We start from the raw sequence: 57,671 nt of genomic DNA, 5'->3' as shown, positions 1-57,671 counted from the left end.
TGCTCGCCGGTGTCGTGCTGCAACTGTGCCTGACCCCGGTGCGCGGGCTGGCGTCACACCCCTGGCAGGTGACCCCAATCTTGTTGACCTGGCTGGTGTTCGCCAGGTTCGCGACACGATGGGCGGTGCCGGCGGCCTTCGTGGTCACGCTCACGGTGATTGGACTCACTCACCACGCCGGTCTATCGGGACCGGTTCTCCCACAACCGGTCTGGACGACGCCGCAACTAAGCTGGGCCGCCGTCGTTGGCGTTACACTGCCTCTCTACATCGTCACGATGGCCGCCCAGAATGTTCCCGGTGTCGCGATCATGGGTTCCTACGGCTATCAGGTGCCCTGGCGGGAGTCGATGACGGTCACCGGGCTCGGCACGCTAGCCGGCGCCCCTTCGGCGGGCACGCGATCAACCTGGCCGCTATCAGTGCGGCGGTTCCGGCATCCCCTGAAGCACACCGCGATCCGGCACGGCGGTGGCCGGCAGCGACGGCCTTCGGCGCCGGCTATCTCGTGCTGGCCGCGCTGACCACCGCGCTGACCACGCTCGTCGCCGGAGCACCCCCCGAGGTGATCGGCGCGGTCGCCGGCCTCGGGCTGCTCAGCACCCTCGGCTCGTCACTGGCAGCGGCCACGTCCGGCCCGGTCGATCTCGCTGGGCGTGCCCCGGCGGCGATCACATTTGTTGTCGCTGTATCAGGAGTGAGCCTGGCCGGCATCAGCGCTGCGTTTTGGGCGCTGGCGGCGGGCCTGGTAGTGCAGGCCGCGCTACGACCGGCCCGGAACCTGAACGTAGCGGGCACGAGCCCGCGGCCTGCCGAAGCAGCGAATGCGGCGCTCGGCGTCAACGACTGACCAGGCGGCGTCAGCTGGGGTGCCGGCCCGATGCGGAGGAATCCGGCTTGTAGCAGTGACTTATGCTCGTCGGATCAGGCAGCGCCAGCAGTCCAAGCGACTTTGGGCGACCCTTGCCTGATGGGGTCCGGATCGCGATCTGCGGGATCATCACCTCGCCGGTATTGACACCCCGCACTAAACTTGGCCCCCACGGCAGTCGCCGGGCCGATCACCGAGCAGCGGGAGATTCGCGAACGCGTGACCGATTTCCCAGATTCGCTACGAGACAGCGAATTCCCTTGCTATCCAACACTTTTAGAGATTGCACAACGGCGTCACGAGATCGACGTTTGGCAGGCGCTGCAGGTCGGCGGCTATCGATTCACTAAGCCTGGCTTCATCATCAGTCTCCTGGTCTCCACCGTGTTGATGTTTCTCGCGCTGACACCTATCCCGCCGAACTGGCCATGGAACATCCCACTAGTCATCGGGGCTGTTTTCGGGGCGGTGACGACGGTGATCTGTGGCCTTTTGTGGCTCGACACCCCAAAAGCCGCGCCCCGCCCGCAGCGTCTGGTGATCGTGCCGTTCTCACGGGCCGAAAACCTACATCTGATGGCCCGCCAGCCAGTCGAGCCGTATCGGGCGACCTGTGCCTGTCCGGGTTGCGGCGATCTATCCACTCATCTGGTTCGACAACCCGGGCAAGGCGAACCGCAATCGTCGACAGTCACCCGGCATTGCCGGGTATGCGGACGGGAATGGGCGCAGAGTTAGTCGGCGCGCGGTGCCCGCAGCAGCTGGCACGGACGGTCAACGTGCCAGCTGCACAATGCCGACGGTTATCGAGAGGCTGCGCCGGTGACAAGGTTGGTGAGATCCGCAACCGTGGCCAGGCTGGCTTGCAGCGCACCTGGGTCGAGATGCGGTATCGCGAGTTCTGCAGCGATGCGGTCAGCGAACTGCATCGCCTGAACGGAGTCGAAACCTAAATCGTCACGGAGGTCGACTGTCGGATGCAGTGCGTCCTCTTGATGCCCGGTGATCTCGGCGAGCACTCGAATAATAGTGTGGTGGACACTCTCGAGAGCTACCTCGCTTTGTTTACTAACCGGCGCCGCGTGGCCCCTGGCATCGTTGCTACTACTGTGCGTCACCGCGTCGATGTCTTGGACGAACCGCGAATACGCGGTGGTTGCGGCGGACGTGAAGAAGCGCTCGTTGTCCGCGAACGCATAAGATGGAAGGCGACACACCGCGCGGTCGCTTTCCATATACATTGCAGGCCAATTGATTTCCATTCCAGACTGCCATAGCTGTGCGAGGACACCGGCCAGGTCCAGGCCGGTTGCCGCCTTTCCGGGGATTGGTGCCGCACGCACGCTATTCATCGCAACGTCAGTCGTTTTCAGCAGGCCGAGGAGGATTGCCTGTGGGCCGATTTCGATGAGATGGGTCGGCGCTTCTGCTTCAAGCCTCTTTGCGGCAGCATAAAAGTCCACCGCACACAGCAGCTGCTTTCGCCAGTACTCGCCAACCAACATATCCGGGCTGATTACCGTCCCGTCGACGGTTGAGATCATCTTTACACCGGTGCCAGTCTTTGGTTTCGGCGCCACTGCGGCCAATTCATCTGCAATGGGGGTCATGGCCGGTGAGTGAAACGCGTACGAGACGGGGAGCCGACGTGTGCGCACCCCACTTGTGTTCAGCCGATCCTCGATATCGTTGATCTGGTCGGTCGGGCCGGAAAAGACAACATTTGCCCGGCCGTTTATTGCCGCGAGCGAAACCGGACCACCGATGAATTTCATCGCGTCATCAGTTGGAATTTGAGCCGCTAGCATGGCCCCGCCCGCTGGTATCGAACTCATAAGTGCACCGCGCCGTACAACCAGCGCAGCCGCGTCGCCAGGGGAGATCATGCCCGCGGCCACACATGCTGCTATTTCACCGACGCTGTGGCCCAACACAATTTCAGGTCGCACTCCGTGGGCCGCAAAAGTCTGAGTCAGAGCGTATTGCACTGTGAACAGTGCGGGCTGTGCCACGGCGGTGTTGTCAAGGCTGCGCCCCTGGTGGTCTTCTCCACGGTCGATCGCCTGAACCACTGAACCGCCGAAGAAGGGGAACAGTAGCTTGTCTGCATCCTCGAGGGCACTTGCGAATCCCGGGTGGTCGTCGCGCAATGCCATTGCCATCGTCGGGTATTGCGATCCTTGGCCGGTGTATAAGAAACCGATGCGCGGATGCCTACTGCGCGATGAATTCCGGTCATGCTGAGCGAGAAGGCGTTTCGCTATCAAGGCTTTGCTTTGTAAATCGTCTCTTCCCCTTGCGACCAAAGCGATTCGCAACGAGCCCCCAGCTTTAACTTGATTGGTCGAGTAGCAGTAGCGAGGCCATTGTTCGCGGCCGCTGAAGTTCTGCACTAGAACATCTAGGTTGCGATCTACCGCCGCGGCATCGTTTCCTGAGACGGTCAGCACGCCGATCCCGCCCATCCGATCCGGCCGCATCGGGCTCCGTTGCCGCGGAACCGAGCCGACGACGACGTGGACGTTGGAGCCGCCCAATCCGAAACTGCTAACACCTCCGACCGCAGTACCTAGCGGGAGCTTCTCGGGAGTCAATGCCAGTTTCAGCCCGCGATCTGCCAGGGAGAGAGCTGGATTCTCGTCTTCGGAGGCAAGCGAAGGTGGAACTCGTCGATGGTGAATAGAAAGACACGCCTTGATAAATCCAGCGATGCCGGCAGCTCCCTCGGCGTGTCCGATGTTCCCCTTGACTGAACCAATAACCAGGGGGGGCTGGTGGCCACGATCCCGGAATACCGCTCCTAGCGCTTGAACCTCGATCATGTCTCCAAGGGTGGTACCTGTCCCGTGCGCCTCTACGAAGTGGAGATCGGAACTGTCGCATCCTGCGCGACGTAACGCAGAGGTAATGGCAATCTCCTGACCGCGGCGACTTGGCGCGGTGATTCCGTTGCTCCGCCCATCTTGACATGCGAAGCTACCTCGTACGCTCGCATAGGGGGCGGGGGCATCGGCGGGGCGGTCAGCGGAACGACGCAGAATCACCACGCCTACTCCTTCGCCGCGGCCGATACCGCCACCGGACTTTGAAAATGGACGACATCGGCCATCTTTCGCTGAAAGCCCAGCCTGTGCATAGAAAATTGAGAGGGCAGGGGTGAGCATCAAATTGACGCCGGCCACAACAGCCAGGTCGCATTCCTCGTTCCGAAGGGCGGACACTGCAAGATGAACCGCGGTCAACGATGACGAGCATGCGGTATCGACTGACATACTCGGTCCAACAAAATCCAGCGAGTAGGAAACGCGATTGGCGATCATGCAGTAGCCATTGCCGATACCGCATTGTGGCGTGATTCCTGTGTAGTCGGCGAGATGCAGTGTCGCCCAGTCACTCGACATCACACCAACGAACATTCCGGTAGCTGACCCGCGAAGGCGATACGGATCGAGTCCGGCGTCTTCCAGGGCGTGATACGTCGTCTGTAGAACTAAGCGCTGCTGGATATCGGATGCCGCGGCCTCATTCGGTGCAATGTTGAAGAAGCCGAAATCGAATCGCTCAGGATCGTCGATGAATCCGGCATGCCGCGTATTGGTCTTACCTGGAGCCAACTCACCGTCAGCAGTGAATTCATCTGCAGACCAACGCGTTTCCGGGACCATTCGAATCCCGTGCCGACCACGGATCAATAGGTCCCAGAACTCGCCGGTATCAGCCGCTCCAGGGAATCGGCATGCAATGCCGGCGACGTCGATACCCATCTCGACCTAGCTCGCGGCTCGCAGCATCACATCGAGATGATCGGACATAGCGTTCACGGAGGGATAGTCCCAAGCCAGCGTCGGTTCAATCGGGAGGCCGAACGCATCCTCGATCTCACCGCAGATGGTGACCGCGTAAACCGAGTCCAACCCATAGTCGGCCAAACTGCGGTCCCGATCAACGATATCTGGTGTGATCGACAGGTACCCAGCGATTTTCGTTGCGAGCCAATCGTCGATTGCGGCGGGTGCAGACATTGGTATCTCCTCGTGTGATGAAGTACGGGCTAGGAACATGTCGATTAGGACGGATGCGGTGATCGCGGGTCGCGCATCCGCCACCGCAGCTAAGGTGGCGAACTCGGTTGCGTCGTAGGCATTCGCAGTGTCGGCCAACTTTGGGCGACATCACTAGTGGTTTCAGGTTCCGACAGTAAGTATGACATCGATCATAAACGCCTTTCTTAGCAATGGCTTTCGTGAGTTAGCTCTTGGGCTTTCGTGAGTTAGCTCTTGTCTAGGCGCGTCGTCGGAGCCTGCCTTCGCCAGCCTAGATCGTGACTTCACCTCTCCGGTAGGGATAAACACTTGTGTGTTTCCTGCCTAAATTCCTGTGCGTTTCCTGCCCTGTTGCCGCCGGCTGTTGCCAGCGTTTGCCGCACGTGCATGGCGTCGGACCATCAGCCTCGCTGGTATCGGAAGTCGCTTGTAATCGTGGTCGAGGTGGCGGCACTTGACGATCCATGCGAACATCAATCCGGCCGGCAACCTTGCAGCAACGTGTTGAAAGGTCTTGATAACCAACGATTTACGAACTACTTTGTTGGTGATGCGGGCGGCCCATCCGATGAGCTGGCCGGTGTAACCACCGTCGCTGCGGACATGGGTCTTCTAGCGACATCAAACCCGTTCTAAGAGTCTGTCTTGGTGTCCGACCGGTCGACAAGTACCGCTTGGTTTGGCATCTTCTCTGTCGCGACTCTCTGGACAGCTCATAGATTGCGAGGCGTTTGGATGCCGGAAGGCTAACGGGGCATGATATTTTCAGCTGAGCGCGTGATCCGACGTTGGTGAATGCTGCTGGTAGCGGCAGTCGTCGTTTCGCTCGCTGCATTCGCGATACACAGACTCAGTGGCGCCTTCGCTGCCCAGCATCGTCCATCCGCCACCGACGGCATCTCGAACGACATCATTCCCTTCAACCCGAAGCGGATGAAGCTTGAGGTGTTGGGCACGCCGGGCAGTGTCGCGACAATCAACTACCTGGATGCTGACACTCAACTTCAGGAAGTGGTGAACACGGCTCTGCCCTGGTCGTACACGATCAATACCACCGAGCCCGTCGTGATCGGGAATCTGGTTGCGCAGGGTGATGGAAATTTCATCGGATGTCGCATCACGGTCAACGGTGTTGTGAAAGACGAGAGGACGATCAGCAAAGTGAACGGTTACGTCTACTGTCTGGATAAGTCTGGATGAGCGCTTACACATCGTGGCGTTTTTCACTGCCCCGCACGATCCGCCGCTTTTCTGTGCCGATCTTGCTTTTCTGGCTGGCGCTTTCAGTCTTGACGAACATCGCGGTACCGAAACTCGAGGCGGTTGCCGCGGCACACAATGTCGCGCTGATCCCCCCTAATGCACCGTCAATGCAGGCGATGAAACGCATGGGCGAGGTGTTTAAAGAGTTCCATTCAGACAGCGTCGCTATGATTGTTCTGGAGTCTGACCAGCCACTGACCGATAAAGCTCACCTGTTTTACAACGACCTGATTCAAAAGCTGCGCGAGGACACTAAGCACGTTCAGCACGTCCAGGATTTCTGGGGCGATACGCTGACGGCGGCGGGTGCACAAAGCAATGACGCAAAAGCAGCCTACGTGCAGGTTTACCTTGCCGGCAATCAAGGCGAAGCATTGGCGAATGAATCGGTCAACGCGGTGCGCAAGATCGTCTTACACACGCCTGCACCACCAGCGATCAAGGTCTACGTCACTGGTGCGGCACCGCTGATCGCGGACCAGTTCGCGGCTGGGAGTGCGGGCACCGCGAAGGTTACCGTGATAACCGTCCTGGTGATCGCGTTAATGCTACTCTTCGTCTATCGCTCGATAATCACCACAGTTGTCATATTAATGACCGTCATGGTCGAGCTTGCGGCGGCACGGGGAGCCGTTGCATTGCTGGGAAGTAGCGGAATAATTGATCTATCAACGTATGCCACAAATTTGCTCACGTTGTTGGTCATCGCTGCGGGCACTGACTACGTGGTCTTTTTCCTCGGTCGATATCAAGAAGCGCTGAGTTCCCAGTCGCGGGAAAATGCTTTCTATACGATGTTCGATGAAACTGCGCATGTTATCTTCGGATCCGGACTGACCGTGGCTGGCGCGGTATTTTGCTTGACGTTTACCCGACTCCCTTATTTTCACAGCTTCGGTATCCCGGCGGCGGTGGGCGTGGTGGTCGCCCTAATCGCCTCACTCACTTTGACTCCAGCAGTTATCACATTAGGTAGCCGTTTCAGATTGCTTGAGCCTAAGCGTATGGCACGAACTCGGGGATGGCGACGAATCGGCACCGCGGCGGTTCGCTGGCCCGGTCCGATTCTCGTAGTAACTTGTGGGATATCCATTGTTGGCTTGCTCGCTCTGCCCGGATACAAGACAAGTTACGATTCCCGCCGGTATCTGCCAGATACTTCAACCGCCAACATTGGCCATGCGGCGGCGGATCGCCATTTCTCCCAGGCTCGAATGAACCCCGAGTTGCTGATGATCGAAACCGATCATGACATGCGCAATCCCGCCGATATGCTTATCTTGGATAAGATTTCGAAAAGCATCTTTCATCTGCGCAGAATTGCGAAAGTGCAGGCAATTACCAGGCCATTGGGGACGCCTATCGATCACAGTTCGATACCGTTTCAGATCAGTATGCAGGCGATAGACCAGAGTGAGAATCTGAGTTACCAGAGACAACGCGCAGACGACTTACTCAAGCAAGCTAACGAACTCAAGAAGATGATCAGCATCCTGGAGCAACAGTCCTCTTTGCAGCAGAGTCTTGCAGATGCCACTCATTCAGAAGCCGCAAGCTTTCACGATACGATCTCCACAATGAATACTGTCCGTGACAATATTGCGAATTTTGTTGATTTCTTCTTACCGTTCAAAAGCTACTTCTATTGGGAGCGCCACTGCTTCGATATCCCAATCTGTTGGTCGATTAGGTCTATTTGGGACTCGCTCGATGGCATCGATGACCTGAGTGACAAATTTCAACACGCGGTCGCTAGTTTGGATAAGCTGGATTCGATTCAGCCGCAATTGGTGAAGCTGCTGCCGTCGCAGATTGCTAGCCAGATGGTGAATCTTGCGTTGGTGCTGAAAAATTACTCTACAAGTTCCGGTATCAACGCTCAACAGCGCGCCCTGACAGAGAATGCGGCGGCCATGGGAAAAGCATTTGATACTTCCAAAAAAGATGACTCGTTCTACTTGCCGCCCGAGGCCTTTAAAAATCCAGACTTTCTCCGAGGATTGAAACTGTTCCTCTCGCCTGACGGCAGGGCGACACGCATGATTATTACCCACGACGGTGATCCTGCGACTCTTGAAGGCATATCACATATCGAACCTATTCTGAATGCGGCACATGACGCTGTTAAGGGAACCCCATTAGCTAATGCAAAGTTTTACCTAGCTGGCACCGCGGCGACCTATAAAGATATCCACGACATGGCCAAGTATGACTTGATGATTGTCGTGATCGCCGCACTGAGTCTGATCCTGTTGATCATGATATTTATTACCGGCAGTCTAGTTGCCGCGGTCGTTATCGTCGGAACAGTAGCGCTTTCTTTGGGAACGTCGTTCGGACTTTCGGTATTCATCTGGCAGGACATATTCGGAACCCAGCTGTACTGGATTGTGATGGCGTTGGCGATCATCGTGCTATTGGCGGTGGGATCCGACTATAACTTATTGTTGATTTCCCGGTTTAAGAGTGAGCTGCATGCCGGCTTGAACACCGGCATAATTCGTGCAATGGCTGGTACTGGCTCGGTGGTGACCGTGGCTGGGCTCATTTTCGCCGCGACCATGTCATCGTTTATCGTAAGTGACTTGAAAGTCTTAGGTCAGATTGGGACGACCATTGGGCTCGGATTGCTATTCGACACATTAATCGTACGTTCGTTCATGACTCCGTCGATTGCCGCACTGCTCGGACGCTGGTTTTGGTGGCCCAAATTGGTTCGCTCTCGCCCGGCTAGGCCGAATAGTGGCCCCTTGCAAGGGAATCCGGATTCACGCGTGCGGGAGGATTCGAATGCCGAACTTGATGTCGTGTAGCCTCGGCGCGTCCCGAGTTCGCCGCAGGCCGCCGGGGTGTTCTTTCATCTTGGTCAACCCTTCCTGCCAAGGATCAACCAAATCGGTTTCAGGCCAGTCGCACTCGATGGTGCGGGAACACCGCGCCTGCACCTCGCGGGGAATGCACTCATGCCGGACCTACCGGTCGCACCAACCCGCTCGCTAGACGCCCATACGACCAACCCAGCCACCGGCAACAGCGTCACGTCATGAGCATTACCCCGGCTGAACAGGTTGCACCGCTGTAGGTTTTCAGTTCGTGCTGAATCGCAACTAGGTCTAGAGATACACCCCCTAGAGAGCAGGGACAGAGCGCTGAACGGCATATTCATCGAGTAAGAGCGATCGACCGCCCGCAGTGTTGCGCTCAATTCGGTGCATCACGACGTCGACGTCAGTCGGATCAAGGGCTGGACGTCTGCGGCCGTGGGCGTGAATGGCGGAAAGAGCGATCCGCACCCACGCATCGGAGAATTCGGTCCTGCTCCGTTCGCGCGCGGCAAGCGCCGCGCCGGCAACAAATATTTTTGCGTACCGGGCGGCAGCGTCGAAGGCATCGGGTGAAGCGGTGACACCCAGCGACGATGCTGGCAAGGCGGCCACGCCGTTTCGAAGTCTGGCCAATGCGTCGATAGTCTCCGCAACCGCATCGTTCTGTGAGTGACCGTGCGGCAACTGAGCAGCGTGCGGTATTTGCGTCACGATTGGATCAGGACTTCCTGTCCGTAAAGATAGACGTGAGTAATCCAGCGGCGGAAGGGTGCTTGGGGCCGCCGTTCTGGTGGCGGTATCGACATTCTCCCTCAGGAGCTGACGGATCTGGGGCAGCAGCGACAGCAAGCACGAGGTACTTCCTGCGTGCCCGATGCCAAGGGGCGCAAGGTCACGGTAGTGCTTACCGAACAATGCAAAGGGGCCGGTTCGCAGATAAAAGCGGGCGCCGAGCACCACAGCAAGGTGCTCCATCGCGGATTCGAGGAGTATAGGCGCTGCGTATTTGACGGCCGCAGCCTGAGAGCTGGCGTACTCCGGCGCGGTGTGCAGGCAGACCGCGGCGGCGCTAACTGCGGCATCAACTGCCAATAGCAACGATTGAGCAATTGCCAGGTTGGTTCGTGCATGTGGAATTTCAGCAACCCGCCGTTCATACACGATGCGTTGGCTGGCGAATGCGGCCGTCATGTGCAACGAAATGTCCACCGGACCAAGTGCAGCCCCTGCCATTAAGACTCGACTGACTTGGAAAGACTTGAGCGCGATTTCGATTCCGTGTCCCTCGGCACCAATGCGATCCTGTGTGGTGACCGGATGGCCTTCGAATTCGAGACCCGCTAGCTGCGCTCCACATAGTGCCGTCGTGCGAAAGCGGGGCAGTCGGCGCGCGGTGGTCATGTCGGGCGCGTCGGCATTGCCGAGATCGACGAGAAACAGGGAATGGCTGCGGCCAGGAGTGTCAGAAGTACGCGCAAAAACCACGGCACTCGATGCTCGTCCTGCGTTGTTGATGACTTCCTTTCGCCCGTGCAGGCGATACCCGCACGGGTCGGGTACCGCCTGCAGGCTATTGGAAGAAAAGTCGTTGCCGTGGTCGAGTTCGTGGTAGGCGACAGATACTGACTGACTGGCGAGAAGACGGTCGGCCAGCTCCCGTTGTTGAATAGCACTGCCGCTGTGCCACACATTGAGTCCCGCCATGAGCGACGTGACACCATACCCAAGTCCGAGTCCGGCATCACGGGCAAAGACCGGTTGAAGGGTGCGTAGCACTGTCGGGACATCTGAGAAACTACCGCCAAGCTGCGTTGGAACGAAGATCCGTTGCAGCCCAATTTCATTGAGCAAAGCATACGTAGCGTCAGGTGGCAGTCCTTGGCTATCAGCGGTAAGTAAGGCTTCGACGCCATGTGGATTATTAGGACAAAACGGGTCGCCCAGTGCCTCCTCAATCGTGGCATCGGTCGCGACAGTAGCGTTGATCATTCAAAGCCTCCTGTAATGGCGACGGTAAGCAGGCTGAAGCCCTGGTCGGTACTGGCGAGTTGGCGAAGAACAGCGGTGGCCGCCTCGTGATCGGCGGTGGTTCCGGTGGTTGGCGCGTCGAGATTCAGCATGGCAAGGATGCGTGGGAGAGCTAGACGCAGCCACAATGCATCGCCCCACAGGGGGGAGTCGATGGTTCCTGCGTAAGTCAGGTAAACGTGTAACGCCGAAGTTCCAGCGATTACACACGAGAGTCGTTCGGCTAGTGCGAAGTTGGAGTCCGGCATTTCGGTTGGGTTCCAGTGAACCGTGGTGACTTCTTGCAGTATTTGTCGAGCGGCACCGACAAGTTCGATCGATGCGCTGCAGACGTCTTCTGGCGGATTAAGTTCGCAGAGCTGATCAACTGCGTCGGCAAGCATTCGCAGCATCGTCGAGCCGCCGCGGCTAAGCAGTGACAGACGGCTGAGATTCGGCGTCGGTGCCTCGGCGACGATCTTGGCCGACTCAGCGGGTAGGTCTGGCCTATTCATAAACGGGAATTGCATTATCAACGAGGTCAAGTTCACGACCGTGTTTCCATCGAACAGGGAGACAATGCGGTGATCACGCTCTATACGGCTCAGAGGCGGTTCGCCATTCGAACTTGGATCGAGGAACGCGCGAGCACCCATAAAGCCGCGGAGTGAGGCTAGGGCGGATTCCGTTCGGGTCGGAATGAAGTACTTCGCAGCGGGAGCGTGGACTGAAAGTTCCTGAGGCAGTGTATGAATGGAGCGAACCACTGCGATCGCCATTGCTTCGTTGAGTAGGTGGTCGGCAAATGCGTCGGAGAGGATTCGCTGGGCCTGCGGTAGCTCAATGAGAGTCCGGTTATATAGGCGGCGTTCTTCCGCGAACCTCACGGCGTTGTGCAGAGCCCGATCGGTGGCTCCAAGCGAGAGGCTGCAGCACAGTGTACGAGTCAACTGCAGCGCTTTCATCACGTTTTCCAGCCCATGCCCCGGCTTGCTAATGATTGATTGCTCATCCACTGGGAAGTCAACAAATTCAATCCCGGAGATGTCGGCACCGCGGATGCCGTGAGTGAGTTCTTTTGGTAGATGCCGAAATCCAGGATCAGAATCCGACGTCTCCGCAATAGATTTAACTACGAGCACCAGATCGAATCCTCGCGGACCACCACCGGCGGAGGTCCGTGCGATGACTACTATCGCGCCGCCCCGTGTCGCGTTATTAATTAGCCATTTTGAACCGTTCAGTCGGCCGTCCGTTACTTCCACTTCGCCAGCGAGCAGATCGGATCCATGATCACGTTCAGTAAGACCCCAGCTGATCGGAGTGCCTGAACGGACCAGTTCCGAAACCCGTTCGCGCTGTTGCTCATTCGCGCCAACCCACGCAGTCGCCGTGCCCAAGAAGGTTTTGCCGTGCGCAACGGCCAGGGTGATACTCCGGCGGGCGAGCGTCCGGATCAGCCAGAACGGCTCGAGATAGTCCGTAAGCCGCCCCCCGTCTGCATCTGGTACGTAGAAGTCGGCGATGCCGAGGCGATTCAACAAATCGATAGCGTGACTGGGGAACTCGTCAGACCGATCCTGCGCGCCGAGGACATCGAAGCCCATGAGATTCTCAGGATCACGAGGATTACCGAGCGCGGCTTCGAGGTCGTCCAATATGTCGAAGCGCAGGTACTGTGATTTTTCGGAGCGAGGGGTCACCGGATTTCCTTCTTGACCGGCGTATTCGAGCTTTCGGCAACCGGAACAGCGGAGATCGCAGATAGCTGGCCGGTCTCATACATCTCGCGCATGTAATTCCGACGGACCTTCCCGCTTGTGGTCCGGGCAACTCCCCCGCGCGGCAGCAGAACAAGATCGGCAAGTGAGGTCGAGAACTCGTTGAATATGGCGGAGCGGACCGTCGTTGCGACCTCTTCCAATGTGAGGTTCCCAAGGTGCTCAGGACGGACCTCGTGAATCAGCACCAGCCGCTCCGGGTTTCCTACCGCGAACGCTGCACCGACTCCGTAAGTGAGGGCTGGAACAGCCGCCCGGGCGGCGGCCTCGATGTCATGGGCGTAGAGGTTGCGCCCGTTGAGTACTACACATTCCTTAATGCGCCCAGTGATGAAGAGGTCACCGTCGACCATTGCCCCGAGATCACCGGTGCGCAACCAACCGTTGGCGCCGCTTGTTGAAGTAGCGTTGAACGTCGCTGCGGATTGTTCCGGCATGTTCCAGTAGCCGGCGGCGACGCTGTCTCCGCGTACCCAGACCTCGCCGATTTCCCCGTCAGCGAGACGCGAGCCGATTTTGTCCATTACGGCTATCTCAAGACTTTGCGAGTGTCCGCTGGCCACCAGCACGCGCGAATGTGGGGTTCCGTCCGCTACGACAACGAGTCGGTTACCGGCGAGTGCGTCAGCCTCGACCGTCACACAAGTCATCGGGGTAGCTGGTGAAGTACCGGTAACGAACAGCGTTGCCTCAGCCAGGCCGTAGACCGGCATCACGGCGTTGGGGGCCAGACCGTAAGGTGCCAGCAGAGTAGAGAATCGCGTGATCGAGTCCCCTTGAATCGGCTCCGATCCGTTAAGAATTGACCCCACCGATGACAGGTCAATGCCCGCGAGTTCGTCTGGGGTGCAACGCCGCACGACTAGATCGAAGGCGAAGTTCGGTGCGACGGACATCGTACTGCGATAGGCAGACATCGCACGAAGCCACTGAATCGGGTGCTTGATGAACGTTAAGGGAGACAGAAAGCTCGAGACACCTCCGACGAATAGGGGGTGCAACACCATCCCAATCAGCCCCATGTCATGGAACTGCGGTAGCCAGCCGACCACCGACAGTCCGTCATCGGAATTGATAGCACTTTTGATCTCAATCTCGTTGTGCACCAGGTTCCTGTGAGTCACGATGACTCCCTTTGGGCAGCTGGTTGATCCAGATGTGTATTGAAGGAAGGCCGGATCCGACGGAGCGACTTGGGTAGGGACAAAGTCGGGTGACCCGTTGGTAGCGATTGTGTCCGTTGCACAGGTAGTGACGGGAGCGGGCAGCGTGTTCGCCCACGCGGCGACGAGGGGGGCAATCGACGACTCAGTCAGGACTACTTGCGCACCGGAATCGGCGACGATTCCTGCCAGCCGGTCCTGCGCCTTGTCGCGGCCGTCAGGTAGCGGAGCTGGCACTGCGATGGTTCCGGACGCTAGACAGCCGAGGAAAGCTGCGACGAATGGGAGTCCCGGGGGATACAGCAGGAGAGCTCGATCACCGACGTTTAGTGTCTTACGCAGGTGTGCGGCGACCGCGCAGCTGTACACGATGAGGTCCTGATAAGACCATTCATTCGCCTCGCCATCCAAACTGCCTTCAGTTAGATATCTCAACGCGGTTCGATTTGGATGAATCTCTGCCCAAGACTTGACCGTGTGGAAATAATCGATAAAGCGTATGGTTTCCATCATGCCACCAAATTGATAGTAGTTGCGTTTTCTCTGATACGAATTACTGTGGCGATGCGACCTAATTGCGTCTTAAATGACGCCCATTCCTTGCGCTTGTGCCTCCGGGAGCAATGGCCGTTACCTGCTCTACCGGTTTGTGTGACGATGAATCTCTTTCCGAATCATCAATCGCAGATGTCAACCGCTTCCGAAAGATCGAATGACCCGTTGCTTTTGCTTTTTTATACGAATTAAGATTGGGCAATCGGGGCGATCCGCCCCGCGCGATGAAAATCGTTGAAACTAAGCCTACGGTCAACAATGCGAATGGAAGATACATGGAGCCGGCGAGAGCGGCGCTGAATGATTGCTTGGCACCGATAGGTACACCGTGGCCTTGTACAACGTTAGTCATAGTGCTACTCGGTCCGAGCCCGTGCGAGAGCATTTGGCTGGATAAAATTACGGCAATGGCAGAGCTGCCGATGACTGCACCGAGCTGGCGGATTGCATTGTAGACTCCGGCCCCGGCGCCCGCCTGGTACTCGGGGAGGTTAACTGTGGCAGTGGTGGCCAGGGGGGCCCAAATACAAGCGTTGGCTATCCCGAAGATCGCTGAAACTAGTACGAATACTTGGATTGGTGGAGTCAATGTCATAAGTATCGCGAAGCCGCAGATCGACAATGCAAACACGGCAAATCCGAAAGTTGGTATAACCCCTAGCCGAATGCGGTCATTGAGTTTGCTGACAATCGGAGTGAACAATAGACTTGAAATTGCCATCGGCACGAACACTAATACTGCGCGAGTCGGCACCATATCTCTCGCTACTTCCAGATAGAAGTAGGTCGGCACCATTAAAGCGGCGACGCTGGCGCTAATGGAAGCAGTTGCCAGGGTTGCGAGCGAGAAATTTCGATTCCGGAACAGCTCTACAGGCATCAGCGGTTCGCCTGGGTGAGTTCGTTGTTGCCGAACAAACAGAGCTAGTAACGCAATCCCTGCGGCGATCATCCCCAAAATCCAGTTGGCCCAATCATGTTGTGGACCCTCTTGGACGCCGAAGACAAGGCCAAACATGCCCAGGCCGCTGAGAACCACACCAATGGTGTCGAATCGGTGCTTATGGGTGGGCAGGGTTGGAATAAACCGTATCGCTAGAACCAGGCCCACAACCCCCACTGGCACGTTGACGAAAAAGATCCATTGCCAGCCCGGACCGCCGACCAGCACGCCGCCGATCAGTGGTCCGAGCAGGTTGGCCAGCCCGGCGGTCGCCCCCCATAGACTCATCGCGGCGCCGCGTTGCTCGGTTGGAAAGGTGCGGGTAATCACCGCCATTGTCTGGGGCGTTACGAGTGCGGCTCCGACGCCTTGCACTGCCCGGGCCGCGATGAGCATCTCGATAGATGTAGAGAGGCCACACGCCAATGAAGCACCGCTAAACATCGCCAAGCCAATGATGTAGAGATTTTTTGGTCCGAAGTGGTCTCCAATCCGCCCTGCTACCAGTAGCGGAATCGCAAAGGTCAACAAGTAAGCGCTGGTCACCCAGATCACCTGAGATACACCGGCATTGAAGTGCTTCATGATCGCTGGATTGGCGACAGCGACTATCGTCATATCCAAAATAATCATGAAGAAGCCAACCACTAGTGCGCCCAGTGACGGCCATGGATTGTAGTTCCTCACAACAGACTTACCTCACTGTCATGTCGTCTCACGCAACCGCGGATCGTCTAAACATGTTGGACGAGAGGGTGATTACGATAAGAGACATTACCAGGAGATCCTGGTTACCGAAACCTCCAGGCGTGCAACGGATGTCACGCGCAGCCAGGAACCCCTCGGCGCCGAGGCAGCCACGAGCGAACGGCAGGCCCGGCTCGCATTTTCGCCAACGAAGGCTCATTCGTGCCAGGCCGTCGTGCGTGATGACCTCTCCAACAATGGATTTGAATCGCGTCAGTGATCCGCAGTCAATTCCCAACCTTGGGGCGATCGGCAGCGTGGTGGTCGTTGGATGCTTCGGGGAGGTGCGCTATCCGAGAGTTTTGTGAGGTCGAGTGTCAAGGTTGGGTGATAGCAGCGATCTCGTCAGCGTTCCAGCCGAACAGATCTGTGCATTTCAGAACGTGTTGATGCAAAAGGACTTTGGCAATTTGCTGTTCGATCCGACTGTCGCCCCGGTGACAGCGTAGCCGTTAGCCCTGTTGACGTGACGCCCCAGTCTGCACCGACTATTCGGGATCAGGCCACTCCACGCAATACATCATGAAGGCTCATCCGCCGTCGATGAGGCTCGCTTTCTACAACGTTCAAGAGCCTTGGATGCAGGATTCGAGGGATCCTGCAGGCCGTAGTACACCGGGCGCCAAATTCTGCGTTGCAGCGGCGGTACCAGATCGACAACCCGATACAGCAGGCGTCGTAGGAGAGCACCCATACCACTTAGCTCGAACAAACGTTCCTGCCGAAGCTGCACGGCTCGGGAGGCGGTTACATCTGGCCGTCTCAGGTCAGCGAATCGTCTTGTAGCAGCATCCAATTCGGCTTTCGAATCCGTATCGACAAGCCGGACCTGATCAGCCAACACCAGCGCGTCGACAACCGCATTGTTAACCCCCTGCGCCAATATTGGGGTGATCGCATGTGCAGCATCACCGATCAAGACCAGGCCGGGCTGCGTCCATTCGGCGGAGACGGTCGTAAAGATGTCCAGCATGGACGTGTCCTTCCAGCCTGTTACCTCGGTTCGCAGCACCTCCTCCAATTCAGGAACCGCTGACGCGATCCTGTCGATAAACGAGGCAAACCCGCGGTCTCGCACATCGCGTAGACCTCCCTTTGGAATATTCACGCCGAGCCGTACCATGTCCGGCACCGTCGGAATACACACCAGGTGATCCGATCGCGTGATTCGTACGTGGTAGCGATCGGAATCCCAGCTGTTCGGTGCGCTCACCTTCATCCACAGGAAATCCCGTGCCAGCACCTGTTTCTCGTACGAAAACCCGGCAAGGTCTCGCATAGCGCTGTACCGGCCATCAGCCCCGATGACAAGGCGCGAGGCCAGCGTGTGCTCCTGCCCGCCACTGTGATAGCGCACTCCACAGACCCGCCCGCTTGCGCGTTCCAACCCCACAACCTTTGCGCCGAAACGCACGTCGACTGTGCCGTACTGTTCGGCACTTGCCTGCATCGCAGCCAACAAACTGTCCTGCGGGATCTCGGCGGGAAGTTCCAGCCCTGGCAGCAACCGTTCGAAATCGACAGTCAGAACGCGGGAGCCGCCGTCGGTGATGGTTGTACCGCGCACCGACCGTATGCGGTCCTCCGGGACGTAGTCGAGGACACCCAGCTTGGCAAGGATGCGTACTGAGTCTGGAGAAATTGACTCGCCCCGAAATGTTCGACTGAAGCCCTTCGCTTTCTCTAGCACCACTACACGGAATCCGGCGCTACCGAGCAATCCGGCCAAGAGCATTCCAGCCGGTCCAGCACCCACGATTAGGAACGTGTCGTCGTCACTCATTAGGTCACCAGCCTCATATCCTTCTTGAGTCGGATTGAATGATTCAGCTAAAGATCTGCTATCCGGGATTAGGTCAATCCCGGTTGCGCTTCGTCTACGGCAGCCCGCGCTAATGCGAATGTCCGTTCGCAGAGCTGCTGAGGGTCGGCGTCGAAGAAGTGCCCGCCCGACTGGTACTCAATGCTGACCCGAGTTCCCATGTCGGACCAGCCCTCGATCTGGTCGCCCGAGACCAGGCGATCGTCTCGTGCCCCGATGACATAGATCGGAATGTTGAGCGAATCATCAGTGTGGTCATGGCGGTACTGGTGGCACATCCGCAGGTCGTCGCGAACGATTGGGAGCATGGGATACAGCCACTCAGCGCGGTCGGTCAGGGCAGCAGGGATGCCGCCGATTTGCTCGAGCAGCGCTATCAGCTCGGCATCGTCCATGTGGTCGATATCCACCGAGGGTCGCAACCGAGGACACCAGCTCGCCGCAACGATCAGTGCTGCAGGGTTTGCGTACTCGCTTGTAGCGTTCAGCCGACGTGCGAGCAAATATGCGAGCAGGCCCCCATGCTGTGCCCGTACAGCACGTGCGACTTCCGCAGTGTGGTCGCATGTTTCGTCAGGAGATGCTCGACGAGCGCGGTCGCAGATGTGGAGCTTCTGCGGCCGGTGATCGGCCGTGTCGTCGGTAGCGATATTGGAATGATTTCGATGTCTGGCGCATCGACCTTCCGCCATGACAGGAAGGATGCTCCGCTGCCCCCGGCGTGGTGAAAGCAAAGTAAAGGAATCATGTCAAAGGCCTTTCAGATCTACGAAGCCGCAGCGCGGCGTGCGTGATAAAGCTGACGATCGGTCGGCGCGGGACGATGAACTCGGCAAGTGCGCCGATGGTTAGTAGTCGTGTGTCCAGAAGATGACACGGGGAGCCGTGTACGTCATCGAATGCAACGATCCGTGCTTTGGGCGCTGCGGATCGCAGTAGAACAAGGTCGGCGACCGGCACGATCTCATCCCGCAGACTTGCTATTGCCGTCACCGGCACCTTGACTGCCGCGAGTTGATCTGCGGTGAGTGCGAATTTGACGAGAGTGTCCGCAAGAGTCTCCGCGGTTGTACGTGTCGTTACGACAAGCGCGTCCTTAGTTGTCTGGGGAACCTGGTCCCACCACTGTCGGTCGGTGAAGAAGTTGCGGATCGGCGGCCCCACAGACAAGATGCTGCCGATCCGGGGGTCGTCGCCGGAGGCACGCAGCGCTATGGTGCCACCAAAACTCAATGCCAGTGCGAATGCTGACTCGAACCGTTGCAGGCTTGCAGCAGCATCTAGCACGGTGCTGAAGCGTTGGGCGGTATCGGCGTTGTAGGTTGTGGTGTTCTCGCCCACCCCGGGAAACTCGGTGAGTAGAACCGCCATGGACCAGCGACGGCCCAGCTCAAGGAGCGAGAGCCACTGCTCCTTGATGCTTACGATGCCGCCACAGACCACCAGAAGTCGTGGATTCGCAACGACATCCGGCGCGGGGAGGTGCCACGCCGCCCAGCCATCGACCTCGATTCGTGTTACGCCGCGCTGCACGGCTAGGTCGCCGGCGAGGCTGATACACCGCTGCAGGGCCGCGTGACCGTCTGGAGTATGTGGGAAGGGGAAACGTGCGAGGTTGAAGCGAGCAATTGCGCCGGTTCGGTCACCGCGGACCCTGTATCGCTCCCCCTCCCGGGACCATACTGTCGACCATCCCGCTGGACCGTCCTCGAGCGAGGTGATTCGGCTCAATACCCGCGTTGTCTCGGCAGTCGCCAAGCCTTGCGCGCGACTGTGCAGCCGTACAAGATTCGCTCGTTCCTCCAGGCTGTGCACTATTTCACCTCGGTTGCAATCGCTACCTGGTGTCCTGCATCGGCCATGTCGTGTACCCGCCACTGCTGCCCTCGGCTGTCGGCAACGACGCCACGTGCAAACTCGACATGCAATGACGGGAACGGCGTCGACAGCCCCGTCCCCATCGCCTTGGTGGTCGCTTCCTTCCAGGTCCACAGCCTCAGCAACATTCGCTGCCGATCGCGTCGCGACAGGTCGAGATATTCACTCAGTTCGTCTGGATGGCATATCGCCTCCGCGAATCCACCGTGGTCGAGATTGCGGTGGCTCGATTCGACATCGACGCCTACTCTTCCGCGCGTGCTGATTGCCATCACTACGGTGTCTCCGGTGTGCGAGAGGTTTGCATCGACCACCCGATACGGCCGTGCTCCACATAGGGATGCGAGCCGCGGGGCACAAAATTCAGGTCTGCCGAAAGCACCCCGGCGAAGTTCGATATCTTCGATTCCGATTTCGGCGACGCTTGCCACCATCGCCTTGGCGAAATAACGGGTTGCGGCGAAACGAGCTCTGAATCGGTCAGAACGGGCGTTTCGCCACCGCGGATAGTCGCAGTCGAGTAGTCCTGCCATCGCGCGATAGGAAACAGGTTCGGCAGTCCACTGGGTGATGACGGCGCGTGCGACGAACACGCCGTTTGTGATCTCCGACAGATAGTCCCTCCCTTGGAGGGAAGGCGTCTCATTGATCACAAGTACCGCCGGCGTGCAGGATTCCGGCTAGAGCGGTCAGCACCTCTGCAGCCATCGCACCATCGAGTGCACGATGGTCGAAGGTGAGGTTCAAAGGCATCGTTGGACGGGCGGCGAGAACGTACTCTCCCGCCGTGCCCGGCACGCACACCGGACGGTGCCGGACCGCGCCCAGCCCGATCGTGATCGCTGTTCCACCGTGTGAGTGAAAAGCTGCTACGTCCGCATGCCCCAAATTGGTCAGGGCGACCGTTCCCAACACTGCAGATCGCTTCGAGAGGCGGGTAGCCAAGGCGAATGCCAGACAGCCGAGCGCTGGAGGTAATCGGTCAAGCAGACGGGAACCGGCGAGATCGTCGAGGTCGGCGGCCGGCGTGTTTCGAAGCCGGTCGATCATGTCCTGAACCCTGTTTAAGTCCAGTGAGGCCACATCCGGCAGCACGGCTGACGCGACGTGCCGGATGCTTCGATCCGTCTTGTCGAGGGTCAGCTTTACGTTCACAGACTCGTACCAAATGATCCGCGGCATTAACCAAGATCCGCCGAAAGCAACATTCGCGTCAGGATGTCGACGCAGCGTTTCTCCCAGGGCTGCGACTACATAAGTGACGTATGAGTAACGTCGTGACGCCGTCTCGCGCCTGTCGACCAGCGCAGAGACATCCACTTCGGTCGATAGGTGGACCGGTGCCGCCGAACGGATTCCGCGCAAAAACGGAAGTGTATGCCTGCGGCGCACCGGAACCGCGGTGATGGCCGCATTCATGGTGCTATGGCTTGACGAATATCGTCGAGGCACGCGGGGTCGAGCAGCGCCGACACCGGAACCGATTTGCCGGTTCTTCGCTCAATCGCAGTGACCAGCTTGAGTAAGTAAACCGAGTCCCAATCGGGAAGGTCGTCGAGTGGTGTGGTGAGGTGAGCGACCTCGATGTCGATGCTGATTTCGTCGACGACAAGTTCGTGAAAATCCAAGGCATTCACAGTATCTCCTGAGAAATATTCACCGTTAGATGAGAAGCGGGGTCGAGGACCGTGGACAAACTGCGATGAAAGGTCGTGACAGCGCCAACACGGTCAAGATTGTTCGCACTGGCCGCATCAGCAACGAAGCCAGAACAGCTAAAGAAGTCAACCGCGCGTTTATTCTTCGCGGTTCGGACAAATGTTCCCACCGCGCTACACGCACCGCGACCAATGCTTTCTTCGATCACTGCGTGCAAGGCGGCAACCTCGATTCCTCTACCAAGGACGCGGCATGACATAACGAAGTTCATAATTTTCAGACGATCATGGTCAATCTCTGCGAACAGTGCCGCCACCAGACCGTGATCACTGAACTTATCGCTGCAGCGAACGGTCTTCACTATTGATTGTGGCCGCGCCAGAAGGTCTTTCACCGCATCTGGATCCAGGCGGATTGTTGTCAAGTTGTACTGGTTGGTGCGGAGTGTGAGCTGCGAGAGCCGGTCGATATCCTCATGGCCCGCGGGCGCAATCGTTACTTCGGTCTCGAGTCCGGCGAGATAGTCGTCGACGGAGGATAGGGACTGGCGGAAGTTGACTCGTTCGGCCTCCGCACGGTAGCGCTGGGACCGTTGCCTGTCGTCATCGGTTAGCCGCAGCGAAGTGAATGCACCGTCGCGAAGCAGGTTCGGCAATGTCCGCGCTGGGTCGACGACATCGGCTGCCACCGTACGGATTTGAGGATGGCTGGTGAGGACCGCGCCCCGTTCGGACGCGTTGTCGTCGACAAAGACCAGTGACTCGAGTCCGACGTTGAGGATCTCTGCGATTCGCGCAATGTTGTCCGGTTTCGGGTGCCAGTTCGCGACGATGACAGCGAAGTCCTCTACTCCTACCCGCACACCAGGATGGTCGGTGAGCGCGCTTTGGACGGCCTCGTAGTCGTTCTTGGACGCGATGGCAAGTACAACGCCCTGCGATGAGAGTTGTCGCGCTGCGTCCTGTAGGGCTGCGAATGCCTCCCCGGTACGTCCCTCCCCACTCACCACACCGAGCGGTCCGTCATCCGCTAGGACACCTCCCCAAATAGTCCCATCCAGGTCGAGAACTAAACATTTCGAAGTGCAACCAAGTGATGCGGCGACCACCGCTGCGACCTGCCGGGCATAGCTCAACAACACGATTTCGGTGAAATAGGACCGGGCATACGCGGCGAGGCGCGGATCAGTTGCCGTTCCGGGCGCATACGCTGCCAGCTGGTTCATGTCGACGACAACAACTCCGGCGACCGAAGTACCAACTTCCAGCAGGCGCAGGTTCGCGCTATTCCACGCGATGGCGAGTCGTGCTCTGGAGGGAATATCGAGGAGGAGCAAAGACTTCTCCATCGGCAGCAGTAGCGTCGGCACCACGATCGGCGTGCTGGATCGCGCACGAAAAGAATTGATTGCCGAGATGAGCTCATCGACAAACGCATTGATCCCGGCGACCGCCGTCTCGACTGTGAATGGGACCGGAGAGTAGCGGAACGCCGCCTCCCCGTCGGGCAGCAAGATGACAGCAGTCGGATCATCATGCAGCATCTGGCAATTCGGATCGAGGAGTTCTGCGATCATTCCACCAAAGTCGCCGAACTCGATCTGCGCAGCGATTCCTCGGGCCGCCAGAGCACCAAGAAGTGGCGCCTCCAGTAGGCCGAGGGTCGACGTGCCGATCACCGCAATCCGTGCAGCAGGAACAGACGTCGGAATATCTGTCAGGCTGAGATGCTTGAGGACCACTCCGGTTCGGAGCAGCGTGTCATCGTCAGCGTCCGTCAACAGCGAAGCAATTTCGGTGAACGACGATGCGAGGGCTTGACGCCCCACTACGGGAGGTGAATTTCGAAGGGCCCGTGCAATAGCCACTGGGTCGTGTGTCATGTCACACTCTCCAGAACCATTCCACCCTCAATCCACTTACTAGATTCGATTGTTACGACAGCTGCGAGCTGTCCGGAGCGCGCCTTCGTGGCAAGCGCATCCAACTGAAGGAAGGGAAGGGCGTTGCCGTTGTTGCCGGTATCGGCCACTACGGAGATTTCCAGCGAGTGCTCCGCGGGTTCCATTTGTTTAACGACACGTTCGGTCATGTGACCACTCAGCTGTGGTGGCAGCAGATAGTCGAGATCACATCGTGCAATGCCCGCGTCAGCGATCAATTCGGTCAGCACGTCTCGGGAAAGTCGAGGAACCCACCGCTCGATGGCTTTGTAGTCCTCGTTGACGCCGGGCTGGTCGAGATGGCGGTCGGCGAGGCCGAACCAGTCGATCTGCTGACCAGGCTCTCGTCCCAGCCCGCAGAATCTGTTGATCAGCGCTGTGACCCCGAACTGGGCACCGTCTTGGCTGATCGATAAAACGGCGGCACCGGCCCCGTCCCCGAACAGCACAAGGTTTATCAGTTCGGATGGGGACATCGCTGAAATCACGTCGCGGTCGAGGCGCAAGTGTTTGGTGCAGGTGTCGGCGCCGATAACGAGACCGATTGGACGGCTTTCGTCCAACAGCCGGCCTCCGAGTTCGAATGCGGCAATGGCACCGGAGCAGCCTGATTGCACCTGGAATGTCGGAATACGATCGAGACCGAGGGCGTCGGCCACTAGGTTGGCGGAGGTGGGCATGAGGTGGTCAGGGGTCGCGGTACTGAGTACGAGGAAACCGATTTCGGCCGGAGTGATGTCGGCTCGGCTCATCGCCTGACTTGCCGCCGAAGCTGCCATATCGGCAAGCGAGTGGGTTTGCCGGCCGCTTTCGATGTCGACGCCAAAGTACCGTGTTCGGGTACCGACGTAGAGATCGATCCATTCTGGCTGTACGCCAATGGATTTGCACAACGTGGCGTTGTCGATAGGTGGTCCTGGTAGTGCACTACCGATGCTGAGAATGTGTGTTTGGTAGCTCATGATTCCTCTGCAGGTATAGGGCGATCAAACGCAGGCGAGGCAAGCACAGCGGGCGGGGCGAGGGTCGGTGACCCCGTTCTCGTGCGCCACGTTCAGCCCGGCTCCGGTGCCGGGTTCACCTGATACGTTGTGCGGCTGGTGAATGCGGTGTATGTAGCTGGGGCGTAGACGAATACGCGATGCCGGCGGACACAGTCATGCCGAAGACCCCGCGGGTCCCCCGCATGATCGCGTCGCCAGCTCGCAAAACGCTCGACAACGCGAGCACGACGGTCGGATGTGAGTGCACCGCCACCGCCGCACGAGTGGTGCGGCTAGGCGAGTGGAAGTTGCGGACGGCGATCAGACCGCAAGAGTCCGGCGGCGACGTTCACGCGGTCACCCGGCGGGCACATGCCGTTCGGGGGCGACCTAGCCGATGACGCCGAACACCGTTGCGATGAAACTGAACACGGCACGAGAGTTGTGCCGGGATCTAGACCTCGGTAGCAACCGATCGAAGCACTTCATCATCAATCTCCCCTCGGAAGCGATATACGTAGGTGGAAACTATATACATATGCAACATACATTGGGAAGAGGTTCGCGACCGGCGTCGTCGTTGGCTTTCCGAACGCCACCAGTGCAGACTCCGTACGCCACCAGTACAGACTCTGTACGCCACCAACGCAAACTGAGTCACCCGATCGGTCTGCGGCACCAGCCCGCCGGGTGGGTAGGAGGGGGGGTCGTAGTCGTGGCCCCGTCGGCGATCCCGGCGGCACATTTCGAACCATGTACACGGTATTTCTGTTGCTATACACAATCTTTCGAGCTGTAGCGAACTCCGCCCCGAGCCGACCTGCCGGGCAAACCCTGAAACTCAGATTATTCCTCGGTGCGCGGTTCCCGGGCGTGCAACCGCACTCGGGTTCCGTGCGCAGGCGCCAGCATTATCGAGCGCCGCACAATCCGCTCCGTCTTGTCGTCGACGGCACTGAACTCGCCTTCCCGCAGCAGTGTGTGCAACACAGTAATCAGCTCGCGCATCGAAAAGCTCGCGCCCAGACAGCGTTTCATACCACCACCGAACGGAACCCAGGCGTAGGTTTGCGGCCGGCAGCCGAGAAAGCGCTCGGGGCGGAACTCATTCGGATTCGCGTAGGTCTGCGGGTTGCGGTTGATGGCGATGATATGGACAACGACTCGCGTCCCGGCCTCAATACGGTAGTCGCCGATGGGAAAGGGTTGCGCGGCAACGCGTGCCGTGAACGGCGCCGGTGGACGTATGCGCAGGGTCTCATTGATCACCGCCGTGGTGAAGTCTTCCCCACCGCCAATGGCTTCGGCCTGCACGCGCCGTAACGCTTCGGGATGGTGCAGCAGCAGGTCGAACAGCCAGGCCAGCGTGGTAGCGGTGGTTTCGTGGCCGGCCAGCATCAAGGTGATCAGGTCGTCGCGGATCTCGTTGTCCGACAATTGTTCTCCGTCATCGCCACGCGCGGACATCAACAACGCCAGAATGTCGAGCTTCTGGTCGAGATAGGGATCGCTTCGCCGTTGGGCGAGATCAGCGGCATGACGACGCCATCGATCTCGGCATTGGCCTGAGTCCGCGCGGGCCACGCCCGCAAGGTGCCGAGGCGCCGCAGCGCGTAGCGGACTGTCAACTGCTCGGAGACACCAAGATTCAGCAATCGCTCGAATGGGCGGCCCAGTCGCCGCACCTCGTCAGGATCGTCGACACCGAAGATGACCTTGACGATCACATCGAGCATCAGCGATCGCGCCGCCTCCAGCATCTGGAACGGACGGTCAACGGGCCAGCTGCGCAACGCCGCGCGGGCCGACTCCTGCATGATCGGCACGTAACTGCTCAGCGCCGCGCCGTGCAGTGGCGGCGTCAAAAGCTTGCGACGGCGCAGATGTTCGGGCTCTTCCTGGACGAACATCGATCCGGACCCGTAGATCGCGGCCGCGGGTCCCACCCCTTCACCGCCGAGCAGGACCTCGGGCGCCGCAGTGAAAACCTGCTTGACCAGTTCGGGGTCGGACACAATCGCGACGTTGCCCAAACTGAGGATCGGCATCGTCATGATCGGTCCGTACCGGCGTATCAATCGCAGCATTCGGCGCTCACCGCCAACCAGATAGGCAAGCGCGTACGCCGCGGCGAAAACCGCACGTACCGCGCGCGGCGCGGGTAATCCGGGTGGGCGGTTCAAGCCATTCCGGTGGCGACTACGCGCATCGCTGCGGCTCGGCCTCACACAGCGGCGTCACACCACGAAAGTGATATCGGTGTGTCGCCACCCAGCGATAGATGACGTTCTGCATCGCCCCAATGCCGGGGATCCGGTAGATCCACAACGGCAGGCGCGTGCCCAATGCCGCGGCCAGGGCGGCGTTGATCGCGTGCGCTCCGGTGAAGACCGCGCCGGAAGAATCCAGCCACCACGCGGATTGCAGCATTCGCTCGCCGGTAACCCCGAGCCGCTCGGCCATCCCCGGTGACTGCATCGGTTCGATGCGCAACATGCCCGTTCGGTTCAGCCGGGCCAGCCGATTGACCTCCCGCGTGCACATGCCACATCGGCCGTCAAAAACTAAGACGCCATGCATCCTTCGATTGTATTTCCAACGGCACTAAGCACAATCGGTGCAGACGGGAAGCCCCGAGCTGGACAGCACCATCCGGTGGCGGTGCTGAACCAGGAAACAGGTCGAGCACGTGAACTCGTCGGACCGCTGCGGAATCACCGTCACGGCAAGTTCTTCGCCAGACAAATCCGCACCGGGCAGCTCGAAGAAGTGCACATCGTTGGGGTCCTCGTCGACTACTGCGGTGGCTGGCCCCGACAAATTGGGATCAAGCTGGCGTAGCTCGGCCGGCTCCTGGTTCTCTACGTCGCTCACGCGGCGCGCGTCGTAATCGCTTGCGGTCTTCATGGGCATACCTTCCTGCTGAGCTGCCGGGATGACGCACGTCCGATGTACTCCCCCGTGCGAGTGTCGATACCCCGTTCCGGGGCACCCCACACACGTTCAGTAGAAGAAAATTGCGCGCCCGAAAATTCCCGGCGAGCGAACACGATCAACTACTCGGCGGAGGTGCCGGGGCGTTCCGGCACATCGCTACTAGCTGCAGTTCGGCCTTGCGAACGTGGCGATGGGCAGCAATCAGCCGGCCCGAGCCCGCAACGCCGAAAGCGACGGCCGCAATTGCGGCGACCACACCGATAAGGGCGTGTCCCGCGGCCAATTGGTACAGGCCAGCAGCCAGGGTCGTCACAGCGGCCGCTACCGCGGCCAAGGCTGGGATATTGGCCGAGTTTTTCAGCGACTCACCGGCGCGCTGACGCGTGGTCCGCGCATGGTCAACCGGATAGTTCATCTCGGACTCCTCCCCAAACATGTTCGGCACTAATACGATTCACGTTGAGAGTGGGCGTCTGGTTCAAAGTCTGCGCAGAATGCACCGCGATTTGCCGCTTGGCAGCCACTAAATGGCTCGGCGCCGTGTCAGCCCACCCGAAGGCGGGTATCCCGCAGCGATGAGAGCACCCACTGTCCTTTTCGACGTGGACGGAACCCTGGTCGATTCCAACTATCTGCACGTCTATGCGTGGCTGCGAGCCTTTGACTCCCAAGGCATATCGGTCGCGGCCTGGCAGATCCACCGCTGCATCGGCATGGACGGCTCGAAGTTGGTGGCCGCGCTTTCCGACGATGCGCCGGCGGACGTGCAGGATCGGCTCAGCGATGCACACAGCCGCTATTACCGGGAGATCTCGCCCCTGCTGGCGCCGTTGCCGGGCGCGCGGGATTTGTTGCGCCGCGTGGCCGATCTGGGCCTGCAGGTGGTGCTGGCCAGTTCGGCACCCGACGACGAGCTCGAGATGCTGCGCAAGGTGCTCGATTGCGACGACGTGATTGCGGCGACGACATCGTCTCGCGACGTCGACACCGCCAAACCCGAGCCGGGCATCGTGGAAGTGGCGCTGCACCGGGCCGCGGTGACGCCTGAGACGGCGGTGTTCGTCGGCGACGCCGTCTGGGATGGGCATGCCGCCCAGGCCGCCGGGGTGCCGTGCATCGCGGTGTTGAGCGGCGGCACCTCCCACGAGGAATTGGCGGCGGCCGGTGCGTCACCCGTCTTCGCCGATGCGCGGGACCTCCTCGAGCAGCTGAGCTCTACCCGCATAGCGGCGCTGGCGCCCGGCCGCTGACTAGGTGCCGTGGGTGCGCAGCGACAGCGGTAACAGCCACCAGAAAAACGCGAACAGCGTTAGCGCTAATCCACCCGCGATCAACCCCGCCGTGGTCCCGGCCACCGCGACAAAGATGATGACCGTCACCCCGGTCAGCAGCTGGACGCCCGTCTGCACGACGCGTAGTTCCTGCAGCAGGCTGTTCCAGTTTCGGTCGAGCCGCTCGGTCTGGGTTTCGCCGCGGGTGTCGTGATCCCAACCCTGGTCGCCTTCCGGGTGGTCGACATCCATAGCGGTGATCATCGCACCGAGCACGAGCGCCTCGCTCGGTTTCGAAGGGCGTATGGTCCCGCCTTGGGTGAGAACGCCTGCCTGCTATGGCTTCTCGATCATCACCAAGGTAAAACAGGTCACCAGGAAGTGAACCCGAAGCCGTCAACGCATCGATCCGACGCGGCCACATCCGCTCACCGCCGCGGGCAACACCGAATTCAATGCGCCGATTTGGATGCCGCCCACCGACCGGCGCTCAGCGGGCATCGCCACGGCCGGCTCGACGAACTTCACGACAACGTTGGGCGGCACCGACAGCCTGGTGGGCTTGCTGGCGCGGCTTTTCGCTGATCAGGTGGTGTCAGCGGTTGAGTGTGCCGTCTTGCACCGCGGTCAATGCGTCGTCCAGAGTCGGATACAAGGGAAACGTCTTGTCCAGACCAGTCAGGTGGATCGGGCGCCGGGTCGCAGGACCCCGCGCGACCACGCCGAACTCCGCGGACTTGCCGAGTTTCTCGTAGGTCGCCACCAGAATCTTCAGCCCGACCGAGCCGAGGAACTCCACCCCGGAGAGGTCAATGACCAGCGCCGTCGGCCCTTCCGCAACGACCGCACCGATCGCTTGCTCCAGGGCCGGAGCGGTGACCAAATCGATTTCACCGCTGACACTGACCACGGACACCCCATCGTGGTCCGCGACCAACGTGGTAATCGAATCAGGAGCTGACAATGGTGATCCTTCGTCTGGGCCTTAAATGTGGTGCAAGCCTAACCTGCCGTGCGAACTGCGAGAAGAAGAAGACCTCAACACCTGCCCGGCGTCCAATCAGGCTAGTCTCGCAAAAGAACCTGCGCACTGCGGAGCGCGACGTGGCACACGGGAGGCCAGATGTCAGATTCCAGCACCGTCACCACCGCAAGTATCTCCAGTGAAGGCCTTCTGCCGCAGCTAGTGCAGCACCTGCGGCAGAACCGCACCAATCTGCGCGAGGAATGGGCCCGCAGGATCACCGAGGCGGAACTACTCACCGCGATGACCCCCGAGGAGATTTTCTCCGAAGCGACCGCCGTGTACGACAACTATGTCGAGGTGCTCGAGACCGGTAGCGTCGAGGCGCTGCAGGACTACGCCCGCGACCTGTCCGAGCGCATCATTCCGCGTGGTGTGGAAACCGACGAGGTGCTCGGCATCGTGTTGCTGCTGCGTGACGTGCTGGCTCGCTCGCTGTTCGAGAAGTATCAGACCGACTTCGACATGCTCAACCGCGTTCTCGATGCCTATGAACCGGCGGCCAACCGCATCGCCAACACCGTGGGCGTGTCCTTCGTGCAGGAACGCGAGCGCATCATCCGCCAGCAGCAGGAGGCGATCCGCGAACTGTCCACGCCGGTGCTGCAGGTGCGCGAGCAGCTCCTGATTCTGCCGATCATCGGTGTGCTGGACAGTCAGCGTGCCCGCCAGGTCACTGAGCAGCTGTTGAGAGCTATCCGAGCCAACCGCGCGAAGGTCGTCGTCATCGACATCACCGGTGTGCCGACCATCGACTCGACGGTGGCCAACCACCTGGTGCAGACGGTGGACGCGTCCGGCCTGATGGGTGCCAGCGTCATCATCACCGGTCTGTCTTCGGAGATCGCCCTGACGCTGGTGACGATCGGACTGGATCTGTCGAAGATGAACGCCGTCGGTGACCTGCAGGGTGGTATCGAAGAAGCAGAGCGCCTGCTGGGCTACGAAGTCACGCGCACCGGCGAGCTGACCGGGTGAGCACAACTAGCACGGACACCGTATGCCAGTACCCATCCTGAAACAGGGCTCGATTCTCATCGCGTCGGTACAGGCCGCCCTGTCCGACTCGGACGCCGAACGGCTGCGGTATGACCTGATGGAGCGGGTCAGCCAATTCCGCGCGCAGGGCATCATCGTCGACGTCACCGCCATCGATGTGATGGACTCATTCGCCGCCCGGTCGCTACGGACCATCGCACACATGACCCGGCTGCGCGGCGCTGACACCGTGATCGTAGGCCTGCAGCCAGAAGTGGCCTTTGCGATGGTGCAACTGGGCCTGGCGTTCGACGACATGAATACCGCGTTGGATCTTGAGGAGGGCCTTGCCCTGCTGAATCGCCAACGGGGAGTAGGGAAACCGACGATCGGGCGCGACGGTGGCGTGTGACATTGTCGTCGTCATCAACAATCCCGACGACATCGTCGAAGCCCGCAAAGCAGGACATCAGCTCGCATTAGAACTCGGATTTTCCCTTACCGACGTCACCATGATCGCCACGGCGATCTCCGAAATCGCGCGAAATATCACCAGCTATGCGGGGCGGGGCACCGTGCGGGTCGCGGTGACCGAGCGTGACGGCCGCGAGGCGCTGGTGGTTCGCGCCGAGGACGACGGTCCGGGCATCGCCGATATCGAGCGGGCGATGGAAGACGGCTACTCGACGGGGCGCGGGTTGGGCATGGGGCTACCCGGGTCGCGCCGTTTGATGGACCGACTGATCGTGGAATCCGCACTCGGCAAGGGAACCGTGATCGAAATGTGGAAATGGGTTCCCGGCCGTGCGTGAAAGCGGTCGACTCGGCCCCATCGAGTGGGCAAATGCGGGGCGTCCCCTCCCGGGCGAGAACACCAGCGGCGACCGCAAGATCGCGATCGGCATCGACGACGATGCCGCCCTGTTCGGTGTGGTCGACGGCCTGGGCCATGGACCTGCGGCCGCGACCGCCGCGATCCGTGCCGTCGAGACAGTGCAGCGGGCCGCCGGCGAGCGCCTCGAGGTCCTGATCCAGCTCTGGCACCGGGTATTGGGGGGGACCAGAGGAGTCGCAATGACCCTGGCGAGGGTGGATTTCGCGGCCAAAACGCTCACCTGGACCGGGGTTGGAAATGTCGGCGCCAACCTCGTCTCCAAGGATGCGACCGGTGTCCACATCCGATCCAGTGCGCGCCTTGCCGCCGGCATCGTCGGCTATCGCATCCCGGAAATCAGGCCGGCACAGGTGGTTTCAATTCGAGTCGGCGACTTGATCGTCCTGACCAGCGACGGCATCGCCGAGGATCACCTGGACCACATCGACTTCGCCGCATCGGCCGCGGTGATAGCCGACCACATTCTGGGTAAACATGCGAAAGAAACCGACGACGCGATGGTGCTCGCCGCGCGTCACCGGGGGACCTCGACATGACCGAAGCGGCCGAATTTCACGCTCAGTACATCGCCGCGCTGCGGACCTACTTGGACGCGCGCGACGATAACATCCTGGCCGTCGCCCACGAACTCGGACGCCGGGCGTTGCAAGAACAAATCAGCATGCTCGACATCATCGAGCACCACGTCCGTCTCGTCCTCGAGCTGACCACCGACATCCAAGTCGACGCACCGGTCGCACTGGAATTTCTATTGCAGACGCTAGCTCCGCTCGACGTCGCGACCCGAGGATTCCTCGACGGCACCAAGCGCTACGCGGAGCAGCGTGCCCGTGCCGACGGCCTCGCCGACCGGGACAAATTCCGTACCGCCCTGGTTAATTCGTTGCAGGAGGGCTTCTTCGTCGCCGATCACGAAGGCTCGATCATCGAGATGAACAGCGCCTTCATCGAGATACTCGGCTACCCCACCGAGGGCTTGCCCTACCGGTGGCCACACCCTTGGCTGGTCGACAAGAAGACTGCGCGAGAACACCAGTCCCGGGTCCGCAGCGAGGGCGGCACCCAGTACGAGACACCGATTCGGCATCGAGACGGCCATCTGGCCTGGGTGATGGTGAGCATCAATGCCGTCAAAGCGAGCGACGCCGACGAGGCGGTGTACGTGGGAACGATTCGCGACGTCACCGCGGAACGCGCATTCGCCGCCCGGGAGAGCGCTGTCCTGCGCCTGGCCACCGCGGTGGCGGTGGCCAAGAGCGTATCCGAGCTACTGGCGATCACCCTCGACGAATGCCGGACCGCGATCGGCGTACAGCGTGTAATCGCTGTGACCTGGCCGGCCGGCGACGGCGAGCCCACCGTACAGGTGGCGGGTGAGCCGGACGAAACGACTTGGCGCGGAATGGATCCCTGGTTGCGCGACACATTTCAGGATGCGCGCCAACAGCTTCCGCTGACGGCTAAGACCATTGAACGGCCCAACAAACCCGGTAAGGCACATGGGTTGGTCGCAGTGCTCTCCGGCACCGGAGACCTCGCCTTGTGGATGGAGCTGGGGGTCCCGCGCTGGGTCAGTGCGGAGGATCGGCTCTTGGTCACGGTGCTGATCGGTCATCTCAGTTTGGCCATGCAGCATGTTCGCCAATTCGAAAGTGCCCGCGAAACTTCGCTGACATTGCAGCGTGCGCTGCTGCCCGCGATGGAGCCGCCGCCGGGCTTCGCGATGCGCTACGAGCCCGCCGTACCACCGTTGGAGATCGGAGGTGACTGGTATGACGTGCTGCCGATCGGCGATCACCGCATCGGCATCGTCGTCGGCGACTGCGTAGGCCGGGGTCTGCCGGCCGCCGCGATCATGGGTCAGCTGCGCAGCTCGGCACGCGCGCTGTTGATTAACGGCGCGCAACCCGCATTGTTGCTCGAACAACTCGATCTGGCGGCATCGCTCATTCCGAATGCGTACTGCACCACCCTGTTTTTGGCGATCCTGGATACCGAATCCGGAGTGTTGGAGTACAGCAACGCCGGTCACATGCCTGCGGTGCTCGCCGGACCTTCAGGCACCTCGGTCTTAAATGACGGCCGGTCGGTGCCGTTGGCGGTGCTTCGCGACGAACCTCGCCCGCAAATCTCCCGGCGGCTGTCATCCGGCTCGACGTTGATGGTGTTCACCGATGGACTAGTAGAACGCAAACACGAGTCGCTTGATGACGGAATAACCCGCGCCGCAGACGTTTTGCTGGAGACGATGACTTCGCCGCTGGACTCCGTCGCGGACGTGGTGCTTCGCGAGCTTTCCCCGGCAACGGGCTACGATGACGATGTGGCGATGGTGATATACCGGCACCAGCTGGCGCCGCTGCGAATCGAAACACATGCTATCGCAGACGAATTGGCTATCATCCGGCATCGGCTGGCCGATTGGCTCAGGGCCGCTGACGTCCCGCACGACTTGGTCGATGACATCGTGCTGGTCGCCAACGAAGCGTGCACCAACTGCGTCGAACATGCATACCGCGGGCATGGCCTCGGGACAACACTGCTCGAAGTCAAAACCGTCGACGGCGAAGTCCGCGCCCGCGTCACCGACCAAGGATCCTGGAAACCGCCAAAGGTCAACCCGGGCAACAGCGGGCGGGGCCTCATCCTGATGCGCGCGATCAGCGACACGCTGGAAATCGACAGCAGCCCAACCGGAACCATCGTCGACATCACCTTCCGGCTACCGACAGCGCCCGTAGGGGTCGATGAGTGGTCCGGTGGCCGCTAGAAAGCGCCGAGCCGACGCCGTGAACACCGTTTGCGGGGACCCCGTTCGTGGTATCTCCACCGACGTGACTCAAGCGTCGACCACTGCAGAACCCGCCCTACCGGCAGCGCACGGACCGCTGTCGACGGCCGTGCATCGCGCGTTGGCCGGGCCGCCGTCCGGGGATCATCTAGCCCGCATCGGGGTATCGGTCGGCGATTCGGATCCCTACGGCCTCGACCTGCAGCTGGCCCTGTGCATGTGCTACGAGCTGCACTACCGGGGTTTTGCGGGAGTGGATCCCACCTGGGAGTGGAACCCCGACCTGCTGGGGCTGCGCGCCGAACTCGAGCGCGCCTTTCTGGCGGGCGTGCGCCGCGATGTCGGCCCGATCGAACCCGACCGCACCTCAGCGGCGGAGATGGCAGCGATTTCGGTCGAACCCGTCGACGGCACCGGGCCGTCGTACTACTTGCGCGACAGCGGGACCTGGCAGCAGATGCGCGAATACTTCGTGCATCGGTCGATGTATCACCTCAAGGAGGGCGATCCGCATGCCTGGGCCATTCCCCGGCTGACGGGCGGTGCCAAGGCGGCGTTCGTGGCAATCGAATTCGACGAGTATGGCGCCGGTCTTGGCCACCGAATACACCAGCAGCGCTTCGCGGATCTGATGACGGCGGCCGATCTGGACCCGACCTATCTGGGCTACCTTGACGACGTGCCTGCCGAAGCACTCGCGGTGGTCAATCTGATGTCGCTGTTCGGCCTGCACCGCTGGCTGCGTGGCGCGGCGATCGGGCATTTCACCGCGACGGAGATCACGTCGTCGCCCGGCTCACGGCGCATGGCCCAGGCGCTCGAGCGGATGGGCGCACCACAGCCCTGTGTCGGGTTCTATCGCGAGCACGTCGAGGCCGACGCCGTCCACGAACAAGTGGTGCGCATCGACGTAGTGGGCGATCTCGTCGCCCGCGAACCAAAATTGGACCGCGACATCGTTTTCGGGATGCGCGCCTTCACAGCGGTCGAAGATCGCCTGGCGGACAAAATCATGGAGTCCTGGACGCAGGGCCGGACGTCGCTGCGCCGACCGCTCATTTAGCCGCTGAGCCAATATCTTCGACGTGCCGGCAGCGCCGGTGGCTGGTATCGCACAACGGGTATTCCTTGCTCCGTCCACAGGTGCAGATGGCCACCATGAACCGGTCGGACTCGACGACACCGCCGCCGTCGGTTTCGATACGCACCGGCCCCGATACCAGAATCGGTCCTTTAGGTACCACCCGTACCCGGGTGCCTGTCATGGCTTGTCCGCCCGGATCACCACCAGCTCCTCTTCCCGACAGCCGCTGCGCACCAGGCCGACCTGCTCCAGCCAGGCCGCCCGCTGAGTCAGCACGGGTCCAAATGGAATTCGTTTGCAAGCAACGACTTCGGCGTTTAATCCGGTCGATCGCAGGCAGTCCAGCGAACGGTGGATCCCGGCCAAGGCGGACTGTACCAACAGTAGAGATCCGCCGGCACACAGCAGGTCTGACGCCGACGCGCAGAGTGGGTCCAACACTCGCCGCCCATCGCAACCCGCATTCCACGCCCATGACGGGCCCACTCCGGGCGAAACCATGTCAATATCGTCCTCCGGGGGAGTCGGCACGTAGGGCGGGTTGGCCAGCACCACATCGAATGGCGCGCAGGTCAGGGGGGCGATCCACGATCCTTCCCGGACATCGAGGTCGACTCCCGCGACGATCGCGTTGCCCTGACTGAAATGCACCGCGTATGGACAGATGTCGAAGGCCGTGACGCTGGCACAACCCATTTCAGCAGCGGCGATCGCGACATACCCGCTTCCGGTACACAGATCCAGGACTCGGCGACCCGGGATCATCCCGCTGTATTGCATTGCGCTAACCAGCAATCGGGAATCATCTTGTGGCTGATACACCGTCTGTACATCAAGAATGTCGGTGGTAACCGGGTACGTACTCGTCAACAGTAGGCCTTTCGGGTGATCGCCGTGCTGGTCACGGCCTGCTATGTTAATGCCCACAACAGTGTCTTAAGTCGCCGACCATGCCCGTCGGCGACTTAACTCGTTGTAGCGTGCGCGAATTGCTTAATGACGGTCGCGCAAAAGGCCGGCAGGTCCGCCGGAGAGCGACTGGTAATCAAATTGCCGTCCACAACGACTTCCTCATCCACGACGTGCGCGCCGGCGTTGCGCAGATCGGTGCGAATGCTCGGATAGGACGTGAGCGTGCGCCCCGCCACCACACCGGCCTCCACCAGCGTCCACGGCCCGTGACAGATGGCTGCGACCGGCTTTCCCGAGCCGACGAAGTCGCGAACGAACGAGACGGCGGTCGGGTCCTTGCGCAGCTTGTCAGGGTTCACCGTGCCGCCCGGCAGTATCAAACCGGCGAACTCTTCCACCGAAGCGTCCGCCACAACACGGTCGACCGTGAATCGCCCGGCAGGTTCGAGATCGTGCTCGCGCGCCTGGATTTCGCCTGCCTTCAACGACAGGACTTCGACCCGGGCGCCGGCTTGTTTCATTGCTGCGCGCGGCTGCTCGAGCTCCGCCTTTTCCACGCCGTCAGCCGCCAGAATGGCGATTACCTTGCCTTGCAATTCGTTTGGCATTAACTCTCCTTCGTGGTCAAACGCGCGGTTAGGGCGATGCCGCTCGCAGCGCCGTAAGCAAGGGTTCCGCCACTTCTTTGAGGAACAGATCTTGCGTCGACCCGCCGATCTGAATCAGGGCGATGTCGGTGAAGCCGGCCTCCCAATAGGGCCGGACCGCCTCCACGATCGCGTCCAGATCCGGGCCGCAGGGAATGCTGTCGGCCATATCTTCGGGACGCACGAACTGCGTCGCCCCGGCGAAGCCGGCCGGTGTCGGCAAATCGGCGTTGACGGCCCAACCCCCGCCGAACCACCGGAACTGGTCATGCGCGCGCTCGATCGCCGCGTCCCGGTCGGGGTCCCAGCAGACCGGTATCTGACCGATCACCCGCCCGCCTTCGGCGCCGTTGACGGCCTGCCGGGAGACATGCCAGGAGTCCACCAGGCCCTTGTCGGGCTGCACCGCGATCAGATGGTCGGCAAGCTTGGCGAATTTCTCGACGCTCTTCGCCCCGCTGATCGCAACGCCCAGGCCGACCGGGACATCGGGCACATCCCACAGTCGCGCGGAGTCCACCTGAAAGTAGTCACCACGCAAGTTCACCAGGCGGCCGCCGAACAGTTCCCGGATGATCTTGATGGCTTCGCGCAGCATGTCTTGGCGCCGCTCGATGGTCGGCCAGTCCTTACCGACGACGTGTTCGTTGAGGTTCTCCCCGCTGCCCAGCCCGAGCGTGAACCGCCCGTCGGCGAGAAGCTGCACGGTGGCGGCCTGTTGAGCGACGATCGCGGGGTGGTACCGCATCGTCGGGCACGTCACATAGGTGTACAGATCCACCCGTTCGGTAGCGTGTGCTACCGCGCCCAGCACCGCCCAGGCGTTGGGGGCGTGCCCCTGCGACGTCAGCCACGGGGAGAAGTGGTCGCTGCAGACCTCGAAATCAAACCCGCGCTGCTCTGCCGAAACCGCGTACCGCACAAGGTCTTTGGGACCACTCTGCTCGGTCATCAAGGTGTATCCGAACCTGGTCATAGCAGACCGGATACCCGGGACGAACGGACGCAAACGCCCGCGGCGCGCGCCTAAAGCCGCTCTTTGATCGCCGCCGAGAGCCGGGAGCCGTCGGCCTTTCCGGCCGCGATCGCGGCCGCGGCCTTCATGACCTGCCCCATCTGCTTCATACCTGGGCGCTCGCCGATCGCCTCAGCAACCTGGGCGATGGCCGTGTCGACCACGTCAGCCAACTCGGCCTCATTAAGCGGCGTGGGCAGATACTCGTCGATGATCCGTGCCTCGGCGTGCTCGGTCGCGGCGAGCTCGCCGCGACCGTTCTGCGTGTAGATCTCGGCGGCCTCACCGCGCTTGCGGGATTCCCGGGCCAGCACTTTCAGGATTTCGTCATCGGAGAGTTCCCTGGCCTGCTTGCCGGAAACTTCCTCGGTCTGGATCGCAGCCAGCAACATCCGCAGGGTCGCGGTCCGCAACTTATCCTGGGACTTCATCGCCCCGGTCAGGTCCGCCCGAAGCCGGGCTTTGAATTCCGCCATGCTCTACAGACGCTACGCGCCCGAACGGTGCCCAGATTGCGCAGTCCAGCGGGGCGGGACCGGAAACCGGGGAAGATTGAGAAAAGCCCCGACCGCCGACAGGATGGAGCCCATGACCTACGACGACGGCTGCTGGACACGGTGACCGCGCTACCGCCTGGCTATCCGGTTGGTCCCTCGCCGGGAGGGCCGCCGCCCGATGGCTACTTGCCACCGGCGTATGGCACGCCGCCCGCCTACGGTGGTCCACCGCCCGGTTACGGGCCCCCTGCCGGCTACGGTCCCCCGCCGGGCTACGGGCCGCCGCCCGGCTACGGCCCCCCGCCGGGTTACGGGCCGCCGCCGGGGTATGGCACCCCGCCGGGATACGCTCCCCCACCCGGTTTTGGTCCGCCGCCCGGCTACGGCTCGCAGTACGGTTCGCCCCAGCTGGCTCCGAGAGCGAACAAACCCGGAATCATCCCCCTACGGCCGTTGAGCCTCAGCGACATCTTCAACGGCGCGGTCGGCTATATCCGCACCAACCCGAAGGCCACGTTGGGGTTGACCGCAATCGTGGTCGTGGTCATGCAGATCATCTCGCTGATCGCGACAGTGGGGCCGGTCGCCGCCTTCGGCGGGCTCAGCAGCGATCGACCAGACGAAATGAACTGGGGCGTGGTCGGCGCGTGGTTCGGGTCGATGGGTGTCGGCGTACTGGTCACCTGGCTGGGCAGCATGTTGCTGTCCGGAATGCTGACCGTAATCGTCGGCCGAGCGGTGTTCGGCTCGCCGATCACGATCGGCGAAACCTGGATCAAGATCCGGGGGCGGCTGCTTCCCCTGCTCGGGCTGGCGCTGCTGGAAGCTGCCGTCGTGGCGGCTCTGTTCGGGCTGGCGGCAGTGGTCATCGCATTGATCGCGGCGATCGGTAACGGGGCCGCGGCAGTGCTGTTGGGTATCCCGCTGATGTTCGCCGTATTCGCGTTGACGGTCTATCTGTACATGGTCGTGTTGTTCGCGCCGGTGCTGATCGTGCTGGAGCGGCTGCCGGTCCTCGACGCGATTACCAGATCCTTTGCGCTGCTTCGCAATGGCTTCTGGCGCGTGCTAGGCATCCGAGTGCTCACGTTCATCGTGGCAGGAGTTGTCTCGGGCGCGATCGGTGCACCGTTCAGCATCGTCGGCCAGGTGATGCTGGCCGGAATGCCGTCCACCGGAATCCTGTTGCTGGGCACCGTGATCACCTCCATCGGCTCGGCGATCGGCCAGATCATCACGGCTCCGTTCAACGCCGGCGTCATCGTGCTGCTCTACACCGACCGCCGAATCCGCTCCGAAGCATTCGATCTGGTGCTGCGATCCGGCGCGGCGAGCGGACCCTACGCAGCCGCATCCACCGACAACCTGTGGCTGACCCGGCCTTTCAACGGCTGAGCAAGGACAACAGTGCCTTCTATCGACATCGACCGCGATGCCGCACACCAGGCCGCCGAGATCGAGCTCGGCAAGCCGATCTATGCAAAGGCATCCGCCACACAACAGATCCTCGATTGGATCAACGAAATGTTGTACCGGTTGCTGCAGAAAACCGCCTCGATACCCGGCGGCTGGTTGACCACCGCGGTGCTGCTTACCGTACTGGCCATCGCAGTAGTGGTCGCCGTACACATCGCTCGACGCACCATGCGCAGCAGGCGTCGCGGCGACTACCAGTTGTTTGAGGCCGCCCAGCTCACCGCGGCACAACACCGTGAAACCGCCGAGCGCGATGCAGCAGAAGGAAATTGGACCGCGGCGATTCGTCACCGGTTGCGTGCCATCGCCCGTCAGCTCGAGGAGACCGGGGTACTGAATCCGGCACCTGGCCGCACCGCCAACGAGCTGGCGCGCGACGCCGGCGAGGTGCTGCCTCATTTGACTGACGAATTATCCCAGGCGGCAACGGCATTCAACGATGTCACCTACGGTGAGATACCCGGCACCCAGTCCGCCTATCAGATGATCGTCGACCTCGACGAGCACCTGCGGATGCGGGCTCCGGCCGGCTCATCCGCGGTCGGGCATCACACCCAGGTCGACTCATGGGCGCAGGTGCGGTGATGGCCGCGATCGCGTCTCGCCCCGCACTCACGACCGCCGGACGATGGCGGTCGTGGCGCGCGGTGCTGCTCGCGCTGGTTGTGCTCGGTGTCATCGCCTGGATCAGCGCCTACCTGACCGCACCGCGGCCGGGCACCCGCATGGATGCGGGCTCTACCGGACCCGACGGTGCTCACGCACTGGCGACGCTGCTGGGCGACGGAGGCGTCGACGTCGTCGTCGCCAAGAGCATCGCCGACGTCGAAAACGCAGCCCGCCCGGACACGCTGATCCTGGTTGCGGAGAGTCAGTACCTGAGCGACGAAACGCTGCAGCGGCTGGCGAAGGCGCCCGGTGACTTGCTGCTGGTCGAACCGACCGCGCGAACTCGCGAGGCACTACTGCCCGGTATCCGCATCTCGGGCGCCAGCGGCTTTGACAGCGAACCGAATTGCACGCTGCGCGAGGCCACCCGAGCCGGATCGGTTCGATTCGGGCCAAGCGGCACCTTCGATGTCAAGGACAGCCGGGTCATCACCCGCTGTTATGACGGGGTGCTGATCCGCTTCCGGGACAACGGGCGAACCATCACGGCGGTCGGCAGTAGCGAATTCATGACCAACGGGGCGCTGGCGCGAGCCGGCAACGCCGCGCTGGCGATGAACCTCGCGGGCGACCGACCCCGCCTCATCTGGTACGCGCCGGACCACATCGAAGGCCAAACATCCTCCGCAACATCAATTTTCGATCTCATTCCCGATAATGTGAACTGGATTGTCTGGCAACTATGGGTTGTCGTGCTGCTGGTTGCCCTGTGGAAGGGCCGCCGCCCCGGCCCGCTGGTGGCCGAGGACCTGCCCGTCGTGGTGCGCGCGTCGGAGACCGTGGAGGGCCGCGGCCGGCTGTACCGATCCCGCCGGGCACGCGATCGCGCCGCGGCGGCACTGCGCACCGCTACCCTGCAGCGGCTGCTGCCCAGGCTCGGCCTGGGTATCGGTGCGCAGCCCCAGGCCGTGGTGATTACCGTCGCCCAGCGGACCGGGACCGACGCCGGATTTGTTTCCCATCAACTGTTCGGCCCACCGCCGGGCACCGACACCGACTTGCTCCATCTCGCCCGTGCGCTCGACGAAATCGAAAGGCAGGTCACCAACTCGTGACACAGTCCCCTACTCCGCAAGCCAACACCGCACCAGCCCTGCTCGCCGACGCAGCACGAGATGCACTGCTGGCGTTGCGCGGCGAGCTCGCCAAGGCCGTCGTCGGACAAGAAGGTGTGATCAGCGGCCTGGTGATCGCGCTGCTGTGTCGCGGGCACGTGCTGTTGGAAGGTGTTCCGGGAGTGGCGAAGACGCTGCTAATCCGGGCGCTGGCCGCGGCCTTGCAACTAGAATTTAAGCGGGTGCAGTTCACGCCCGATCTGATGCCCGGCGACATCACCGGCTCGCTGGTGTATGACGCGCGCACCGCCGCGTTCGCTTTCCGGCCGGGTCCGGTGTTCACCAATCTCCTACTGGCCGACGAGATCAACCGCACACCTCCGAAAACGCAGGCCGCATTGCTCGAAGCCATGGAGGAACGCCAAGTCAGCGTGGATGGCGAACCCCGGCCGCTGCCGGACCCCTTCATCGTCGCCGCCACCCAGAACCCCATCGAATACGAAGGCACCTACCAACTGCCGGAAGCCCAACTCGACCGCTTCCTGCTCAAGCTGAATGTGACTCTGCCGTCGCGGGACTCCGAGATCGCAATCCTCAGCCGGCACGCACACGGTTTCGACCCCCGCGACCTGTCCGGGATCAAAGCGGTGGCCGGTCCTGCCGAGCTGGCGGCCGGTCGCCAAGCGGTGCAACAGGTTCTGATCGCCGACGAGGTGCTGGGTTACATCGTCGACCTCGTCGGGGCCACCCGCTCCTCCCCCGCATTGCAGCTGGGCGTGTCACCGCGTGGCGCCACGGCCCTGCTGGGCACCGCACGCTCGTGGGCGTGGCTGTCCGGGCGCAACTACGTCACTCCCGACGACGTGAAGGCGATGGCCCGCCCAACGCTGCGGCACCGGGTGATGCTTCGCCCCGAAGCCGAGCTCGAGGGCGCCACGCCCGACGGAGTGCTCGACGGCATTTTGGCGTCGGTCCCGGTGCCGCGCTAGTGATCCTGACCGGACGCACCGGCCTGGTGGCGCTGATCTGCATCCTGCCGATAGCGCTGTCTCCTTGGCCAGCAAAGGTTTTCGAGGTGCTGCTGGGCGTGCTCGCGGTGGCTGTGGCTGCCGATATCGCGCTGGCAGCCAGCACCCGCAGACTGCGTTATGTCCGCTCACCGGATAGCTCTGCCCGGCTGGGTCAATCGGTCGACGTGCATCTGGAGATTCACAACGACGGCCCCCGCAGCTTCCGCGGTCAGATCCGCGACGCCTGGCCACCCAGTGCGCGCGCAGAACCCCGCATTCATGGCGTCAAAATTACTGCTGGACAACGTTACCCGGTCCTGACTCAGCTGCGGCCGGTCCGCCGCGGCGACCAGCGTGCGGCGGCGGTGACCGCTCGATCGATCGGGCCGCTTGGGTTGGCGGGACGACAGGGCTCGCGGCCGGTGCCCGGTCAGGTCCGGGTACTGCCGCCCTTCCTGTCGCGCAAGCACCTGCCGGCGCGGCTGGCCAAACTGCGCGAGATCGACGGGCTGCTGCCAACGCTGATTCGCGGACAGGGAACCGAATTCGACTCGTTGCGTGAGTATGTCGACGGAGACGATGTGCGCTCGATCGACTGGCGCGCTTCGGCTCGTCGCGCCGATGTCATGGTCCGCACCTGGCGGCCCGAACGCGACCGGCGGGTGGTGATTGTGCTCGACACCGGACGCATGGCGGCGGGTCGTGTCGGCGTGGACCCGACCGCTGCCGACCCCGCGGGATGGCCCCGGCTGGATTGGTCGATGGACGCCGCTCTGCTGCTGGCCGCTCTCGCGTCGCGGGCCGGTGACCATGTCGATTTCCTTGCCCATGACCGGGTGAGCCGGGCTGCTGTGTTCGGCGCATCGCGCACCGAGCTGCTCGCTCAGTTTGTGGATGCGATGGCCCCATTGCAACCAACACTGGTCGAGTCCGATTGGCGTGCAATGGTTGCTGCCATTGCACGGCGAACCCGGCGTCGGTCACTGGTGGTGCTGCTGACCGACCTCAACGCCACCGCCCTGGACGAGGGCCTGTTGCCGGTGTTGCCGCAATTGTCGTCCAAACATCATCTGATGGTCGCCGCGGTCTCCGACCCGCGGGTGGACCAAATGGCGGCCGGGCGAGCGGATGCGGCGGCGGTCTATGACGCCGCGGCAGCCGAACGGTCCCGCAATGACCGCCGGGCAATCGCGACACGCTTGCGCCAAAGCGGCGTGGAAGTCGTCGACGCGCCGCCCACCGAACTAGCGCCCGCTCTTGCCGACCGCTACCTGGCGATGAAAGCAACTGGGCGACTGTAGTCGTCGAGATCGCTGCTCAGCCAGTGGGAATCACGTCGGGAGCGTCGTCGATGTCACCGGTCTCCCCGGCCTGCACGGCGCGGCGCCCGAAGTAGATCACATACGACAAGAACGCCGCCTCCGCGATAAACCCGATGCCGATCCGAACAAACGTCTGCAACGGCGATGGCGTCACCAATGCCTCGATCAAGCCGGAGACCAGCAGCACACCGACGAGACCCACCGCGACCGACACGACGGCCCGGCCCTGTTCGGCGAGCACTTGTCCGCGGGGCCGGTCGCCGGGCGATATCACCGACCAGCCCAGCCGCATCCCCACTGCCCCGGACAGGAATACCGCCGTCAGCTCCAGCAGCCCGTGCGGAAGCAGCAGGCCCAGCAGGATGTCGCCCTTGCCGGCCTGAAACATCAGGCCACCGATCAGCCCGAGGTTGGCGGCGTTTTGGAACAGCACGAACGGAATCGGCAGTCCCAGCAGCACCGAAAACGCGATGCACTGGGCGGAAACCCAGGAGTTGTTCACCCAGACCTGCAGCGCGAACGCCGCCGCGGGGTGTTCGCTGTAGTACGACGCCACGTCGTGATTAACCAATTGGTCGATGTCACTGGGCGTTCCGATCGCCGACTGCACCTCGGGGTTGGTCGCCACCCAGAAAGCGATGACCACCACGACGGCGAAGAAAGCCACCGCGGTGCCCAGCCACCAGCGCCACGCACGGTAGGCGGTCACCGGGAAGGAAACCGTCCAGAACCGGGTGAACGTACTGGTCAGTGGCGCATGGGCACCGGTCACCGCGGAGCGGGCCCGGGCGATCAAGCTCGACAGCCGACCGATCATCAGCGAATCCGACGACGCCGACCGCAACATCGACAGGTGGGTGGACACTCGCTGGTAGAGCTCGACCAGTTCGTCGACCTCCGCGCCCGTCAGCGACCTGCGCTTCTTGATCAACTGGTCAAGCCGGTCCCAGGTACCGCGATGGGTCAGCACGAATGCGTCGACGTCCACCTGCGCAGCCTAATCGCAATTTCGAGGTCGCCGAGCGCAGCCGGGTGCACCTCGCGAACCTGTACCGTTCGGAGTTATGTCGGAGGTGGTCACCGGGGATGCGGTGGTGCTGGACGTGCAGATCGCGCAGCTGCCGGTCCGAGCCCTGAGCGCGCTGATCGACATCACGGTGATCTTCCTGTTGTACATAGTCGGGGTGATGTTGTGGGCGGCCACGCTGACGCAATTCGACGGCGCGCTCAGCGGAGCCGTCCTGATCATCTTCACCGTGCTGGTGATGGTCGGGTATCCGGCAGCTTTCGAAACGGCCACCCGGGGACGGTCTGTCGGCAAGATCGTCATGGGCTTGCGAGTGGTGTCCGACGACGGCGGCCCGGAACGCTTCCGGCAGGCTCTTTTTCGCGCATTAGCGTCGTTGGTGGAGATCTGGATGCTCGCGGGCAGCCCGGCCGTCATCTGCAGCATTCTCTCGCCGAAGGCCAAACGAATAGGCGACATCTTCGCCGGCACAGTCGTTGTCAGCGAGCGCGGGCCCCGATTGGGGCCGCCGCCGGCGATGCCACCGTCGCTGGCGTGGTGGGCGGCCTCGCTGCAATTGTCGAACCTTGATGCCGGCCAAGCCGAAGTCGCGCGCCAATTCCTCTCCCGGGCACATCAACTCGATCCCCAGCTGCGAATGCAGATGGCCTATCGAATCGCCGGTGATGTGGTGTCGCGGATCGCGCCACCGCCTCCACCGGGCGCCCCACCGGAGCTGATATTGGCCGCCGTCTTGGCCGAACGACATCGTCGCGAGCTGGCGCGACTGCGCCCCGTCATGCCGCCGGTGCCGATGGGATCACCGCCCGGCCCCTGGACGCCCGCACCCCAATTCCCCGGGCCATCCGGCTGGCCCACACCGCCCCCGGCCATGCCGCAGCAGTCCCAGCAGGCCGGGTGGCCGCAGCCGGGGTCACCGCAAGCCGCGCCCGGGCCGTCGCAGGAGCAGCAAACTGGCGGCTTCTCGCCGCCGCGCTAGTTATCAACCTCGTTACCTCGCGACAGAGGCTGCCATCAGCGCGACGTCGGCGACCAGCAGCGCCCACCCGAACAACGGCACCGCGACACCGCCGCGGCGTTTGGCCGTGAAAAACGAGATGAGGATCACGACGAAGGCCACCAGCGGCGCGCCGTAAAACGCAACGCCGAAGTCGATCCCGCCGCGGCCCAAGGTCGTGCAGCTGCGGTCGGTGCAGCCAGCTGTACTCATCACGGCCCCGAGCGCGAACAGCATGACGATCGCGGCCGCAGGCACCGTCGACAGCGCCAGCCCCCAATTCACCCACGGCCACGCCGGCTGGTCCGGGCCGCTGCGGCGGTGCCCTTCGGTGGCTCGCTGGGTGTGCCCGTCGAACGTCACGTTGGGGTTCTCTGCGTTCATCACGCAGTCCGTAGCCGGACCCCGCCGCATACAAACGAGTCGCTCGGTGGAATAGAACGTTGCATCGCGATCGTTTACGATATATCGTGATATTCCGAAGCGTACGGTTGGTGCGCTACCCCGAGAACATTGAGGACTACACAATGAGCAACCCATTCACTCCCCCCGACGGACCATTCGGTGGCCACCCCGGTATCGGATTCGGCTTCGGCCCAGGCCACCCGCACGGCCCAGGGCAACGGCGCGCCTTGCATGGCGCCAGGCGGCAGGCCCGACGGGAATTCTTCGAAAGCGTCCGAGACCAAGCCGGCGATCAGGGCTTTGGCCCCGGTTTCGGCCCGGGCTTCGGCCCTGGTTTTGGGCCGGGCTTCGGCCCCGGGTTCGGCTTCGGCAGGGGCGGGCGCCGCGGCGGCGGCCGTCGCGGCGGCCCCAACCGCGGCAAGCGCGGTGACGTGCGGGCGGCTATCCTGGCGCTGCTCGTCGAGCGGCCGATGCACGGCTACGAGATGATCCAGCAGATCGCCGAACGCAGCAACGGGATCTGGAAGCCCAGCCCCGGCTCGGTCTACCCGACGCTGCAGCTGCTGGACGACGAGGGCCTGATCACCGCAAGCCAAACCGACGGCAGCAAGAAGCTGTTCGAGCTGACCGAGGAAGGGCGTGCGGCGGCCGAGAAGGTCGAGACCCCACCCTGGGACGAGATCGCCGAAGGCGCCGACCCCGGTCAGATGAACCTGCGGTCGGCCATCGGCCAGCTGTTCGGCGCGGTCGCGCAATCCGCGCACACCGCCACCGCCGAGCAGCAACAGCGCATCATCGAGATCCTGAACAATGCGCGACGTGAGGTCTACGGCATCCTCGGCGAGGACTGATCGTCTCTGCTTAAGAAGTGCCCGCCGGCGATGCGACGGCGGGCACTTCGCTACGAGACGTCGACCCAATCCAGCGTGCGCTGCACCGCCTTACGCCAACCCGCATATCCCTGCGCGCGCAAGGCGGCGTCCCACGTCGGCGTCCACCGTTTGTCTTCCTGCCAGTTGGCCCGCAGGTCGGATGGATCGGCCCAGAACTTGACCGCCAGACCGGCTGCGTAGGCGGCGCCGAGCGCGGTGGTCTCGGCGACCACCGGCCGCACCACGTCCACACCCAGCACGTCGGCTTGAATCTGCATGCACAGCTCGTTCTGGGTGATCCCGCCGTCGACCTTCAGCACCGCAAGGCGCACACCGGAATCCGCTGCCATGGCGTCCACTACATCGCGGCTCTGGTAGCAGATCGCCTCCAGTGTCGCGCGAGCAAGATGTGCGTTGGTGTTGTATCGCGACAGCCCGACGATCGCGCCACGCGCATCGGATCGCCAGTAGGGGGCGAACAATCCGGAAAACGCGGGGACGAAATACACCCCGCCGTTGTCGGGAACCTCGCGCGCCAGCGACTCGCTTTGTGCGGCGCCACTGATGATGCCCAGCTGATCGCGCAGCCACTGCACCGCCGACCCGGTCACCGCGATCGACCCCTCCAGCGCGTAGACCGGTTTGGCATCGCCGAATTGGTAACAGACCGTGGTCAGCAGGCCGTTGTCGGACCGCACGATGGTCTCGCCGGTGTTGAGCAACAGGAAATTGCCGGTGCCGTAGGTGTTTTTCGCCTCCCCCGCCGACAGACACACCTGTCCGACCATCGCGGCATGCTGGTCGCCCAGCATTCCGGTGATCGGCACCTCGGCACCCACCGGCCCGTCGCTCAAGGTGACGCCGTAGGGCTGCAGGGGCGACGACGGTGCGATCGCCGGCAGCATCGAGCGCGGAATGGAGAAGAACGTCAACAGTTCGTCATCCCAGTCCAGCGTTTCCAGGTCCATCAGCATCGTCCTGCTGGCATTGGTCACGTCGGTGACATGCACCCCGCCCCGCGGACCGCCGGTCAGATTCCACAACACCCAGGTATCCGAGGTTCCGAACAACGCGTCGCCGCGTTCGGCCGCCGCGCGCACCCCATCGACATTCTCCAGGATCCATTGCAGCTTCCCACCGGAAAAGTAGGTCGCAGGCGGCAGGCCCGCCCTCTGCCGGATGACGTCGCCACGCCCGTCGCGGTCCAGTGCCGACGCGATCCGGTCGGTGCGGGTGTCCTGCCAAACGATCGCGTTGTAGTATGGCCGGCCGGTGTGCCGATCCCATACCAGCGTGGTCTCACGCTGGTTCGTAATGCCCAGAGCAGCAATATCTTTCGCCGAAATTTTCGCGGTGTTCAATACCGACATCAGCACCGACGAGGTGCGTTCCCAGATTTCGATCGGATTGTGCTCGACCCAGCCGGCCTGGGGCAGGATCTGCTCGTGCTCGAGCTGGTGACGAGCGACCTCGGCGCCGTCATGATCGAAGATCATGCAGCGGGTGCTGGTGGTGCCTTGATCGATAGCTGCGACGAACTCGGCCACCTGTCTCCTTAGTCGTGAACTGCGACACGTCATGCCATCGTCCATAATGGTGTATCGACCCACCAGGTCTGCAGCTAGCCGACCCGACTCCGCGGTGACCGGACGGTACCCGGTTGAGCTATCAGTCGCGTCGCTCTTGCGTTACCGGCAGTAACCCTATTGCATCGGCGATGTGGGCGACGAGGTCAAACGCACCACGTATGACCGCGCACATCGGCGGGAATACCGGCGCAAGGTGCAGCTGTGTCTGGACGTCTTCGAGACGATGCTCGCCCAGTCACGCTTCGACTCCGACCGGCCGCTGACCGGCATGGAGATCGAATGTAATCTCGTCGATGCCGACTATCAGCCCGCCATGTCGAATCGGCACGTGCTGGACGCCATCGCAGATCCGGCCTATCAGAGGGAATTGGGCGCCTACAACATTGAATTCAACGTGCCACCCAGGTCGCTGCCGGGACATACCGGCTTGGATCTGGAAGAAGAAGTGCGGACCAGCCTCAACGAGGCGCAAACCAAGGTCGGCTCCGACGGCACCCGTATCGTGATGATCGGCATCCTGCCCACGCTGATGCCCGAACATCTGTCGCGCGACGGCTGGATGAGCGAGTCGACGCGGTACGCCGCGCTCAACGACTCCATCTTCAACGCGCGCGGCGAGGACATCCCGATTCAGATCTCCGGCCCCGAGCCACTGAGCTGGGAGGCGGCGACCATAGCCCCCGAATCTGCTTGCACCAGTACACAATTGCACTTGCAGGTGGCTCCGGGTGACTTCGCTCCCAACTGGAATGCGGCGCAGATGATGGCCGGCCCCCAGCTGGCACTGGGGGCCAACTCGCCCTACTTCTTCGGCCATCAGCTGTGGTCGGAAACTCGCATCGAGGTGTTCTCGCAGTCCACCGACACCCGGCCCGAGGAGCTCAAAACTCAAGGCGTGCGGCCCCGGGTGTGGTTCGGCGAACGTTGGATCAGCTCGATCCTCGACCTGTTCAAAGAGAACATCCGCTACTTTCCGTCCCTGCTGCCCGAGCTGTCCGACGAGGGTCCCGTCGCCGAGCTGTCCGCCGGACGCATTCCGCAGCTCTCCGAACTACGGCTGCACAACGGCACGGTGTACCGCTGGAACCGGCCGGTGTACGACGTTGTCGACGGGCGCGCGCACCTGCGGCTAGAAAATCGGGTGTTGCCGGCGGGTCCCACCGTCATCGACATGCTGGCCAACTCCGCGTTCTACTACGGCACGCTGCGCACGCTGTCCGAAGAAGAGAACCCGCTGTGGACGAGGATGAGTTTCGCTGCGGCGCATAGCAATTTCCTGGTGGCCGCTCGCCACGGGATGGACGCTCGGCTGCACTGGCCGGATCTGGGTGAGGTGTCGGCCGCCGAGTTGGTGCTCGACACATTGCTGCCGATAGCTCATGAAGGGTTGTGCCGTTGGGGGGTCGACGCGGAGGTGCGCGATCGTTTTCTCGGCATCATCGAGGGCCGCGCCAAGACCGGCCGCAACGGCGCGAGCTGGCAGGTGGCGACGGTCCGCGCGCTGCAGGACGGCGGCATGACACGCCCCGCGGCGCTGGCCGAAATGCTGCGCCGGTACTGCGACCACATGCACGCCAACGAGCCGGTACACACCTGGCCCTGTTAGCCGCGACGGCCCGCCCGCCAACTGACGGCACCCACGGCCGCAGCCTAGCTGCCGGTCGCGACGGTCGCGGCAATCAGCGCTTCGGCGAAGCTTTCCAGATCCTCGGCAGTGGTATCGGCGTGCGGCGAGATGCGCAGCCTCGGCGCGGTCATCTCCAGCGGCGCGCGCTGCACCCCGGCGTAGGTAGTTAAGATCCGCCGTTCGGCAAGCATCCAGTCCCGCACCAGCTGCGGGTCGGCACCGTCGACTGCGGCCAAAGTGGTGATCGCGCTTGGCTCTTCGGCCTCTTCGACCACCACCCAGCCCGGCACATCGGTAAGCGTGGTTCGGCTGATGCTGCCGAGCTCAGCCAAGCGCGCCCGCACCGCCTCGGGCCCGAACGCCAGATACTCGCCGAGAGCCACCGAAACCCCTACTCGCGCAGCGACATTAGCTTCACCGAATTCGAGCTGCTGGGCCACCGAGAACGATTGCGACCACTCCGGTGCCGCCAACCGCGGACGTAGCCGCTGGATCATGTCCGGCCGAATCGCCAGGAAGCCCACCCCGCGCGGACCCGCGATCCACTTGCGCGACGACGAATAGGTGACGTCGGCGCCGACCGCGCAGTCAACCTGGCCCAACGCTTGGGCGGCGTCGACGACCAGAGGCAATCCCAATTCACGGCATAGTTGTACGAGCATCGAAATCGGTTGCACCACACCGCTATGGCTAGCCACCGGAGTCAGGTGGACGAAATCAGGCGGGTCGGCCTCCAGCGCGAAAGCCGCGTCGTCGAGCGCCAGCCGGCCGTCCTCGAGGGCCGGCAGCAGCCGACGCTCGAATCGGTGCGCGTCCATCACGGCGAGGTTGGGTCCGTATTCGCCCGGTAGGCAGGCCAGTGTCCGGCGTTCGGCGGGCCAGCTGCCCAGCAGCAGATCCAAGGCGTTCAGCGAACCCGTGGTGTACACCACCTCGGGTTCGACCATCCCGGTCAGCGCGGCGAAGGCCGCGCGCCCGGCATCAAGCGTGGGCGCCGCGGCCTCGGCCGCCACGTACGCACCGACCTCGGCCTCGTGGCGGGCATGCTGCGCAGCGGCGTCAATGGCCGCATAACTCTGACGCGAGCAGGCCGCGCTGTCCAGATGTAGTCCCGCTGCGGGTGGGCGGGCCGCCCGCCATCGATCGGCCAGCGATCCGCTATCGCTCACTTGACTGCTAACGACAACCCGAAATCGCCTGCGGCATCAGTCCACCACCGAACGCGACGCAATCCCGCGCCGGCCAATTCGGCGCTCACGCCGCCCGGGTGGAACTTGCTCGACACCTCGGTTAGCAATTCCTCTCCGGCCGAGAATTCAACGGTCAGGTCGAGCGCACCGATGCGGACCCGCTGCGGCCGTTCGGTCCGCAGCCACATTTCGATGCGCTCCTCGTCGGCGTTCCAGCGCGCCACATGCCGGTAGGCGTCGACGTCGAAATCCGCGTCGAGTTCCCGGTTTACCACCGCGAGCACATTGCGATTGAACTGGGCCGTCACCCCGGCAGCATCGTCGTAGGCACGCAGCAGACGACCGGTGTCCTTGACCAGGTCGGTGCCCAGCAGCAGGGTGTCGTCGGGCCGCATGACCTCCGAGAGGGACTTGAGGAATTCGGCGCGCGGCCCGGGTGTGAGGTTGCCGATCGTCGACCCCAGGAACACGAACAGCCGCCGCCCGCCGCTCGGGATCTCGCCGAGGTGCTCCTCGAAATCACCGCAGACAGCCTTGATTTCGATGCCTGCGTATTCCTGCGCAATGGCGGCCGCAGCGGTCGACAGGATACTCGCATCGACATCGAAGGGCACAAACCGGCGCAGTGATCCGCGACCGTGCAGCGCGTCCAGCAGCAACCGGGTCTTCTCGGACGTCCCGCTGCCCAGTTCGACCAGGGTGTCAGCCTCGCTTGCCGTCGCAATTTCGCTCGCGCGGGCACGCAGGATCTCCGCCTCTGCCCGCGTCGGGTAATACTCGGGCAACCGGGTGATCTGGTCGAACAGCTCACTGCCCACCGAATCGTAAAACCACTTGGGCGGCAACATTTTCGGTGTGCTCTGCAAACCGTCGTGAACATCACGGCGCAAAGCGTGGTACGCCGAATCGGCAGCGAGATGGTTGGACAGCGACAGTGTCATGAAGATCCCTTCGGCTCGTCCAGCGGCGTCATCGTTACGCCTTGCGCGGTGACTTCGACAAGGTGGTGCTCGGGTACGTCCTCCCATTCGGAATCGTCGTCATAGGGCTCGCTCGCCAATACCACACCGTCGGCGCGGCGCAGGATGGACAAGGTGTCGCCCCACGCGGTAGCCAGCATCCGAGAACCATTGGCGGCCAATACATTAAGCCGGGCGTTTGGATCCAGCGCCCCGATCTGCGCGATGGTCTCGCCGAGCACGTCGAGCCCGAGTGCGAAAATGGTGGCCGCCAACATTGCACTGTCACAGACGGATTCGGCCGTGGACGTCAGTGGCAACACGGCACGATCGACGACACCGTTATGTGACAGCAGCCAATGACCGTCGGTGAAGGGTGCTGTCGCACTGGCCTCGATCGGCATGCCGACGGCCGCCGAACGCACGGCGGCCACCACGCAGCGACTGCGCAGCGCGGGTGCGACCGAATCGAACGACGCGTCGCCCCACAGCGGTGCCGGGCTGCGCCAGCGCCGGAGCACCTCGCCGTCGAAAAACCCGACACCCCAACCGTCGGCATTCATCAGACCGTGCTTCTGGCGGCGCGGAGCATACGACTGCACGCGAAGGCCAAAGGGCGGTTCCAGCATCAGAGATGAGGTGCTGACATCGTCGCCCAGCCAGCCCAGGTGACGGCACATCAGGCGGAATCCTTCGCGTCAGGCACGTCCCAGGCCAACCGGACACCGGAGAAGATCTGACGACGGATCGGGTGGTCCCAGTTACGGAAGCTGGGCCGCACAATCGACGATTCGACGGCCCACGATCCGCCGCGCAGGATCCGGTAGTCGCCATCGAAAAATGGCTGCGAGTAACGCTCGTAGATCATCGGGACGAAGCCGGGCCACGGCCGCAGCGGCGAGCTGGTCCACTCCCAGACGTCGCCGAGCAGCTGCTCGACGCCGTATGCCGACGCGCCTGCCGGGTAGGCGCCGACGGGCGCCGGACGCAGGGCGGTGCCGCCCAGGTTGGAGTACTCGGCCGACGGATCCTGGGACCCCCAGGGGTAACGGCGCCTGGTTTCGGTCGCCGGGTCCCAGGCGCAGGCTTTCTCCCATTCGATTTCGGTGGGCAGCCGTGCACCGGCCCAGGCCGCGTAGGCCTGGCCCTCGAAGTAGGTGACATGCTGCACCGGTTCGTCGGCCGGAATGTCTTCGATGTAACCGAAGCGGGTGCGGGTGCGCGCGTCGGAGGCCCAGAACTGCGGTGCGGTCAGGCCCGCGCTGCAGCGATGCTCCCAGCCACGCTCGGACCACCAGCGCGGCTCGCCGTAGCCGCCGTCGGCGATGAATTGCTGCCACTCGCCATTGGTGACCGGCACCGTGCCGATCCGGAACGCCGGCAAGTCGACGATGTGGGCGGGGCGCTCGTTGTCCAGCGAGAACGGTTCGCTCGCGGCATCGACGCCCAGCACGAACGGGCCGCCGGGCACCAGCACCGACGTTCCGGCCAGCCCCGGACGCCCGGTGGGCACGGCGCCGGGGTCGCGTAGCAGCGCGGCACCGGTGCGCAGGTTCAATGCCTGCAGCATGGTTTCGTCGTGCTGGTTCTCGTGGCTGACCACCATCCCGTAGACGAAGGCCGCACGATCACCGGCGGGGTCGTCAGGCAATGCGTCCAGCGCATCGAGCGCAACGGAACGCACTGTGCGGCAATAAGATCGGGCTTGCTCCGGGGATAGCAGCGGCAAATCGACGCGGCTGGCGCGTGAGTGTTCGAAGGCGTCGTAAAGCCCCTCGACCGACGGGTCCAGCATGCCCGGGCGATTCGGGTCACCTCCGCGCAGCAGCCACAGCTCTTCCTGCTGACCGATGTGCGCGAGGTCCCACACCAGCGGGCTCATCAGCGGGTCGTACTGACGACGAAGTTCCGCGTCGTCGAAATCGACCAGCCGCAGCGTGCGCGTGCGCGCCCGCTCTAGATCGTCGGCAATCCGGTCCCGGCATGACGATCGCAAGCGCGGCGCTGGGGGCACCTCCCGCTTGCGGGGGACCGGGCGCAGGTCGGAATCATCAGGGAAAGTCACAGGCCCCCTTGCGCCAACTGCGACACCGTGGCCGCGATGCCGTGGTCGATTACCTGGTCGGAGAAGTCGTCGCCCGGACATCGGCCCTGGTCGACGCTGCGGATCAGCCGCTCCATCGCATCGGTGAGCTCGGGTGGCGCCTGCTGTGCCGCGATGGCCACGCAGGCGGTGGCGGCCTCATGCAGCCGGCGGTCGCTCAGACCGAGCCGAGCGGCGTTGTCCCAGGCGGTGGCCACCGGTTCGATCGCCGCCGCGGCGGCGTCGGCGGCGGCCGGGTCGTCGAGCAAGGCGGCCAGGGTGAACGCGATAGCGGGCCAGTAGGCATCCGGTGCGCTGTCGAGGTAGCGGATCTCCAGCCATTGTCTCGGGCGGACCGGCGGAAACAGCGTGGTCAGGTGATAGTCGAGATCGGCGAGGGTGGGCCGGCGGTCGCACAGCAGCGCCGAGCCGTCCGCCCAATCGGCGAACGACACGTAGTGGGTGAGCGCGACGGCCTCCGCGTTGTGCACCATCATCACCGGCGCCTTGAGCGCGTAACGCGCCCAGTCGGTGCCCGGGTCGTCGCCGCTGGCCCCCAGGATGGGCCCGCAGCGAGCCGAGTCCATCTGGCCCCAGACCCACTGCCGGGTGGACTGCCAACCGGAGAACTCGCCACCCAGCATCGGGGAGTTAGCCGCGATCGCAATCATCGTGGGCCCCAGGGCATGTGCCAGCCACACCCGGTCCGCCCATCCGGACTGCGGCCCAGCGTCCAGGTTGACCTGGACCGAGGCCGTCGATGTCATCATCGCCGCACCCGCCTCGGCGGAGTGGCTGGCGGCGAAGAACTCCTCCATCGCGCGATAACGCGCGCCCGGGTTGACGCGCTGGGACGCCCGCAGCGGGTCGGCGCCCAGGAAGACCAATCCGAGCCCTGCGTTGGCGAAGGCGTTGCGCAGTACGCCCTGGTCGTTGCTCATCGCTTGGATGGCCGGGGCGACGCCGTTCTCCGGCGGACCGGACAGTTCGACCGCACCTCCGGGCTCCACGGTGACCGCGCTACCGGCGGGCAGCGCGGGTAGCTGCTCGATAACCTCGGTGATTTCGTTCCAACTCGGCCTGCGGTAGGGATCTGCCGGGTCGAAGCAGTGGGCCTCCAGCTCCAGGCCGACGCGGCCCAGCGGGCCATCGATCAAACAACCGTCGGCGATGTACTGGGCGGCTTCTTCGGAACTGGTCAACTCGGAGTCGGCCGGGCGGGCGGCGTCCAGCTGCGAGGCCGCGGCGGTGATAGCGGCGAGCGTCATATCACGATCCCTCCGGGCCCGACCGTGCGCGCCGAGCGCCTTGTTGGGCAGCTATCCGAACGATAGCCGCCGTCACTTCATCTTCCAGATCGCCCCGACATATTCCCGTTCCCGCAGGTTCTCTCCACCCGGCCCGAATTCACCGGACTATTGTCCCAGCGCGTTCTGCATCGCCCCGGCCAGGACATTGACCGCGGGTCCCGCGTTGCCAGCCTGACAAACCTTCGCTTGAAGCAACACGTTTTCACGCAGCCGGGTTTGATTGAAGCACCGGCGATCGCTGCCTGCTTCTTGCTTGGTCCAGTTCGCGTCGGTCGCTGTTGCCGGACCGCCAGCAAATGACCACACTTGCGTCTGCCCGTTGTCCAGGTGCATCGCGGTCGTCTGACCAGAGCAGCCAACCGTGCGATCCACCACCCGGTGGAAAGCCCGGCCAGCGGCGTCGGTGGTGGCGAATACGCCCACCGCCTGCTTGACGAAGTGCGTCTGATCGTTGGCAGCCGTCTGCGCGGTGGCCCCGTTGAAAGACGCCAGGTCAGAGTCGTTGTACACCTCGGGCAGCCCGATATCCGCCCAGTTGTTGCAGTCGGCGAGGTCGACGAAGAAGCCCTGGACCGGCTCGGTGAACACCGATTCCCACCCCATCGGCCCGCCGACGATATTGCCGACCGACCCCTTGCCGAGAACCGCGTAGGACACCACTCCGGGATCCGAGGGATGGGCGGCCGCGACGGGGGCGCCTGCAGCCACCCCCAGGCTCAGACCGGCGCTTACCGCACAAGCGGTGATCCGCATCATGAATCTTGATCATGCCAGGCGAGGACCCACAGCGAACGCCGAGTTCTCCACCCCGGCGTCCGCTACTGGCCGGCGTTGCCCCGCACGCCTTCCTCGACCAACTTTGCGAGATCGGGGTCGACATTGCGCCAGTACTCGAAGACCCGCGACAGCACCGGCTCTTTGACGCCCTTGGAGACATGCCCAATGATGTTATGAGCCAAGCGGTTTCGTCCGGCATCGTCGAGGACCTCGCGGACCATGGTGCCCGCCTGACCCCAGTCGTCATCGTCGGGACGCAACGTGTACGCGGCCCGGACCATCTGACCGTCGGCCATCCAACCCACCTCGGCCGCGCGCGCCGGGTCCGCCTGCGGGCCACCGTAGGAATTGGGCGCATAGACCGGATCCGACGCGTTCGTCATCCGCATCGCGCCGTCTTTGGAGTAGCTGTTGACCTCGACTTTCGGGGTGTTGACGGGGATCTGCCGATAGTTGGTTCCCAGCCGGGCGCGATGCGCGTCGGAATAGGAGAAGCCGCGTGCCAGCAGCATCTTGTCCGGACTCAGCCCGGTGCCGGGCACGGTGTTGTTCGGCTCGAACGCGGCCTGCTCGATTTCGGTGTGATAGTCGGTGACGTTGCGGTCCAACGTCATCTTGCCGACCTCGATCAACGGATAGTCGCTATGCGGCCACACTTTCGTCAGATCGAACGGGTTGAACCGGTAGGTCTTAGCTTCCTCGAACGGCATGATCTGCATTTTGAGCGTCCAACTCGGGTGATCGCCACGCTCGATCGACTCGTAGAGGTC

At 62.4% G+C, this 57,671-nt stretch carries 52 protein-coding genes and 3 pseudogenes (2 of these 55 only partly in view); 19 read left to right on the top strand and 36 right to left on the bottom strand.

Annotated elements, in window-relative coordinates:
- Nucleotides 1–850 (top strand): annotated as a pseudogene (locus H7K34_RS10425) (benzoate/H(+) symporter BenE family transporter) (it extends 373 nt beyond the left edge of the window).
- A 183-nt stretch (nucleotides 851–1,033) separates the two neighbouring features.
- Nucleotides 1,034–1,609 (top strand): hypothetical protein, encoded by a 576-nt coding sequence (locus H7K34_RS10420; RefSeq protein ID WP_264061823.1) that lies wholly within the window; start codon nucleotides 1,034–1,036, stop codon nucleotides 1,607–1,609.
- Nucleotides 1,610–1,674: 65 nt separating this feature from the next.
- Here H7K34_RS10420 and H7K34_RS10415 read toward each other — a convergent pair whose 3' ends face one another.
- Together H7K34_RS10415 and H7K34_RS10410 are read right to left on the bottom strand one after the other, a co-directional pair.
- On the bottom strand, nucleotides 1,675–4,635 hold the full coding sequence (locus H7K34_RS10415; protein ID WP_264061821.1) for a type I polyketide synthase: 2,961 nt from the start codon (nucleotides 4,633–4,635) through the stop codon (nucleotides 1,675–1,677).
- 6 nt (nucleotides 4,636–4,641) lie between these two features.
- Entirely contained in the window at nucleotides 4,642–4,893 is a 252-nt protein-coding gene (locus H7K34_RS10410) for an acyl carrier protein (RefSeq protein ID WP_264061819.1), read from the bottom strand.
- An 816-nt stretch (nucleotides 4,894–5,709) separates the two neighbouring features.
- On the opposite strand from H7K34_RS10410, the gene H7K34_RS10405 reads away from it, so the two are divergent.
- Together H7K34_RS10405 and H7K34_RS10400 are read left to right on the top strand one after the other, a co-directional pair.
- Complete coding sequence (locus H7K34_RS10405) at nucleotides 5,710–6,114, top strand: MmpS family protein (RefSeq protein ID WP_264061817.1); 405 nt, start codon at nucleotides 5,710–5,712, stop codon at nucleotides 6,112–6,114.
- A complete protein-coding gene (locus H7K34_RS10400; protein ID WP_264061816.1) occupies nucleotides 6,111–8,990 on the top strand; it encodes an MMPL/RND family transporter in 2,880 nt (959 codons plus the stop codon). The genes H7K34_RS10405 and H7K34_RS10400 overlap by 4 nt, the downstream gene beginning before the upstream one ends.
- A gap of 315 nt (nucleotides 8,991–9,305) precedes the next feature.
- Here the strand turns inward: H7K34_RS10400 and H7K34_RS10395 are convergent, their stop codons facing one another.
- From H7K34_RS10395 to H7K34_RS10320, 16 genes and pseudogenes are all read right to left on the bottom strand, one after another.
- Nucleotides 9,306–10,991: an acyl-CoA dehydrogenase family protein gene (locus H7K34_RS10395; RefSeq protein WP_264061815.1), complete on the bottom strand. Its 1,686-nt coding sequence runs from the start codon at nucleotides 10,989–10,991 to the stop codon at nucleotides 9,306–9,308.
- The gene (locus tag H7K34_RS10390) at nucleotides 10,988–12,712 is read right to left on the bottom strand and encodes an acyl-CoA dehydrogenase family protein (protein ID WP_264061814.1); all 1,725 of its coding nucleotides are present in this window, start codon (nucleotides 12,710–12,712) and stop codon (nucleotides 10,988–10,990) included. The genes H7K34_RS10395 and H7K34_RS10390 overlap by 4 nt, the downstream gene beginning before the upstream one ends.
- Nucleotides 12,709–14,466 carry a fatty acyl-AMP ligase gene (locus tag H7K34_RS10385; RefSeq protein ID WP_264061812.1) on the bottom strand — a complete coding sequence of 586 codons (1,758 nt, stop codon included), beginning with the start codon at nucleotides 14,464–14,466 and terminating at the stop codon, nucleotides 12,709–12,711. The genes H7K34_RS10390 and H7K34_RS10385 overlap by 4 nt, the downstream gene beginning before the upstream one ends.
- 58 nt (nucleotides 14,467–14,524) lie before the next feature.
- Nucleotides 14,525–16,099, bottom strand: a complete 1,575-nt coding sequence (locus H7K34_RS10380; RefSeq protein WP_264061811.1) for an MFS transporter — start codon at nucleotides 16,097–16,099, stop codon at nucleotides 14,525–14,527.
- Nucleotides 16,100–16,718: 619 nt separating this feature from the next.
- Nucleotides 16,719–17,981, bottom strand: a complete 1,263-nt coding sequence (locus tag H7K34_RS10375) for an FAD-dependent monooxygenase (RefSeq protein WP_264061810.1) — start codon at nucleotides 17,979–17,981, stop codon at nucleotides 16,719–16,721.
- A 68-nt stretch (nucleotides 17,982–18,049) separates the two neighbouring features.
- Nucleotides 18,050–18,768 (bottom strand): annotated as a pseudogene (locus tag H7K34_RS10370) (thioesterase II family protein).
- Complete coding sequence (locus H7K34_RS10365; protein ID WP_264061809.1) at nucleotides 18,765–19,553, bottom strand: esterase FrsA; 789 nt, start codon at nucleotides 19,551–19,553, stop codon at nucleotides 18,765–18,767. The pseudogene H7K34_RS10370 and the gene H7K34_RS10365 overlap by 4 nt, the downstream one beginning before the upstream one ends.
- Nucleotides 19,554–19,834: 281 nt before the next feature.
- Nucleotides 19,835–20,551: a 4'-phosphopantetheinyl transferase family protein gene (locus H7K34_RS10360; RefSeq protein ID WP_264061808.1), complete on the bottom strand. Its 717-nt coding sequence runs from the start codon at nucleotides 20,549–20,551 to the stop codon at nucleotides 19,835–19,837.
- Complete coding sequence (locus H7K34_RS10355) at nucleotides 20,541–21,317, bottom strand: 2-oxo acid dehydrogenase subunit E2 (protein ID WP_264061807.1); 777 nt, start codon at nucleotides 21,315–21,317, stop codon at nucleotides 20,541–20,543. Before H7K34_RS10355 ends, H7K34_RS10360 begins: the two co-directional genes overlap by 11 nt.
- The gene (locus H7K34_RS10350) at nucleotides 21,314–21,535 is read right to left on the bottom strand and encodes an acyl carrier protein (RefSeq protein WP_108920230.1); all 222 of its coding nucleotides are present in this window, start codon (nucleotides 21,533–21,535) and stop codon (nucleotides 21,314–21,316) included. Before H7K34_RS10350 ends, H7K34_RS10355 begins: the two co-directional genes overlap by 4 nt.
- Nucleotides 21,532–23,385, bottom strand: coding sequence for an HAD-IIIC family phosphatase (locus H7K34_RS10345; protein ID WP_264061806.1), 1,854 nt, complete (start codon nucleotides 23,383–23,385; stop codon nucleotides 21,532–21,534). Before H7K34_RS10345 ends, H7K34_RS10350 begins: the two co-directional genes overlap by 4 nt.
- Before the next feature lie 50 nt (nucleotides 23,386–23,435).
- Nucleotides 23,436–24,461, bottom strand: a complete 1,026-nt coding sequence (locus H7K34_RS10340; protein WP_264061805.1) for a 3-oxoacyl-ACP synthase III family protein — start codon at nucleotides 24,459–24,461, stop codon at nucleotides 23,436–23,438.
- Nucleotides 24,462–25,328: 867 nt separating this feature from the next.
- Nucleotides 25,329–26,710, bottom strand: a pseudogene (locus H7K34_RS10335) (cytochrome P450).
- Complete coding sequence (locus tag H7K34_RS10330; protein ID WP_264061804.1) at nucleotides 26,682–27,062, bottom strand: thiol-disulfide oxidoreductase DCC family protein; 381 nt, start codon at nucleotides 27,060–27,062, stop codon at nucleotides 26,682–26,684. The pseudogene H7K34_RS10335 and the gene H7K34_RS10330 overlap by 29 nt, the downstream one beginning before the upstream one ends.
- A gap of 24 nt (nucleotides 27,063–27,086) precedes the next feature.
- Complete coding sequence (locus H7K34_RS10325; protein ID WP_264061803.1) at nucleotides 27,087–27,389, bottom strand: DUF4193 domain-containing protein; 303 nt, start codon at nucleotides 27,387–27,389, stop codon at nucleotides 27,087–27,089.
- 145 nt (nucleotides 27,390–27,534) lie between these two features.
- A complete protein-coding gene (locus H7K34_RS10320; protein ID WP_264061802.1) occupies nucleotides 27,535–27,834 on the bottom strand; it encodes a hypothetical protein in 300 nt (99 codons plus the stop codon).
- 160 nt (nucleotides 27,835–27,994) lie between these two features.
- Between H7K34_RS10320 and H7K34_RS10315 the strand changes: the two genes are divergently transcribed.
- Nucleotides 27,995–28,669: an HAD family hydrolase gene (locus H7K34_RS10315; RefSeq protein WP_264061801.1), complete on the top strand. Its 675-nt coding sequence runs from the start codon at nucleotides 27,995–27,997 to the stop codon at nucleotides 28,667–28,669.
- On the opposite strand, the gene H7K34_RS10310 is transcribed toward H7K34_RS10315, so the two are convergent.
- From H7K34_RS10310 to H7K34_RS10300, 3 genes are all read right to left on the bottom strand, one after another.
- Nucleotides 28,670–28,942 carry a DUF6328 family protein gene (locus H7K34_RS10310; RefSeq protein ID WP_264062423.1) on the bottom strand — a complete coding sequence of 91 codons (273 nt, stop codon included), beginning with the start codon at nucleotides 28,940–28,942 and terminating at the stop codon, nucleotides 28,670–28,672.
- A gap of 144 nt (nucleotides 28,943–29,086) precedes the next feature.
- A complete protein-coding gene (locus H7K34_RS10305) occupies nucleotides 29,087–29,236 on the bottom strand; it encodes a hypothetical protein (RefSeq protein WP_264061800.1) in 150 nt (49 codons plus the stop codon).
- 49 nt (nucleotides 29,237–29,285) lie between these two features.
- On the bottom strand, nucleotides 29,286–29,654 hold the full coding sequence (locus H7K34_RS10300; protein WP_264061799.1) for an STAS domain-containing protein: 369 nt from the start codon (nucleotides 29,652–29,654) through the stop codon (nucleotides 29,286–29,288).
- 159 nt (nucleotides 29,655–29,813) lie between these two features.
- On the opposite strand from H7K34_RS10300, the gene H7K34_RS10295 reads away from it, so the two are divergent.
- The 6 genes from H7K34_RS10295 (at nucleotide 29,814) to H7K34_RS10270 (ending at nucleotide 35,441) form a co-directional block, all read left to right on the top strand.
- Nucleotides 29,814–30,692 carry an STAS domain-containing protein gene (locus H7K34_RS10295; protein WP_108920220.1) on the top strand — a complete coding sequence of 293 codons (879 nt, stop codon included), beginning with the start codon at nucleotides 29,814–29,816 and terminating at the stop codon, nucleotides 30,690–30,692.
- 22 nt (nucleotides 30,693–30,714) lie between these two features.
- Nucleotides 30,715–31,104, top strand: a complete 390-nt coding sequence (locus H7K34_RS10290; protein WP_108920219.1) for an STAS domain-containing protein — start codon at nucleotides 30,715–30,717, stop codon at nucleotides 31,102–31,104.
- Nucleotides 31,094–31,504 carry an anti-sigma regulatory factor gene (locus H7K34_RS10285; protein WP_108920218.1) on the top strand — a complete coding sequence of 137 codons (411 nt, stop codon included), beginning with the start codon at nucleotides 31,094–31,096 and terminating at the stop codon, nucleotides 31,502–31,504. Before H7K34_RS10290 ends, H7K34_RS10285 begins: the two co-directional genes overlap by 11 nt.
- The gene (locus tag H7K34_RS10280) at nucleotides 31,497–32,123 is read left to right on the top strand and encodes a SpoIIE family protein phosphatase (RefSeq protein WP_264061798.1); all 627 of its coding nucleotides are present in this window, start codon (nucleotides 31,497–31,499) and stop codon (nucleotides 32,121–32,123) included. Before H7K34_RS10285 ends, H7K34_RS10280 begins: the two co-directional genes overlap by 8 nt.
- Entirely contained in the window at nucleotides 32,120–34,357 is a 2,238-nt protein-coding gene (locus tag H7K34_RS10275) for a SpoIIE family protein phosphatase (RefSeq protein ID WP_264061797.1), read from the top strand. The genes H7K34_RS10280 and H7K34_RS10275 overlap by 4 nt, the downstream gene beginning before the upstream one ends.
- A gap of 64 nt (nucleotides 34,358–34,421) precedes the next feature.
- Nucleotides 34,422–35,441 carry an iron-containing redox enzyme family protein gene (locus H7K34_RS10270; protein ID WP_264061796.1) on the top strand — a complete coding sequence of 340 codons (1,020 nt, stop codon included), beginning with the start codon at nucleotides 34,422–34,424 and terminating at the stop codon, nucleotides 35,439–35,441.
- Here H7K34_RS10270 and H7K34_RS10265 read toward each other — a convergent pair.
- The 5 genes from H7K34_RS10265 to H7K34_RS10245 form a co-directional block, all read right to left on the bottom strand.
- Nucleotides 35,434–35,643, bottom strand: coding sequence for a CDGSH iron-sulfur domain-containing protein (locus H7K34_RS10265; protein WP_264061794.1), 210 nt, complete (start codon nucleotides 35,641–35,643; stop codon nucleotides 35,434–35,436). The two genes, H7K34_RS10270 and H7K34_RS10265, sit on opposite strands and share 8 nt — an antisense overlap.
- Nucleotides 35,640–36,332, bottom strand: coding sequence for a HemK2/MTQ2 family protein methyltransferase (locus H7K34_RS10260; protein WP_276059469.1), 693 nt, complete (start codon nucleotides 36,330–36,332; stop codon nucleotides 35,640–35,642). Before H7K34_RS10260 ends, H7K34_RS10265 begins: the two co-directional genes overlap by 4 nt.
- Nucleotides 36,333–36,427: 95 nt before the next feature.
- Nucleotides 36,428–36,982 carry a type 1 glutamine amidotransferase domain-containing protein gene (locus H7K34_RS10255; RefSeq protein WP_108920213.1) on the bottom strand — a complete coding sequence of 185 codons (555 nt, stop codon included), beginning with the start codon at nucleotides 36,980–36,982 and terminating at the stop codon, nucleotides 36,428–36,430.
- Nucleotides 36,983–37,010: 28 nt separating this feature from the next.
- Nucleotides 37,011–37,997 (bottom strand): LLM class F420-dependent oxidoreductase, encoded by a 987-nt coding sequence (locus H7K34_RS10250; protein WP_264061792.1) that lies wholly within the window; start codon nucleotides 37,995–37,997, stop codon nucleotides 37,011–37,013.
- 50 nt (nucleotides 37,998–38,047) lie between these two features.
- Nucleotides 38,048–38,512 (bottom strand): GatB/YqeY domain-containing protein, encoded by a 465-nt coding sequence (locus H7K34_RS10245; RefSeq protein WP_264061790.1) that lies wholly within the window; start codon nucleotides 38,510–38,512, stop codon nucleotides 38,048–38,050.
- Between the two features lie 132 nt (nucleotides 38,513–38,644).
- Here H7K34_RS10245 and H7K34_RS10240 point away from each other — a divergent pair, with 132 nt between their 5' ends.
- The 5 genes from H7K34_RS10240 to H7K34_RS10220 are packed head-to-tail and all read left to right on the top strand — an operon-like array spanning nucleotide 38,645 to nucleotide 44,044.
- Nucleotides 38,645–39,928: a hypothetical protein gene (locus H7K34_RS10240; protein WP_264062421.1), complete on the top strand. Its 1,284-nt coding sequence runs from the start codon at nucleotides 38,645–38,647 to the stop codon at nucleotides 39,926–39,928.
- Between the two features lie 12 nt (nucleotides 39,929–39,940).
- A complete protein-coding gene (locus tag H7K34_RS10235; RefSeq protein WP_264061789.1) occupies nucleotides 39,941–40,594 on the top strand; it encodes a DUF4129 domain-containing protein in 654 nt (217 codons plus the stop codon).
- The gene (locus H7K34_RS10230; RefSeq protein ID WP_264061788.1) at nucleotides 40,576–41,733 is read left to right on the top strand and encodes a DUF4350 domain-containing protein; all 1,158 of its coding nucleotides are present in this window, start codon (nucleotides 40,576–40,578) and stop codon (nucleotides 41,731–41,733) included. The genes H7K34_RS10235 and H7K34_RS10230 overlap by 19 nt, the downstream gene beginning before the upstream one ends.
- Entirely contained in the window at nucleotides 41,730–42,722 is a 993-nt protein-coding gene (locus H7K34_RS10225) for an AAA family ATPase (RefSeq protein ID WP_264061787.1), read from the top strand. The genes H7K34_RS10230 and H7K34_RS10225 overlap by 4 nt, the downstream gene beginning before the upstream one ends.
- Nucleotides 42,722–44,044, top strand: a complete 1,323-nt coding sequence (locus H7K34_RS10220) for a DUF58 domain-containing protein (protein ID WP_264061786.1) — start codon at nucleotides 42,722–42,724, stop codon at nucleotides 44,042–44,044. Before H7K34_RS10225 ends, H7K34_RS10220 begins: the two co-directional genes overlap by 1 nt.
- Before the next feature lie 16 nt (nucleotides 44,045–44,060).
- On the opposite strand, the gene H7K34_RS10215 is transcribed toward H7K34_RS10220, so the two are convergent.
- Nucleotides 44,061–45,053, bottom strand: a complete 993-nt coding sequence (locus H7K34_RS10215; RefSeq protein WP_264061785.1) for a stage II sporulation protein M — start codon at nucleotides 45,051–45,053, stop codon at nucleotides 44,061–44,063.
- A 76-nt stretch (nucleotides 45,054–45,129) separates the two neighbouring features.
- On the opposite strand from H7K34_RS10215, the gene H7K34_RS10210 reads away from it, so the two are divergent.
- Nucleotides 45,130–46,071 carry an RDD family protein gene (locus H7K34_RS10210; RefSeq protein ID WP_264061784.1) on the top strand — a complete coding sequence of 314 codons (942 nt, stop codon included), beginning with the start codon at nucleotides 45,130–45,132 and terminating at the stop codon, nucleotides 46,069–46,071.
- 12 nt (nucleotides 46,072–46,083) lie between these two features.
- On the opposite strand, the gene H7K34_RS10205 is transcribed toward H7K34_RS10210, so the two are convergent.
- Nucleotides 46,084–46,473, bottom strand: a complete 390-nt coding sequence (locus H7K34_RS10205) for a hypothetical protein (protein WP_264061783.1) — start codon at nucleotides 46,471–46,473, stop codon at nucleotides 46,084–46,086.
- A 143-nt stretch (nucleotides 46,474–46,616) separates the two neighbouring features.
- Here H7K34_RS10205 and H7K34_RS10200 point away from each other — a divergent pair, with 143 nt between their 5' ends.
- Nucleotides 46,617–47,345, top strand: a complete 729-nt coding sequence (locus H7K34_RS10200) for a PadR family transcriptional regulator (protein WP_264061782.1) — start codon at nucleotides 46,617–46,619, stop codon at nucleotides 47,343–47,345.
- Nucleotides 47,346–47,395: 50 nt separating this feature from the next.
- On the opposite strand, the gene glpK is transcribed toward H7K34_RS10200, so the two are convergent.
- Complete coding sequence (glpK, locus tag H7K34_RS10195; RefSeq protein WP_264061781.1) at nucleotides 47,396–48,946, bottom strand: glycerol kinase GlpK; 1,551 nt, start codon at nucleotides 48,944–48,946, stop codon at nucleotides 47,396–47,398.
- Between the two features lie 139 nt (nucleotides 48,947–49,085).
- Here glpK and H7K34_RS10190 point away from each other — a divergent pair, with 139 nt between their 5' ends.
- Entirely contained in the window at nucleotides 49,086–50,561 is a 1,476-nt protein-coding gene (locus H7K34_RS10190; protein ID WP_264061780.1) for a glutamate--cysteine ligase, read from the top strand.
- Nucleotides 50,562–50,605: 44 nt separating this feature from the next.
- On the opposite strand, the gene egtE is transcribed toward H7K34_RS10190, so the two are convergent.
- From egtE to H7K34_RS10155, 7 genes are all read right to left on the bottom strand, one after another.
- Nucleotides 50,606–51,751 carry an ergothioneine biosynthesis PLP-dependent enzyme EgtE gene (gene egtE, locus H7K34_RS10185; protein WP_264061779.1) on the bottom strand — a complete coding sequence of 382 codons (1,146 nt, stop codon included), beginning with the start codon at nucleotides 51,749–51,751 and terminating at the stop codon, nucleotides 50,606–50,608.
- Nucleotides 51,748–52,713: an L-histidine N(alpha)-methyltransferase gene (egtD, locus tag H7K34_RS10180; protein WP_264061778.1), complete on the bottom strand. Its 966-nt coding sequence runs from the start codon at nucleotides 52,711–52,713 to the stop codon at nucleotides 51,748–51,750. The genes egtE and egtD overlap by 4 nt, the downstream gene beginning before the upstream one ends.
- Nucleotides 52,710–53,411, bottom strand: coding sequence for an ergothioneine biosynthesis protein EgtC (egtC, locus tag H7K34_RS10175; RefSeq protein WP_264061777.1), 702 nt, complete (start codon nucleotides 53,409–53,411; stop codon nucleotides 52,710–52,712). Before egtC ends, egtD begins: the two co-directional genes overlap by 4 nt.
- A complete protein-coding gene (gene egtB, locus H7K34_RS10170; protein ID WP_372510762.1) occupies nucleotides 53,411–54,703 on the bottom strand; it encodes an ergothioneine biosynthesis protein EgtB in 1,293 nt (430 codons plus the stop codon). The genes egtC and egtB overlap by 1 nt, the downstream gene beginning before the upstream one ends.
- An 89-nt stretch (nucleotides 54,704–54,792) precedes the next feature.
- Entirely contained in the window at nucleotides 54,793–56,082 is a 1,290-nt protein-coding gene (egtA, locus tag H7K34_RS10165) for an ergothioneine biosynthesis glutamate--cysteine ligase EgtA (protein ID WP_264061776.1), read from the bottom strand.
- A gap of 147 nt (nucleotides 56,083–56,229) precedes the next feature.
- Nucleotides 56,230–56,877, bottom strand: a complete 648-nt coding sequence (locus H7K34_RS10160) for a sensor domain-containing protein (protein ID WP_108920529.1) — start codon at nucleotides 56,875–56,877, stop codon at nucleotides 56,230–56,232.
- Between the two features lie 65 nt (nucleotides 56,878–56,942).
- A protein-coding gene (locus tag H7K34_RS10155) for a catalase (protein WP_264061775.1) crosses the window boundary here: on the bottom strand, nucleotides 56,943–57,671 show its 3' portion. The gene runs 723 nt beyond the window's last position; the window shows 729 of its 1,452 coding nt (coding positions 724–1,452); its start codon lies beyond the right edge, outside the window — the gene reads right to left on this strand; its stop codon occupies nucleotides 56,943–56,945.

This window comes from Mycobacterium montefiorense, from assembly GCF_025823255.1.
Taxonomy (GTDB): Bacteria; Actinomycetota; Actinomycetes; order Mycobacteriales; family Mycobacteriaceae; genus Mycobacterium; species Mycobacterium montefiorense.
This window is presented reverse-complemented; position numbering and strand designations above follow the sequence as displayed.

Excerpts from the sequence above, each read along its gene's own strand:
- H7K34_RS10320 (WP_264061802.1), bottom strand. The coding sequence starts at position 27,834 with ATGAACTATCCGGTTGACCATGCGCGGACCACGCGTCAGCGCGCCGGT.
- glpK (WP_264061781.1), bottom strand. The coding sequence starts at position 48,946 with ATGACGTGTCGCAGTTCACGACTAAGGAGACAGGTGGCCGAGTTCGTC.
- H7K34_RS10410 (WP_264061819.1), bottom strand. The coding sequence starts at position 4,893 with ATGTCTGCACCCGCCGCAATCGACGATTGGCTCGCAACGAAAATCGCT.
- H7K34_RS10405 (WP_264061817.1), top strand. The coding sequence starts at position 5,710 with ATGCTGCTGGTAGCGGCAGTCGTCGTTTCGCTCGCTGCATTCGCGATA.
- H7K34_RS10200 (WP_264061782.1), top strand. The coding sequence starts at position 46,617 with ATGAGCAACCCATTCACTCCCCCCGACGGACCATTCGGTGGCCACCCC.
- H7K34_RS10205 (WP_264061783.1), bottom strand. The coding sequence starts at position 46,473 with ATGAACGCAGAGAACCCCAACGTGACGTTCGACGGGCACACCCAGCGA.
- H7K34_RS10375 (WP_264061810.1), bottom strand. The coding sequence starts at position 17,981 with ATGAGTGACGACGACACGTTCCTAATCGTGGGTGCTGGACCGGCTGGA.
- H7K34_RS10265 (WP_264061794.1), bottom strand. The coding sequence starts at position 35,643 with ATGACAGGCACCCGGGTACGGGTGGTACCTAAAGGACCGATTCTGGTA.
- egtC (WP_264061777.1), bottom strand. The coding sequence starts at position 53,411 with ATGTGCCGTCACCTGGGCTGGCTGGGCGACGATGTCAGCACCTCATCT.
- H7K34_RS10250 (WP_264061792.1), bottom strand. The coding sequence starts at position 37,997 with ATGACCAGGTTCGGATACACCTTGATGACCGAGCAGAGTGGTCCCAAA.
- egtA (WP_264061776.1), bottom strand. The coding sequence starts at position 56,082 with ATGACGCTCGCCGCTATCACCGCCGCGGCCTCGCAGCTGGACGCCGCC.
- H7K34_RS10275 (WP_264061797.1), top strand. The coding sequence starts at position 32,120 with ATGACCGAAGCGGCCGAATTTCACGCTCAGTACATCGCCGCGCTGCGG.
- H7K34_RS10355 (WP_264061807.1), bottom strand. The coding sequence starts at position 21,317 with ATGAATGCGGCCATCACCGCGGTTCCGGTGCGCCGCAGGCATACACTT.
- H7K34_RS10395 (WP_264061815.1), bottom strand. The coding sequence starts at position 10,991 with ATGATCAACGCTACTGTCGCGACCGATGCCACGATTGAGGAGGCACTG.
- H7K34_RS10325 (WP_264061803.1), bottom strand. The coding sequence starts at position 27,389 with ATGAAGACCGCAAGCGATTACGACGCGCGCCGCGTGAGCGACGTAGAG.
- H7K34_RS10400 (WP_264061816.1), top strand. The coding sequence starts at position 6,111 with ATGAGCGCTTACACATCGTGGCGTTTTTCACTGCCCCGCACGATCCGC.
- H7K34_RS10310 (WP_264062423.1), bottom strand. The coding sequence starts at position 28,942 with ATGGATGTCGACCACCCGGAAGGCGACCAGGGTTGGGATCACGACACC.
- H7K34_RS10330 (WP_264061804.1), bottom strand. The coding sequence starts at position 27,062 with ATGCATGGCGTCTTAGTTTTTGACGGCCGATGTGGCATGTGCACGCGG.
- H7K34_RS10230 (WP_264061788.1), top strand. The coding sequence starts at position 40,576 with ATGGGCGCAGGTGCGGTGATGGCCGCGATCGCGTCTCGCCCCGCACTC.
- H7K34_RS10415 (WP_264061821.1), bottom strand. The coding sequence starts at position 4,635 with ATGGGTATCGACGTCGCCGGCATTGCATGCCGATTCCCTGGAGCGGCT.
- H7K34_RS10160 (WP_108920529.1), bottom strand. The coding sequence starts at position 56,877 with ATGCGGATCACCGCTTGTGCGGTAAGCGCCGGTCTGAGCCTGGGGGTG.
- H7K34_RS10210 (WP_264061784.1), top strand. The coding sequence starts at position 45,130 with ATGTCGGAGGTGGTCACCGGGGATGCGGTGGTGCTGGACGTGCAGATC.
- egtD (WP_264061778.1), bottom strand. The coding sequence starts at position 52,713 with ATGACACTGTCGCTGTCCAACCATCTCGCTGCCGATTCGGCGTACCAC.
- H7K34_RS10290 (WP_108920219.1), top strand. The coding sequence starts at position 30,715 with ATGCCAGTACCCATCCTGAAACAGGGCTCGATTCTCATCGCGTCGGTA.
- H7K34_RS10385 (WP_264061812.1), bottom strand. The coding sequence starts at position 14,466 with ATGATGGAAACCATACGCTTTATCGATTATTTCCACACGGTCAAGTCT.
- H7K34_RS10315 (WP_264061801.1), top strand. The coding sequence starts at position 27,995 with ATGAGAGCACCCACTGTCCTTTTCGACGTGGACGGAACCCTGGTCGAT.
- H7K34_RS10340 (WP_264061805.1), bottom strand. The coding sequence starts at position 24,461 with ATGAGCTACCAAACACACATTCTCAGCATCGGTAGTGCACTACCAGGA.
- H7K34_RS10245 (WP_264061790.1), bottom strand. The coding sequence starts at position 38,512 with ATGGCGGAATTCAAAGCCCGGCTTCGGGCGGACCTGACCGGGGCGATG.
- H7K34_RS10295 (WP_108920220.1), top strand. The coding sequence starts at position 29,814 with ATGTCAGATTCCAGCACCGTCACCACCGCAAGTATCTCCAGTGAAGGC.
- H7K34_RS10255 (WP_108920213.1), bottom strand. The coding sequence starts at position 36,982 with ATGCCAAACGAATTGCAAGGCAAGGTAATCGCCATTCTGGCGGCTGAC.